This is a genomic window from Candidatus Methanomethylophilaceae archaeon (assembly GCA_017524805.1).
Taxonomy (GTDB): domain Archaea; phylum Thermoplasmatota; class Thermoplasmata; order Methanomassiliicoccales; family Methanomethylophilaceae; genus Methanoprimaticola.
The window spans coordinates 1-57,671 of sequence record JAFXUX010000007.1; the positions used below are offsets into that span (position 1 = coordinate 1).

Sequence of the window (57,671 nt, forward strand, 5' to 3'; positions counted from 1 at the left end):
CTTGGTGGGGATCGTGGTGTTCCTGTCGATCAGCTTGGTGGAGACCCCTCCGAGGGTCTCGATGCCGAGGGACAGAGGGGTGACATCGAGCAGGAGGACGTCCTTGACCTCTCCGGCCAGGACCGCTCCCTGGACGGCCGCTCCCATGGAGACGCACTCCATCGGGTCGATTCCGCGCTGGATCTTGGGCCCGACGATGCTCTCGACGAAGCTCTGGACGATGGGCATCCTGGTGGGTCCGCCGACCATGATGATCTTGTCGATCTTGTCGTTGGAAAGGTGCGCGTCGGAGATCGCCTGGGTGATGGACTGCCTGCACCTGGAGACGATGGGCTCCACGAGCTCCTCGAGCTTGGCGCGGGTGAGGGTCTGGATCAGATGCTTGGGCCCGGACGCGTCGGCGGAGATGTAGGGGAGGTTGATCTCGATCTGCATGGTGTTGGACAGCTCGATCTTGGCCTTCTCGCAGGCCTCCCTGACCCTCCAGAACGCCATGTTGTCCTTGTAGAGGTCGATTCCGGTCTCCTTCTGGAACTCTCCGATGACGTACTTGGTGATGGCCTCGTCCATATCGGATCCTCCCAGCTGTGTGTCTCCGGAGGTGGACAGGACCTCGAACACTCCGTCGCTGAAGTCCATGATGGTGACATCGAGGGTTCCTCCTCCGAGGTCGAACACGAGGATCTTCTGCTCCACGTCGGACTTGTCAAGCCCGTAGGCGAGCGCGGCCGCGGTAGGCTCGTTGATTATACGGACGACGTCCAGGCCTGCGATGGCCCCGGCGTCCTTGGTGGCCTGCCTCTGGTTGTCGTCGAAGTATGCGGGGACGGTGATGACCGCCTTCTCGACGGGCTCGGCAAGGAAGGATTCGGCGTCCTTCTTGATCTTCTGGAGAATGAACGCGGAGATCTGCTGGGGGGTGTACTCCTTCCCGAGGGCGGTGACCTTCTCGCTGGTTCCCATCTTCCTCTTGACGTTCTTGATGGTCCCGTCGGGGTTGCTGACGGCCTGCCTTCTCGCGGGCTCTCCGACCAGAAGCTGCCCGTCTTTAGTGAATGCTACGTATGAGGGGAACGATTTCCCTCCTACGCTGGTTCCTTCGGCGCTGGGGATCATGGTGGGTTTTCCGCCTTCCATGATGGACGCGGCCGAGTTGCTCGTTCCGAGATCGATTCCGATGATTCTTGACATGTTCTCTCACCTCGCGGCATTTAAGATGTTTTCTTTGTGACTACTACTTTGCTGAATCTGATGACCTTTCCGTTCAGGGAGTATCCTTTCTGGAATACCTCCGCGATCTTCCCGTCCTCTTCCCCTTCGATGGCGGCGAGGGCTTCATGGTAGTTCGGATCGAAATCCCCCTCGGCGGGGATCTCCTTCAGGCCGTTTGCCTCCAGGATCTTCATCAGATTCGCTCTGACTCCCCTTATTCCGATGACGAAATCGTTTTCCTCTTTGACGTACGAGAGCGCGCGATCCAGGTCGTCCACGACTGTCAGCATATCCTTGACTATGGAGGAGCATGCGTACTTCTTGAATTCCGCATTGTCGCGCTCGGTTCTCTTGCGGTAATTGTCGAAATCAGCCTGCAACCTTCTGGCCATTCCCAAGTACTGCTCGGCCTTGGCCTCCGCTTCAGCCAGAGGATTCTTGGCCTCCGGCTTCTCTTCGGCGGGATCGCTTTCGGCAGGCTTCTCCTCGGCCTCGATGGGCTCAGAGATCTCTTCGCCTTCCTCGGCCTTCTCCTCGTCCTTGCGTTTAGACTTGACAGTCATGAGTGTCGCCTCTTTTAATAGTCAGATAAGTGGCCGGGACAGACTTCCCCATCCCGGCATAGGTTTCGAGCTTGATCAGTCATCCATGTCGGGGATGTCTTGGGGTCCGGGGCCGGCAGCTCCTCCGCGGGCCGCGATGACGTCGTCGATCCTGAGGATCATGACCGCCGCATCGGTGGCGGAGTTTATGGCCTGCTTTCCGATTCTGTAGGGCTCGATGACGTTGAGAGCCGCCATGTCCTCGACCTTGCCGGTGTAGGGGTTGAATCCCGCGTACTTGTTGCCGGCCTTGTGCTGCTTCCTCATCTCGATGACGGTGTCGATGGGGTCGCGCCCGGCGTTCTCGGCGAGAGTGGAGGGGATGATCTCCATGGCAGAGGCGAAAGCCTCGATGGCGATCTGGGCCCTTCCGCCGACGGAAGCAGCGTAATCGCGGAGCTGCATGGCGATCTCCATGGCGGTGGATCCTCCGCCGGTGACCATCATGCCATCCTCGATGGCGACCTTGACGACGGACCAGGCGTCGACGAGGGATCTCTCGACCTCATCCGCGACGTGGTTGGTTCCTCCCCTGACGAGGATGGAGACGGTCTTGGGGTCTTTGACGCCGGTGATGAAGGTCATGTCCTCGTCCTCGACTTTCTTGAGCTCGACTTTCTCGGCGTATCCGAGGTCTGAGGCGTCCAGCTCCATGATCTTGTTGACGATGCTGGCTCCGGTGGATCTTCCGAGCCTCTCCATGTCGGATTTCTTGACGCGCCTGCAGGCGTAGATGCCGGCTTTGGCGAAGAAGTGCTGGGCGAGATCGTCGATGCCTTTCTGGCAGAAGACGACGTTGGCTCCGGCGGCCTTCACTTTCTCGACCATCTCCCTGAGCATGTTCTCTTCTTCGGCGACGAACGCTGCGATCTGGTTGGGGTCGGTGATCTGGATCTTGGCGTCGATCTCGGTCTTCTTGACCTCGAAGGCGGCGTCTACCAGAGCGATCTTGGCCTTCTCGACGACCTTGGGCATCGACTGCTGGACGGGCTCCTTGTCGATGATGAGACCTTTGACGACGTAGGATTCGTCCATCTTGGCCCCGGCCTTCTTGACGGTCTGGATATTCTTGAGGTCGACGGTGTATTTCCCGTCCGCGCCCTTGTCCGCGACGGTCTTGACGGCATCGACGACCATGTCAGCGAAGTATTTCCTGGATCCGCCGACGGATTTGGAGATCATGGCGGTCTGGGCGATCAGATTGAGCTGCTCCTCGTCGTCGATGGAGACTTTCTTGGAGATGTTCTTCAGAACTTCCTGGGCCTTGTCGTTGGCGAGCCTGTATCCGTTGGCGATGATGGTGGGGTGGACGTTGGCGTCGATCAGGTCGGTGGCCTTCTTGAGAAGCTCCCCTGCGAGGATGACGGAAGAAGTGGTTCCGTCTCCGACCTCCGAGTCCTGGGTCTTTGCGACCTCGACGAGCATCTTGGCTGCGGGGTGCTGGACGTCCATCTCTTTGAGTATGGTCACTCCGTCGTTGGTGATGACCACATCTCCCATGGAATCGACGAGCATCTTGTCCATTCCCCTGGGCCCAAGGCTGCTCCTGACAGCGTCGGCGATAGCCTTGGCCGCGGTGATGTTGTTGAACTGGGCGTCTTTGCCCCTCTCTCTTCTCGTTCCTTCCTTGAGGATGATGACGGGTGTATTTCCCATTCCCATATTGACTGCCTCCAAATATTCCATACTTGGAATTCTGAACGGTTAAAGTTTGTTCTTCTATATAAATATAGTTGATTGTAGCAGTCGCTAGGAAAGGGAGGGGATGCCCCGGCTGACATCGCTGGAAACGCTTGAAATCGTACCTTCCATCCTTAATCCTGGCCAGCACCTCGGACGCGATCCCTTCCAACTCTTCGGCCGGAAACACGCCCGATGTCACGGAAGAGACGCCCGCGGTGGACAGCATTCCGATCCTGCACCTCGCCGCGCCGGCCCTCCTCTGTATGGGAGTAGACATGACGTCCGCGAACTGGATCTTGTCCATGAGGATGTAATTCACGGTGCGGTCGTAGGCGCCGGTGACCATCATGACTATGTTCCCGTCGCTTGCGAACCTGCGGGTTCTGTAGGCCATGACGGCCCAGAAGGCGCATAATGCGATCGCCACCGCCAGCGCGATCCAAACCGCAGAACGGTATTCCGCCGGGATCCCCTTGGAAATTCCGTATGCCGCGAGGCAGGACGCCGAGATGGCGATGGCGGACCAGAAGCACAGACCGACGGCGGAGACCCTCTCCTGCCCTATCCTCTCCCCGGCGCACTCGAACTCCGGGAGAAGGCTGTGGAGCAGATCCATAGCTACCTTCTTAGGCTTCAGCGGGCAGAGGATTGGGATGCCTTTGCTGTTGGCGGTCCCGACGACCTCCACCTCGAGTATGACCCTGCCCATGAGGCGGCATAGCAGAGGCTCGCGCACCTTGACATAGTTGACTTTGGACAGCATGAACGCGTCCTCTCTGGTGCTGAAGAATCCGGAGGACACCGATACCGCGTCCCCGGAGCGGGTGATGCGATATCTGTAGAGCCTGAAGAAGCTGGTGACTGCCGGAAGAAGGAAATCCAATATGAACAGGATGGTCGTGAAGAACGTTATGGATCCGCCGTAAACGAATGAGCCCACGGAATAGGCCAGCATGAACATGCCGAGGCCGAACTGCCCGCTGGACATCCCGAAAACTGAATGCAGGAGTATATCCCACACGCTCACGTGCACCAAGGATTCCGGTTCCGCCTCTTCGATGGGTTCCTCGCTGACGGGCACGGCTCTGCCGAATATGCGCGCGTCCATGTCCCTGCGGAGTTTCTCGGCCTCATCCTTCCTCAGGACTATGAAAGCCTCCGCCGAGGATGCGTTCACGCTGGAATTGAGGTTGAAGGAGAGTTTGGTCGCGCCCAGGATGCGGCATACCGCGTCCCTCTCCACGTTCACCGAGGCCAGCCTGTCATACTGTATGCGCGTCTCGGAGCGGATTATCGTGGAACGCTTCACGACCAGCTCGTCATCCAGGAAATAATATTTCGTCCTCTTCCAGACGATGATGTTCACGGCCAGCAATAATCCCACCATCAATGCGACCATGAGCAGATAGAGATCGAAATGGAACTCGTTCCCCATCCCGAGCGTGATCAGCAATACGATCGCGATGGCCACCAAAGACTTCACGGTGTTCGAGGCGACCATCGACCAATGGTTCCGGAGGAATGGGGGCTCGGTCATGACCTGGCCCTCAGCATCGCGACGATCCTCTCGTTCAGATTGGACGCTATGCGCTCGGCGACTTCCTCCTCCAGATAATCTATGGACACTACGCCTCCGGCTGTGGTGACAGTGACCCCGGCGAGGCCGTATCTCCTGAGGATCGGCCCTCTGCGGACGTCGACCTGATGGATCCTCTCCACCGGCACCAGGATATGGGAATGGATGATGACCCCCTTGCGGATCTCGATGCAGTCCTCGTCCATGCGGTACCGATAATGGCGGTAGAAGATCGGCGGGCTGAGGAGAAGGTACGCCGACAAAGCTATGACGATCGCAAGCGAGATCGCCAAAGCGTATGGGAACCATTGTGTGCCCCTCAGGAAAAAAGTCGGGGCCCCGACGATAGCGACGCACGCGAGCAGCGTTATGCAGTTGCCCAGATACATCGCATTCTTCGATACGGGGTTCAGCATCCTGAACTCCGCCAAGCTCTCGCCATCCATGGGGCTCACTGTCGGCAGTCGATGATAACCCTTTGCTTATGTTTCCATAAAGGGACGGATCGCCCGCGCCACATGGATCACAGACTCTCGATGACGTCTGACCAAGACTTCAGCTCTTTGAAAGTAGGGAAATCCTGCCTGTCGGTGGCCATGAAAACGCTGTCGCAGTAGTTGGATATCATGATCAGCCGCTCGCCTTTGCCGGCATCGATCAGCCCCTTTTCCACGCCCTTCCTGATGAGCGGGTCAAGCGGGCCCACGACCTTCTCCTCGCCCAGGATCGCCTTGAGCTTGCGTTCCATCCTATTCCTGTACTGGAAGGCCGACAGATAGGCCTTAGACGTATTGAAATAGACCTCATCCATGGATTATGCATCCAATGCGGTTTACTTTAAGCTACCGCCATTTGGATGGATAAGAATCGCCCCCGATTCTGAGGGCGGGATAGTGCTCAGCGGATGAACAGAAGCTCCCTGTACTTCGGCAGGGGCCACATCTGATCGTCGACTATCATCTCGAGGGCATCCACGTGCTCCCTGACCATGTCCAGATAGGGCACGATCCTGTCCTGGAATGCTATCGCCTTGGCGCGCTCCTCCTCGATGGCGGCGATATCGTCGACATATGCCTCCATCTCTTCCGCGAGGCTTCTGGCTTTGCTTATATGGCATGCGATGTCCTTGATTATCTTGATCTCCCCGGAGGCGACCTCGCCGAATTCCTTCCCCTCGAAGATGTCCTTCATCTTGGAGACGTTGTCGAGGAGCACCGACTGGTATCTGGTGGCCACCGGCAGTATGTGGTTGGCCGTCAGATCGGCGAGGACCCTGGCTTCGATCTCGATCTTTTTGCTGTATATCTCCCAGCTGATCTCGCTCCTGGCGTTGAGTTCGGACTCGGTCATCACGCCGGTGTCGCGGTAAATCTCCACCGTACGGGGATCGTTCAGGATATCGTAGGACAGCGGCACGCTGGTTCCGCAGTCCAGACCGCGCCTGGCGGCTTCGGCCTTCCATTCCTCGGAATATCCGTTGCCTTCGAAGCATATCTTCTGGGATGCCCGGTACGTCTCCCTGGTCTCATCCAGAAGAGCTTTCATCATCGGGGTGCCGGAAGCGACCCTCCTGTCGACGCCCTCTTTGTACCTCTTGAGCTGATAGGCTACGATGGTGTTCAGCACAGAGACGGAGCTGGAGCAGTTGGCGGACGACCCCACAGCCCTGAGCTCGAACCTGTTCCCGGTGAAGGCGAAGGGCGACGTCCTGTTCCTGTCGGTGTTGTCCATGAACAGGTCGGGGATCTGCGGGATGCCCAGGCTGTAGCCTTCCCTCCCTTTGAGCTTGACCATGTCCCTGGAGCTGAGGAGCTCGTTGAAGGCCTCGGTAACCTGCTCACCCAAAAACGACGATATGATCGCCGGAGGAGCCTCGTTGGCGCCCAGCCTGTATGCGTTGGAAGCGGTGAGCACGCTCGATTTCAGAAGGGCGTTGTTGTCGTAAACCGCCTTCAGCACGTTGGCCATGAACGTGAGGAACCTGAGGTTCTCCAGATCGGTCTTGCCAGGGGAGAGCAGCCCTATCCCGGATTCTGTTCCGAGGGACCAGTTGCAGTGCTTCCCGCTGCCGTTGACCCCGGCGAAAGGCTTCTCGTGGAGGAGAACCTTGAACCCATGCCTGTCCGCCACCGACCTCATCAGAGACATCAGAAGCAGGTTGTGGTCTATGGCGATGTTCGCCTGCTCATACACGGGAGCCATCTCGAACTGGTTCGGAGCCACCTCGTTGTGCCTGGTCTTTATCGGTATGCCGAGCTTGTAGCATTCGAACTCCAGATCCTTCATGAACTCCAGGACCCTGGCGGGGATCGACCCGAAGTAGTGGTCCTCGAGCTGCTGGTTCCTCGCCGAAGCATGCCCGATGAGAGTCCTCTCGGCCATTATCAGGTCGGGACGCTCGGCGTAAAGGGAAGCGTCCACCAGAAAATACTCCTGCTCCCATCCCAGATAAGAGAACACGCGGTCGTTCTCTATGCCGAAATATTTCAGCAGATCCGAGGCGGCGGAAGCCACGGCGACCTCCGACTTGAGCAGGGGAGTCTTGTAATCGAGGGCTTCTTTGGTGTAAGATATGAAAACCGTGGGAATGCAGAGGCGGTCCCCCATCACGAAAGCCGGGGACGAGGGGTCCCACGCAGTATATCCCCTGGCCTCGAATGTGTTCCTGAGGCCTCCGTTGGGGAAGGAGGAAGCGTCGGATTCCTGCTGGCACAGCACTTTCCCGGTGAAGATCTCTATGGATTCCCCCTTTCCGTATGGCTCGGCGAAGGAATCGTGCTTCTCAGCGGTCCCGCCGGTGAGAGGCTGGAACCAATGGGTGTAATGGGTGGCGCCTTTGTCCTGGGCCCAGCGCTTCATGCCGGCCGCGACCTGCTCGGCGACTTCCCTGTCGAGGGTAACGCCCTGCTCTATGGATTCGTAAACTCTCTGCCTGATGTCGGAGGACAGATACTTCCTCATGTTCCTCCTGTCGAAGACGTTGCATCCATAGTAGTCTGAGGTGACCGGCGCCGGGGGCTCCGCGCATACCGCTTCTTTGGCGAATGCCTCACCGACCGCTCTGAACCTGCTGTTTGCCATGCTTCCCCCGTTGACTTGCTCAATAATAAATGTTTCGAGAGAAAAAAGATAAAACAATAATTATAAGTTTTCATATTAGATAAATATCTAATAATATTAGAATTTTTAGACAAACATCTAATTGTTGACAATTATTTGGAACTTATTGGAATTGTGCCGGAACACCGGCCGTACCGACGTTCGCAGCATCGGCCCGGCGGAGGATCTGGTTCCGCGCCTATCTGAAACCTTATAAAGGTCTGGATGCGACCTGCCGATCCGCGCCCCTTTCAGAAGCCCGTCCGCAGCCCTTGAGACGATGATATCGGGCGCGAATTCGATTGGAAGCCGGCAAAAAGACCTTCCCATTAACTTTCTTTGGACTTTGTTTTTAGTATGACAATGCTATACACCCCCCAGTGATAAGATGGCATTCAAACTGTTCAAAGACGGAAATGACCGTTACGAGGAAGGAAACGAATACATCAAGCGCGGAGATTTCAGCAAAGCCCGCAGCAGCCTCCAGAAATCGCTCGAAAAAGAGGGCGGAGCGGACGACGTCGCAGCGGTTCAGATCGCTCTCATCGACATGATGGGAAACCTCGACAACCCCAACGTGTACGCGAACCTCCTCAAGAACCTCAAATCCCTGAAATCCAGCGAATTCGATTTCGGACTCACCCACGTCTACCGCGACCCGCTCATAACGGAGACCGAGCTCACCTATAGGAAGATCGGGCTCATGAACCAGAGGGCCCAGAAGAAAGATCTGGAAGCGGTCTCCGCCAACCTCCAGACTCTTGCCCAAGAGTTCCAGGGACAGATCGGTGACCAGCACCTGATCATCCAGGAGATCTTCAACAACGACACCACCGTCACCGGGACCTCCGAATTCTTCAACCTCATGGCTGTCTCCTACGAGGCTCTGTCCGATTCGGTCGTATGGGCGAACCCTTCCCAAGCGGCTGAGTACGAGCAGATCGCCATGGGGTACCGCCAGCAGAACGGCCAGAGCGGGAGCGCCAACGACGCCAGGGTGAGAGCATACAGCAACACCTGCAGATGCTGGGTCTGCGGAAGGAGCGCATCGGGAGAGGGAATACACTTCTACTCCGCCCCGGCCGACATATCCCCCGCGCTCGCCAACGAAAGCAGCGCCGAGGGAACCAACAAAAACAGGGCGGAAGACAACAAGCACATCTACATATGCCGCGCTTGCTACTCATCGATATCCAACCGCGCCGACGAAATCGCGTACGGATACCACCAGAAATCCATGGCTGAGATGCGCGCGATGGAAGCGAGGATCCAGGCCCAGATCGCGGCGCTCGAAAGAGAGATCTCAACCGTAAGGATGATGTCTAGGAGCTGATTCGGGCATAGGAGCGAAATACGGACGAACAGAGTGGAGGTCGAAAAGAATGGATGAATTGGTCGAGCTGAGATGCAAATACTGCGGGGCGCCGCTGGACGAGAAGGACCTCAAATCCGATTCCCCTTACGTGAAATGCCAGTGCTGCGGAACAAGCCAGCAGCGCGTGGACGCCAAAGCGTACATGGATCAGATGATGGGGGAGATCAAATCCTGGATAAGCAAAGCGGTCCCCGGCGGGTTCTCCCTTACGCAGACGGAGAACGTGGACCCGATAGCCAGGTACAACATCTACATCAACAACGTCAAGCCCATGGTGGAGCCGGAGATCAGAGAATTCCGCTTGGACATGAATTCCCTCATAAGCTCCCCGCTGATCGTCCTCCCGTTCACCAAAGGGGAGGCCGCGAAGCCCAAGCACAGCTCCAACCACGCTTTCGAATTCCAGGCCAAGCTCAAGAGCATCGAGCCCCTGGCCATAGACAACGACAACAAAGGGAAGATCGTCGAGGCAGAGAACATCGCTGCGACCTACGCCCTTCTGGTCAACAATTCCAAGCTGGTGACAGACACCACCCCGGGAAGGTTCGTGCTGATGGCGAACAACTTCAAGCAGGCCGCCGATATGATGTCCAAATGCAAAGGCTACGAGCCTTTCGTGGACAGGCTCAACGCTTTGGAGCAGATAGCCATAGCATCCGACTACGTGCTGAACGGCAACGCCCTGGATTGCACAGTCAAAGCCGAGAAGGGAATAAAATCCCTCGAGCAGGCCAAACAGAACATCTTCAAGAGCCCGACTATGGCGGTCATGATCCGCGCCGTGGACGTGGAGATAGCCCAGTCCAAGACCCTTCTCCACATCACGGAAATGGCGAACGGGACCTCCGCCGACCCCTTGGAGCTGCTCAACCTTCTGAACCGCATAAGCAGCCTGCAATACCCCAACAACCCGGAGTGGAACTACCTCCTGGACAAGAAAGAGAGGGACGCCGAGATGTTCGCCCAGGTCGAGAGCATAATGGCAGCCAGGAATTCCGGTTCCATGCTCATATGCGCCGGAGGAGGGGATCTGCTCTATCCGTTCTGGGATGTCGACCTCAAATACAGCTTCACAACCGGCGCGCTCTTCTCCAAGAAAAGCGTCGAAGTCACCGAAGACCTGCTGGTGCCCGCGACCTTCACCGTATCCTCGACAGCGCTGACGAACCCGCGCAGCGGACTCACGGACATCTTCGCGGCGGCCCCCGAAGCCTCCATACTGACGAAGATAAAAGGCCAAGAGAACAGCATCAGCGGCGGCGCCGGCATAGGCGTGCTCGCCAATTCCGCCGCCAACAACTCCCCCGGGTCGAGAAAGATAGTCGTCCCGCTCAGCACCAAGACCGAGGCCACAAAGCTCGTTGAGGAGTATCTCAAACAATGCTCCGGAACCCATTCCAAACTGAAGCTCAGCAAACCGATCGTCAAGAGGCTGATATACATCCCATGCAGCGCGGAAGGGAAGAACGTGAAGCTCCCCAGCGCGTTCGGAGGGCTGGAGCCGAAAGTAGTCGGCAGCCTCGGAACAGGAAACATAGTCATAATCTGAAGTGGTTAAAATGGCCATGAACAACAGAACATGGGCGGCGATGTCCGCTGCGGCACTCCTGCTTTCGATAGTGACAGGGATAGTGCTGTACGTATTCACAGGGGATGCGTTCAACGTCCTTTGGGCGGTGCTCATCATCTTCGGGCTGTACCTTGGCATCACTTCCCTGTTCAGAAACGGGGAGGGCGAGGGCTTCGGGCCTTCGTCCGGAGATGTGACCCTTGTCGGAGGAATAATACTGGCCGGCATCGGGGCATGCGGCATCATCCAAAGCTGCATCCATAACGTACTCATAACCGTAGCCGCATTCATTGCGATAGTAGCTATCACAGGAATCGCAATGGCATTGAAGAACAGGAACAAGTGATAATATGGCAGAACTTAACACGACAGTAACAGACAAAATGAAAGGGGATCAGAGCCTCTTCGAGAAGATCAAGCTCTATATTCCCGGATACAAAGGATACAAAGAGAAGAACCTCCGCAGGGACGCCGACAGGGCTGTCAGGCAGGAGCTTTCCCGCGCCATCCACGGGACCAAGGCGGACCTCGCCGAGATCCAGAAAGGCGTCACCAACGACTTCGACATGCTGATGGATGTCGAGAGGATCAGAACGAAGGTCGACAAATACGACATCGACATCAAGAAAGCGGTCAACGGATACTCCGCTTGGCACGACTCCGTCAAAATCCTCGAGGCAGACCTCGACAGGGTCATGGAATGGGACGCCAAGATCCTGGAGGACATCCAGGCCATGAGGGAAGCCACCGAGAGGCTTCTCGAGATGGTGGACGACGGCAGCATCACCAAGAGAGACCTCCGCAAATACGAGAGGTGCATAGACGACATGCTCGAGGATTACAACCAGAGGGAAGCCGTGATGAAAGGCTTCGAAGCCGACGACGGAGGCAGCATCTGATGGCCACCAACACAAACGTAGTCACCTGGCAGAACCAGGGGCCTGACGACATCATATACACCTGCGAGCACGACGACCTGAGGACCCTGACGTCCGTGACCGTCCCCGAGCACGCCGTCGCCCTGTTCATCAGAGACGGGCAGCTCCTCGGCGTTCTGGACCCCGGAAGGCATGTGCTCTCCACGACCAACATCCCCTGGCTCACCAAGCTGTACAACGTCCTGCTTGGTTACAAGGAGACCCCGTTCAAAGCCCAGATCATCTTCATCTCGCTGAAGATGTTCAACGGAAGATGGGGAATCCGCGGGATGATCAAAGCCGCTCAGGACTATGAGGTCCCCATCACCCTGATGGCGAACGGAGACTTCCAGTTCCGCATATCCGATGTGGCCGTGTTCTTCACGCAGGTCATCGGAGGGCAGCACACGTACACCACCGGCGACGTCAACGCCTTCATGAAGAGCTTCATCAACGAGCAGATAACCCAGCAGCTCACGTCCCAGTTCTACATGGACGTCTATGGGAACCTCGAGAAGGCCTCCACGACCACCAAGGTCAAGATCGAGCAGTACTTCACCCAGAGGGGTATCGAGCTCCTCTCCCTGAAGATCGCCGAGCTCAGGACCACCGAAGAGGATCAGGAGAAGATCTTCCAGTACCTCCAGTTCAGCAGCAAGAACGGAGAACAGTTCAAGAAATACGAGGTGATGGACAGAATGGCCGACGCCATCGGGAACTCCGAAGGAGGAGCCGCGATCGGAACCGGTATGCTCCTCTTCCCGCAGATGTACCAGCAGATGATGGGGCCGAACCAGCAACAGCAGCAGCCCCAGCAGCCTCAGGTCCAGCAGATGCTGTGCCCCTTCTGCGGAACCCCCAACAACTACCCGTACAGGTACTGCAGCCACTGCGGCCAGCCCGCGCCCGGGATGCAGCCCATGGGAGGATATCCCCCGCAGGGCGGCCCGATGCCCGGCTACGGAATGCCTGGATACGGCCAGATGCCGCCGCAGGGCCAGCCGGGAATGCCCCCGCAAGGCGCTCCTCAGGGAGCCCCGCAGGGAGCGCCCCAGCAGGGCGGAGCGGCCCAGAACGCCGGCGCCGCACCCAAATACAACAGCTGCCCTTACTGCGGAAAGGACATCTCCGGGCTTCCCAAGACGCCCAAGTTCTGCCCGTACTGCAGCGAACAGCTCTATTGAAACCTCAAAACTGGCCTGGCTGCGGCCGGGCCTCCCTACTTTTTCTTCCGATGGATTCCTCATGGGATCCCGATATTTTGCGCCGAGAAAAATGCGGAAAACGAATTTCTACCGTTCCCGCCGATAGGACGCATTTGCTTGCGAGAATAAATAGATAACCATATTCTTTTACGAATATCGTAATATTACTACTAATACTTGCATGATTGATCATTTTAACTTCGAAATACGTCAACAAATCATTATAAATAGTAGAAACACGTACTTACACTCAAGGAGGCAAGAACCGATCGGCAAAAGACAAGTGGCTTGGATCTGCGGCGAGAACGGACCGCAAGGAAACGGGAAGCACGGCAAAAGATTGCCGAGTGGCGTTTGTCCCCCAGACGTTTCCGCATGATCCGTTCGCAAGACTCGACGGATGACCGCGACAAACGTATTACCCTGAAAGGGGCGGGAAAGTTGGACCGGCTTTTTTCCGACAGCCGGCCCTTGATGGCTGTTGAATCTGACAACAGTTTAATCGTCCCATGCGGATACATATCCCATGGAACTGAAAGATTACGTGACCACGATCCCCGATTTCCCCAGACCAGGGATAATGTTCAGGGACATCACCACCATCGTCAGCAGCCCGGACGGGCTCAAGCTGGCGATCGACCAGATGATCGACTCCCTGAAAGGCCTGGACTTCGACCTCATCGCAGGCTCGGAATCCCGCGGATTCGTTTTCGGAACCCCTGTGGCCTATGCTTTGGGCAAAGGGTTCATTCTCGTCCGCAAGAAAGGGAAGCTCCCCAGAGAGACCATATCTGAAGAATACGACCTTGAATACGGCACTGCGACCCTGGAGATGCACAAGGACGCCGTGAAGCCCGGCCAGAAAGTCGTCATAATCGACGATCTGATCGCCACCGGAGGCACCACGGAGGCCATGATCAAGATGATCGAGCGCCTGGGCGGAGAGGTCGTGAAAATCTGCTTCGTCATGGAATTGGCCGGATTGGGCGGAAGGAAGAAGCTCAGCGGATACGACGTCGTATCGCTGATATCATACGAGGGGAACTGAAATGAAAGTAACAAGCGAAGGCATAGACGAGAACGGATTCTTCCTCGACAAATACGGGTCCAAAGGCTCTGATTTCATAAAGAAGATGCCGTCCCTGTCGTTCCCATTCAAAATCGAGGACGCCCCCGAAGGGACGGCCAGCTTCGCGTTCGTGTTCGACGACTACGACGCGGTTGAGGTCTCCGGATTCGACTGGATCCATTGGATAGGGGTCGGCCTGAAGAAATGCGAAGTGGAAGAGGGCGCATCCCGCAGCGACAACGATTTCATCGAAGGGCGCAACAGCTGGTGCGGAGCGTTTAACAAGTTCCCGATCGAAAAGGCCACTGGATACGGCGGAATGGCCCCTCCGAACAAGACCCACAGATATACCCTCAAAGTCTTCGCCTTGGACTGCGACCTCAAACTTGAGAAAGGATTCCCTATCGGAGACCTGGTCTTCGGGATTATGGGGCATATCCTGGACTATGCCGTTCTCGTGGGGAAATACTCCCCGAAAAAGCGAAGCAAACGAATTCCTCAGCGGCCCTGCCGGGATTTGAACCCGAGTTGTTGGTTCCGAAGTCCAACAGGATATCCATGCTACCCCACAGGGCCCAACCCCTTTAAAGTATGCCCGATATAAAATTGTGGCATCAAGATGATAGCAATTCCTTTATCGGGATTGCTTGATTACGACGGCATGTCGAAAGTGATCATGAACCACGGCGCCGGCGGGGAACTTATGCAGGAGTTCCTGGCTAAGCACATAACCAACCATTTCCCCAAGATGGATGCCGAAGTCCCCCTGGACTCCATGGACGATTCAGCCGTCATAGGCGACGTGGTGTTCACTATCGACGGGCACACCGTGAAGCCCCTTTTCTTCCCCGGAGGAGACATCGGAAAGATCTCGGTCGCCGGGACTGTCAACGACATATCCGTCATGGGCGCCGCGCCGCTGGCTCTGGGATGCTCCGCCATAATAGAGGAAGGCCTGGAAATCGACGTCGTAGACAGGGTCATGGACAGCATGGGAAAGACCGCCGCCGGATGCGGGGTTCCCATCGCGACCGGAGACACCAAAGTCGTCGAATCCGGGGCGGTGGACCAGATGGTCCTGTCGACTTCCGCCGTCGGGAAGAGATCCGCATATCTCGACTCCAACCTGGCCAAAGCGGCCGAATACAGGGAAGTGAAGAACAGATGGTGCACCGACTCGTCTGTTAGGCCCGGGGACGCCATAATCGTGTCCGGATATGTGGGAGACCACGGCGTAGCGCTGCTTTCATTCCGCGAAGGATACGGGTTCGAAAGCGAGGTTGAGAGCGATGTGGCACCTCTGAACGGCATGATCGCCGAGGGCCTGAAAGCCGGAGGCATCGTCGCCATGAAAGACCCGACCCGCGGAGGCCTGGCCAACACGCTCAACGAATGGTGCTCCAAATCCCACATAGGCATGGAGATCGATTATGCCGACATCCCCCTGAGGGAGGGCGTCGTCAGCGCCTGCGACCTGCTGGGCATAGACCCGCTCAGCATAGGGAACGAAGGGAAGGCCGTCATCGCCGTCGTCCCTGAGATGGCCGACGAAGTCCTCAGAGCCATCAGAAAGACTCCTGAAGGCAGGAACGCATCCATAATAGGGAAGGCAGTCGACGGAGTGGAAAGAGTGGTCATGAGGACCGAGATCGGCGGGAGAAGGATACTCGAAGCCCCCGCCGGAGACCCCGTCCCCAGGATCTGCTGATCAATACCCCGGGAAACCGGGGCCTATTTTCTTTTCGATCCAGGCGCGCACATAAAATAACCGCATGGCTTTCACGCCCGCATGGCAGAATTCAGGCCTTTCCCAGGGCTCAGACCGAAAAACCCAGAAGATAAAGACAGTCTAGCCCAAGACGGCGATTCCTTCTATCTGCTCCGGCAGGAGACTGCCCACGGCATCCGCACGGCGATAATAGGGGCGCTGAAAGCCGAGAAATATTCCGCCGGAAACGCGATCCAGATGGACGGCGCCTCCCTGAAAGAGAGGAATGCCGCTTCCAAAGCCATCAGAGATGCGGGATTCCAAAGCGAGCCGGTGGTTTGCATATCCGAGCCTCTGGGCGAGTTTCTGGCCGACCTGGAGGGGGAAGAGATGGAGGGGACCTGCCTGCGGAGAATGTCCGATCCCGACCAAACCAAAAGGGTTGCTGAGATTCTGGGGAGCAAGAGATTCATTGTGGCCTCTGGCGCTGCAAACTACGAATCTGCCATGGAAGCCAGATCCTTCGTTCTGGCCGCATTGATACCTTCCGACGACCCTGGCCTGAACATCCGCGCAGCCCACAGATTCTTGGATACAGGCAGCATCTCCGAGAAAAACGCCATAAAAGGCATCTCGAAATCCATGGCCCTGACGGAAACCTCGGTCAATGAGATGGAAAAAGGCCTCCCCGACCATATGATGGGTCTGATCTTCAAATCAGGGGCGTGCTATTTCGCCGATCTGCAAACGGAATCGGCCGCGTTTATGCTGGGCTCTTATGCGGCTCAAGAGAAGATTTTCAAAGCCGTGTACAAATCGGACGAAGGGAAGGGGATAATCTCCTATGCGGACTGTATGGAGCAGGCCATCCAAGCGATGGCAGAAAAAAAGCATGACTTAGCTGTTCTCCTGAACGCGCCCAAGCCCGAAGACCTCTGGGAAGCGGCATCGTCTGGCAGACGCATACCCGTGAGAACGGCGGAATTCCCTCCTGCAATCCCATCCGATCTGATTCGCCTCAAAATATGAGTGAGCAAAAGCAGCGCTCATGAGAAAGAACAGAAGAAGAGTGGAGCCGCTGATGGGAATTGGACCCACGACCTACGCCTTACCAAGGCGTCGCTATACCCCTTAGCCACAGCGGCATTTGTAAGCAGGGCTATAATCAACTGATTTATAAATTTATCTGCAAAAACGCATTTAGCCACATTGTCCAGAATCCTGAGATGCGGCCCGATTGTCTGGGACGAAATACATCGGCAGGCCAAATAAAATCAATCGGAAATTATGGTCGACTTACCGATATTTCCGAAAGTTATCTCATGAAGTTCCTATGCGACTGCAACAGCTTGATTTCTGAGCGGAAGGCGCGTCCCGACGCTTCTGCGAGAGCTCGGCCGAAGGCATGGCCAATCGCGAAAACTCTTATCACATCCTGCGCGATAAGGTCGGGCATGAAGAAAGAGATGAGTTCCTTTGACGTCCGCTCCATCGTCACGGAAATCTCCGGGATCGAGGGGGCGCATATGGACAAGATATTCCACTGGGGCGCCAAGAACGTCCTTTTCCGCCTTAACGTCCAGGGCGAGGGAAAGAGGGAGCTCTTCTTCAAAGATGGGAAATGGCTCTACAGCCCGTCAGTGAAGCCGGAGACGCCCACGATGCCCACTTCGTTCGCGTCTTTTCTGAGGAAATACATCGACAACGCCCGCGTCGGGAAAGTCAGGCAGATAGGCTTCGACAGGGCCATAGAATTGGAGCTGGCCAAATCCGACGGGGACTACAAACTGGTATTCGAGATGTTCGGCGGAGGCAACGTGCTCCTCATCAAAGACGGGGTCATCCTCAACTGCCTTATCCAGAAGACCTGGAAAGACCGCTCTGTGCGCCCGGGATCGGAATATGTGGTGCCGAAATCCAGGTTCGACCCTACCGGATCGTCGGAGGAGGAATTCGTTGCAGCCTTCCGCTCCTCGGATTCGGATGCCGTCAGGACGCTGGCCACTTCCGCGAACCTCGGAGGGCAATACGCAGAGGAAGTCTGCAAGCGCATCGGAATCGACAAATCCACTCCCGCAAAAGACGTGGAAGATGGGCAGATTTCGAAGATGTATGAGGCCATGAAAGGCATCATGGGGTACGCCATGGAATCCCCGGAGCCCACTGCCTATCTCAAAGACGGGAAGATAGAGGATTTCGCCCCGATGAAGCTGGAGTCCCGCTCGGATCTCGAGAGCAGAAGCTATCCGACCATGTCCGCGATGATCCACGATTTCATGCTCCAGATAGCGGACGAAGAGGAGGAAGCCTACGTCGACCCCGAGATTGAGAAGCTCAGAAGAAGGATCGCCAAGCAGGAGGAGACCATCGCGGAATACACCGAAGCTGAGAGCGAGCTACGCAGGAAGGCGGAATCCATCTACACGGATTACCAGAAGACCAGCGAGCTGCTGGCGGTGCTCAGCGAGCAATCCAAGAAGCTGCCTTGGGACAAGCTCGAAGCCGGAGCCATGAGGATCCCGTTCGTGGAATCCATTGATCCCTCCAAGAACAGAGTGGTCGCGAAACTCGGCGATGAATCCGTGGAATTGGACTACACCAAAGGGATAGACGCCAACGCATCGGACCTCTACCAAAAGGCGAAAGACATCAGCGACAAGGCCGGCGGAGCCAAAGAAGCGCTGGAAGAGAGCAAGACCATATTGGCCAGGGCTCAGAAGCACATCGACAAGGCCAAAGCGGCGGCCGCAGGCAAAGCCGAGCCCACCAAACAATTCTGGTTCGAGAGGTACAAGTGGCTCATCACCCCCGGAGGGAAGCTGGTCATCGCCGGAAGGGACACCCACACCAACGACGCCATCGTCAAGAAGCATCTCAAAGAGAACGACGTCTATGCCCACGCCGACGTGCATGGGGCGCCGTCCGTAATCCTGAAAGATGGGGCATCCGCTTCGGAGGAGGACCTGAGATGCACCTGCCATTTCGCCATAGCACAGTCCAAAGCCTGGGTGGCCGCTGTTGCGGAGGGAAGCGCTTTCTGGGTGTATCCCGACCAGGTGAGCAAGACGCCCAACCCAGGAGAATTCGTGCCGAGAGGGGCGTTCATCATCCGCGGGAAGAGGAACTACGAGTACCATCTCCCGATGACGCTGACCATCGGCGAGGTTTACTATCAGGGAGCCAGAAAGGTCATGTGCGGCCCTTCGGAATGCTTCGCTGGATGCGGGAAATACGTGGAGATCGTCCCTGGGAGAGGGAAAACCGGGCGCAGATCCAACGAAATAGCGAAGATGTTCGATGTCCCGGAGGAAGAGGTATCAAGAATCCTGCCGCCGGGGGACGTGGAAATCTCCAAAGAGGTATTCCCCAAAGACGCTCCGGAAGAGGAATGAAAAACATGCCGGGGAATTCTCTCCGGCTTCTTATGATAACCTGGAATATGGTGCCCGCGCCGGGATTCGAACCCGGGTCAGGAGATCCGCAATCTCACAGGATATCCAAGCTACCCCACGCGGGCGAAGTGCGGAAACCACAAGGGTTTAAGGCGTTTGGCTCATGCCTCAGGGCGAGACAGGTAGCGGGAGATGTATCCTGCGATCCTGTTCCTCATAGTCACCGATGAGACATCAGTGAGAGCGCTGACCATTTCTTTGTTGCCCTCAAAATCCTTGCTGAAAGCCTGAGGATACTTGTTGACAAGCTCAATGGCGACTCTCTTGATGTAGGTGGGTCTTATTCTTCCCATATCTTTCACCGAGTAATCCAGCGTATGAGCGTGCCATATTTAAAACTAGTTGTCTCTGAATTCAGGAATTTTTCTGCTGGGATAAGCGCTTCGGAAAGCTCGATCTCAGCTGCGCCTGGGCTTCCCGCAGGACAGCTTACCCTCTGGGCACGGCCCCCTCATGCACGGCGGACCTGCATCGCTGAATATCGCGGGAGAGACTTCCACGCAAAGCGCAAGCATTTTCTCGGCCATCTCGCGGATCTCCCATTGGGCACGCCCGCAGCACCTCAGCGAGAAGAAATGGAGCAGCTCGCGCGCGTTCATGGTGACGACGATGTTGGTGGTGCACCCGTTAGGCAGCAAGTATCTAGCATCCTCCGCTGGCACACCCATCTCCTCCAATGCGCGATAGGCTTCCCATATCCTGTCCATGGTTTCGTCGAAGATCTTCGAGGCATCCGGATTGTTTTCGACCGTATGGGGCCTCACATAGGACGGATCCTTCAGAGAAACGTACCTCTGGCTCTGCTGCGAGAACGACGCTATCCTATGCCTGACCAGCTGATGCGTCAGAGCGCGGGAGACGCCTTCCACCGAGAACGTGAACGTGGCGTGCTCCACCACCGAATGGTGCCCCATGCCGACGACTTTGGACAGTATCCTCTCCGAATCGATGCCTCCCATTATCTCCGAGGCGGGCTTGGAGGAATAGCATGAATTCCCGGCGGCGGCGCATATGGCGTCCGCATTGGGCGTATAAGCTAGCAGTTCGACTTTCATCTCTCCGTGTCTCCGTTGTAAACCATTTTGCGCACTTCATTCAGACGGTCGTGATCCATCAGATCTTCCAGACGGATCTTCCTGACCATCGGATCCTTCAGCATGGAGCAGATGCCCTCGACATGCCCGTCGCCGACCACCACGACCATGTTGGAATACTTCTCTGAGGCTTTGTTTATCTGATCGGCCATGTGGACGTTCCTCTCGTCTATGAGCTTCCTGACCAATGTGGGATATCTGCGGCGCATAGACTCCATGTATGCGTCCTCGTCCGCGGCGAACCTCTTCTGAGCGGTCTCGGCGCTGCGGCTGCCGATCAGGCTGTCGCGTATTCCGGAGAGTCTGTAGCGGGCCTTCTCGGATACGGACATCTCCTCCCATATCTGCTTCAGCGTCTCTTCGGCTTCCGTATCGATGGGTATGATATCTGCGCCTTCCAATTTTCCCATCTGGATTGCCGCGAGGAATTCGCCGCCGACCTTGTTCCCGTACTGTTTCGATACTTTCTGCTGGTACTTCGAATTCTGGCGGTAAATCGGCGAAGCTTTTCCGTCTTTGGGGAATTCCTCGCCGCTTTGGACGCGCATCAGATAATTGTAGCGCTTCACGTCCAGCTCTATAAGAACAGCATCAGGCCATGTGTGATGCACGATGAAGGCCACAGGCTCGGCCAGATTGAAGACGTGCCCAGTACCGATAATCGTGATCATGGTCGAGGGGGTAATGAGCATCCCAATTAATAATAGCGCCAGAGCCGCGGCCGGGGATGCGGGCCTCGATTATGCTTGAAGCCGCAGGAGCCGAATGATCGCGTCCATTGTCGGTTCCGCCGGATTGCAACCCAACTATTCCGGTCTTCCGCGCCATTGTTTCAGCATCGGCGCATCCGCGGACCGTGCCATAAGGACGGAACAAGGGACGGATGGCAGTCTCGGGCGGCATCGGACCAATATGCTAGAATGAATGCTCCGATGTTTTCCTTTGGGTTAGATTCGTTAGGATTCTGTTCTTTTTGAGCCGTCATAGTTATCTGCGCACTGCACAATGACATTCGGGGAGCCGTTATGGGCGTAAGAATGGGTATAGAGAACATTTCCGCTGTGATCGATACGGGTTCGCCCATCGACCTCGACCGCGTTCATTCCTGCTTCGGCAACGCCAAGATGCACGCACAAAAAGCCAAAATGATCTCATACCGCATCAGAAAGCCCAAAGCGTTCGTAGAGATTTTCGCATCCGGAAAGATAACCATGTCCGGCCTCGTCACCATGGATGAGGTTAAATCAGCCGGGGCCGCAGTCCTGAGGGATCTTGAGCCGGCAGGCGTCATTCCGCCTGAAGATCCGGAACCCAGAATATACAACATGGTCGCCTCCGGGGATGCGGGAGCCTCTCTGGATCTTCCGGATCTGCTTCTGAATCTGGGGACTGACAGAGCGGAATACGAACCGGAGCAGTTCCCCGGGCTCATTTATAGGATGGACGACCCGCAGGTAACCGTGCTGCTGTTCAGCTCCGGCCGGATGGTCTGCACCGGGAGCCCGGACCCTGCTGAAATATCCCGGGCGGCCGACATCATCTTCGGTAAGCTGCAGGAAATCCTCCGGACGAAGACGGCCTGACCCTCGCACACGGCGCATCAGGAAGCTGCCGACATCTGGAACATCCATTCCCAAGCCGCGGAACACGCGTTCTTGATCCGGGCTGAGATTGGTTATCGTGAACTTCCCGTCGATCCAGCAGCCTTTGATCGATGAGACGATGGAGATCGCATCCAGATAGTTGACTTCGTCCGCCAGTTCCGAATCGGACAGTCTGCGTATCAGAGACAGCTTCATGATGTGCGAAAAAAAATCTCCCATCAGAGAGGCTATGGCGGCTTCGTTGGAGGGGAAAAGCGTCGCCCCTCCCTGGAGATCCGTGCGGAAAATGGAAAGATCCTGATCGTACCTGTGGGCATACAGGGACATCTCTATTATTTCTTTCAGACTATAGTCCGTGTTGGTTATTATGAGTTCCCGGCCCAGCATCTGGTCGTGCAGCAGTATCTCGTCGCGTCTGCGCTCGGTTCTCACATAACCGTCATCCCCCTCGGTCAGATCCAGCAGATCCAATAGCGGAGAATCCCCGAACATCAGGCGCAGACGGTCATCCAAATCGTCGTTCCAGCGCATGCGGGACACCGCTTCCTCGACATCGCTCAGCGACTTGTAAAAGGACAGCACCTGATCCTCGTGGGCTTTGGAATCCTGCACTATATACACCGTGCACCGGCTGACCAGGAACATGCGCTCCGTCCTGAAGAAACGGTACAGGGAACCGTTGATGAACTCCGTTTCGTAATCGGCCAGATGCATGTGCCCGGAGATTTCGTCTCTTCCCAGCGGAGAATCGGCCCCTACATGCAGGATCGTCCCGAACCCGGAGCTGATATACGAAGGGACCTCGGATTCTGTGCATCCGGAGATGCGGAGATTGAACACCGTGCGGGTTATTCCCATAGATCTCAGATCCTCGAACATGCTGTCCAGGCTGCTTCTGTCCACGCCCTCGTAATTGGCCAGCTTGAAAAAGAACGGCAGACCGCTGCCGGAATCCACGGCTGTGAACTCAGTCTTATGAGGGAAGTCGTTGAAACTGAACCGGCTCCTGGTCCCATATAATCTGTAGAAATGTATGGGCTCCCGCAGAATCTCGGAGTTGAACACCATGGCTTCGTCCCCTCTGCGGAGAGCCCTGAACAGTTCGTCCCTCCTGCCATACACCGTCTTCAGGAGATTCAGATAGCCGTCCAGAGTCAGCAGGCGGGAATCGAGAGGGATGCCGAAGTAATCCGGCACGACGGAGTTTTTGACCGCGAAAGACGACTGGGTGGGAGGGCAGCTTCTGGTGCAGCGGACCGCAGAGTAAGGAAACAGAATCTTGGCCGCATCCGACCCGTATACGTCGCATAGCGCTTTCCAAAGCCCGCAATCGCAGGCTATGCGGTACAGAAGATAATACTCGCCGAGATCCTTCGATACTATCGACTTCGTCCCGTCGGCCAGCAGATTCCCGTCCGCGTCGCATTTTCCTATGTATTTTCTCTTCTGGCGGGATTTCTTCGTCTCGGGATCCCATTCTGACTCGGCCTCGTACAGATAATAGTTATTGCGAATCTTCTGTACAACGTTATAAGACATGTAATAACATTATAATCAAAACAGTATAAATAATGTCTCTGATTAAATATTATTTATATAATAAATAGTTATTAAATTAATAACCTCCGTGTTTTGATGCATCGGTTTAGCCGTTTGAGGGACATGTCATATCAGAGGCTTTGAAATGGTTGCCACAGATGCGATAGGAAACATAGCGGTCAACAGCACCCCTGACATCGAGGAAATAATCTCCGATGTGAAGGACTGCATACTGAAATACAAGATCAACAACATGGCACCCTGCCTGAACAGGGCCATAGAAGCGGGGATCGCCCCCGAAATCCTCCTCAACAAGGGGATGATAGCCGCGATGGACGAGATCGGAGAGGGCTTCAAACAGAACATGGTTTTCATGCCCCAGATGCTCATAGCGGCGAAGACCATGCAGATCGGACTCAAGATTCTCGAGCCCTTCCTGAAATCCTCTGACAGCTGCTCCCCCAGAGGAAAGGCGATCGTCGGGTCCGTCATGGGAGACGTCCACGACATAGGGAAGAACCTCGTCACTGTCATGCTCCAGGGCGCTGGATTCTCCGTCAAGGATCTGGGCGCCGACGTCCCGCCCGAGAAATTCATCGAGGAAATGGACAGGGACCCGGCCGTCAGCGTTGTTGCCTGCTCCTCATCCATGACCCCTACCCGCGAATCCCTGAAAGAGACCGTCGACCTCCTTAACGCCAGGCCGGACAGAGCAAACTTCGGGATCTTTGTCGGAGGCGCCACTATGGACCAGTCCTTCTGCGACAAAATCGGCGCAGACGTATACACCGAGGACGCCGCTTCCGCCGCCAAGAGGGCATCGGAATACGCATCCGGGCTGTCCATCAAGACCGTCGGAGAGAAAGCCAGAGAAGAGGCCCTCAGAAAGGTTGCCAAAGCCCAGGAGACCAGAGCCCAGGAATCCGCCGAACCCGCCAGCCGCCGCCACCTTGAGCCCCCGATGATCCTAAAACTCAAAGCGGAAGGCAGATACGACAGAGAGAAGCTCAGCATCTGGGACAATCTCCAGGAGTGGCTCAAGCACGACGAGGGCTGCCCCGACGCATTCCTCAACCAGTACTTCTTCGATGTGCTGTTCGACCCCGTCATGATGAACTCCAGGAACCTCGTCGACGAGTTCGTCGACCCCAAGCCCGTCTACATGGACGGGTGGGGAGTCACCCATTCCATCCCCAAGGGATCCGCCGGTTCCCACCCTGAAGAGGGCGAAGACGTCCTCGTCATCAAGGACATAACCAAGTGGAAAGAGCAGGTCAAAGGACAGCCCATGACTTCTGGATTCCCCGAGGAAGCTTGGGATCTCGCCAAACAGCAGATGAAAGCCGCAGAGGATGCCGGACGCCCCTATGCCATCCCCATGTTCCCCGGGCTCTTCGAAAGGACCCACTTCCTCATGGGGATGAAGCAGGCCCTGACCGCATTCTACGAGCATCCTGAAGAGATGCACGAGCTCATCGACTGGGTCGTCGACTGGGAATGCAGATCGCTGGACGAGGTCATGGCCCACACCCACGCGCCCATCCTCTTCCACCACGACGACTGGGGAACCGCCATCAACTCCTTCCTGGACCCCGCTACCCACAGGGAGTTCTTCCTCGAGCCCTACAAGAAAATCTACCAGCACTTCAGAGACCTGGGCGGAAAGGTCGTCATCCACCATTCCGACTCCTACGCGGCCAATCTGGTCGAGATCGACATCGAAGCCGGCGTGGACATCTGGCAGGGGCCCGTCAGCTCCAACAACATCGACGAGCTCATCGACAAATACGGGGACAGGTTCCTCTTCATGGGCGGCATCGACAACGCAGAGATCGACCTCCCCGACTGGACCGAGGAAGGCGTCGAGGAATTCGTCAGGCAAAGGATCGAGAGGAACGGATGCAGGAGCTACATCCCCTGCCTGACCCGCGGCCTCGGATTCTCCATCGTGCCCGGCGTTTACGACGCTGTGACCAGAGCCATAGACAAAATCTCCAAGGAGAAATTCTGAAACTTCAAAGCCTCCGGGCCCTCGATTCCATGCGGATCGGGGGCCTTCAAACGCTTCACGGATTCTCCGGAGTCCGCTTATTCTATGATTCTGCGGTGGGGATATGGATCTGGAAAAATTTGAATCTCTGCGCAGCCCGCGCATAACTTTCGTGAGCGAATTCAGCCTGGCCGATGCCGGGATCAGAGTCGACGAAAGCATAAGGTCTTACTGCGAGCAGAACCTGTGCGGAATGTGCGGAAAGAACTGGGCGTGCCCGCCGTACGTACCATCGGTCGAGATCTGCAGAAACATCGTCGCATCATACGGCGGCATGATTCTGATAAGAACCACATTTCCGAGAACGAGCCTGTTCGATCTGGAAGAGATGGATGCGGCCTCCGAAGAACACCACTCCGTCGTCAAAGCGATAAGGAAAGAATTCAGAGAGAAATGCGAGGGCAAGACGATGATTCTGTCGGCAGGCGGATGCAGGAACTGCCGGGAATGCAGCTGCCCGAAAGAGCCGTGCAGAGACCCGAAAAACAAGATGAACTCTATAGAGTCGTATGCCATCGATCTGGATTCTTTCCTCATCAAAAACAGGATTCCGCGCCGGGGAGGCAGCGATGAGCAGTCGTTCTTCGCCATGGTGCTTTTCCGACTTTCGAAAAGAGGGAGATGGTCCGAACCGGAATCATCTGGAATGAAACGCAAAAATAGATGGGCTAAGGTGCCGGCGAAAATAGGCCGGCGTTTATGGCATCACTGCTGGATCGCAGACGAGGGGCACTCGTCGACGCAGGTCCCGCAGTCGACGCATTTGGACTGATCGACAACGGCAACTTCGTCAATGGTTATGGCGCTGGCAGGACAAATGTCCGCGCATGCTCCGCAGCCTACGCACTCAGACTCATTGATGGTGACCATATTATACCTCAAAAACGCGCTAATATAGGCCCTATATTTAAGCGTGGTGAAGAAACAAAGAAAAAGTAATGGGGGCCGGAAACCGGCCTGAGTTTCACTGGGTGATAGCGGACGAGGGGCACTCGTCGACGCAAGCTCCGCAGTCAACGCATTTTCCAGCGTCGATGATTGCGATGTCGTCGACAGTGATCGCTTCGTTGGGGCAGACGTCCGCGCATGCTCCGCAGCCGACGCACTCAGATTCGTTTACTGTAACCATTTCAATTACCTCAAGGAGACTATTGACGGCACCCTATTTAAGATTTATGATAAATATGTTTAGGGAAAACTAAAAAGTTTCTTTTATCAATATAGTATCGATATTTATAGTATAAATTATATTGATTTTCTAATCAATAATTACCTCACAAAGCAAATAGTCGCACACAGCTACTTTAAGAGCGAAGAAAAAGGCCAGACATGAAAAGCTGAGCTGTAAGAAAACCGGCTGATTGTAAGACAAAAATAAAAAATATAGGCATAATATATGTTAATTAAACTTAAAAATATTCAATTTTATATTATAAATAACTTTATTTTCAATATATTATCTTCTATTCTTGTATGACAGGCGAGATTTGTCTTACAAAAGCAGAATCCCATATACTACCGAAAAATATACCTCCCGCATGAGAAAATACGACCTCGTCTGCTTCGATATGGACGGCGTCCTGACAAAAGTGCGCAGCTCATGGGCTTGGGTGCACGAATGCTTCGGAGTCGACAGCGAACCCAATTACAGAGCGTTCTGCAACGGCGAGATCGATGAGAAAGAGTTCATGAGACGCGACATCGCCCTTTGGAAAGGAGTCAACCCTGACGTCAGCATAAGGGACATAGCCGTCCTGTTCCGCGACATGCCCCTGATCGGCGGAATCCAGGAGACCATAGCCTGCCTGAACGAGTGCAGGATCAAGAGCTACATAGTCAGCGGCGGGATCGATCTGGCCGCAGAGATGCTGACCAAAGAATACGGATTCGATGGTTACGTGGCGGACCACATATGCACGGATCCCTCGGGGAAGCTCACCGGAGAGGGCATAGTTGTCGTGGACTTGTCGGACAAAGGACTCAGCGTAAGACCTCTGATAGAGAAGTTCGGCACGGCAAAAGAAAGGACCGCATCGATCGGGAACTCGTTCACAGACATCAGAATGTTCGAATCCACCGGGATGTCGATAGCCTTCAACCCCACCGATCCGTACACGGAAGAGGCCGCCACTTACACAGTGAAATCTGACAACCTGTCAGACGTCCTCGACTACATCCTCGAAGACGATTCGCCTGCATAAGAAGGACGGGGAAACCCCGCCCAAAGTTTCATTCGTCGTCATCGTCGAGGATGTAATCGTTCTCGTCGAACTCCTCGTCGTCATCGCTCTGGATAATGTCGTAGCGTTTGGACCTGATTTTGCCGTAGATCCTGGTTATGTCCCTGGCCTCGGCGGAGCCTCTCTTGACCAGGCTGTTCTTCGTCTTTATCGCGTGGATAAGGCAGTTGAAATCGTCGAACTCGAGCTGGGTACCCACGATAAATTCGTCATCGGGCTCGGCTTCGACCCTCAGGGAATACGTCTTCCTGTTGTCGTTGACCGAAACTTTGATGCTGAGGACATCGAACTGCTTCACCCACAGCTTCTTGACATCCGTGGCGAGAGCTTTTTTCTTGGTGGATCCGTTTGCGACATCGATGTGGGTGACGCAGACCCTCCTCCCGTCGTCCATGAAGAACTCGTCGTCCACGGCTATTATCTCGTTGCTTTCGATGGTCGTCTTGGCTGACGTCGATACGTCGCCGTCGCTGAATACCACCGGGACTTCGATCAGCTCGGGTATCTTGACAGTCTCCGAAGTGACTCTTCCGCATTCGTTGCATCTGAAAGTGCCTTCGATGGAGGCCTTCCCCATTTTGCCTTTGAGTATCTGATGCTCGGTGTAGTCGTCGCAGACCGGGCATTCGTAGTACAACGTATCAGGCATTGGTCTCTGTATCATATTGATCACCTGTCCGTCATGAACGGGAACCCATGCCCCGGGATGACTACGTCGGCGTAATCCCTGATGTTCTTAATACTTTGCAAAGCTAGGTCGGGATCGGTGTTGAGTCTGGGTGGAATCATCTTCCTGAAATTGTCCTCCAGTGGGACCGCATCCCCGGCGATGACGTAATGCCTGTCCGAATCCACGAACACGGAGCAGTGCTCCGGACAATGCCCGGGAGTGTGGACCATCCTGACGCCCTGGCATATCCTTATCTCCTCGCCGTTAACGACTTTGGCGCCGGGTATTTCAGCATCGGATCCGGAATGGATGATGACCTCCGCGTTGCGGTAGAGATCCAGATTCTCCGTGTGGTCGCTGTGGGCGTGGGTGAGGATCACTGTGTCAACGTCCTTCGGGAAAACGCCGATCTGCTTGAACGAGGTCCTCACCGCCGGCCTCAGATACTCCGTGCTTGGGTCGACGACTATGATCCTGTCCCCGGACCGGACAAGGACCGACGTGGAATCCGCTTTCAGGATGCTTCCGTCTTCGTTGCGGATAAGATTCCCCACGGCTAGGATGTCCAACTGAATCATATTTGAAGCCACGCGGGACGGATATTTCATCTGTTCGCCCGCGGCAGAGCCCGAACCATCATGGATACGGTTATAACCGCTTCTGACGTCGTCATAGCATGAGATACAGGCCGGAATTCCGCGTCGCCGAAGATCCCGATGTATATCCGCCGTCCGAGGACAGCATCCTGCTGATAGAATCGTTGGAGGTGCATCCAGGCGAAAGGGTGCTGGAGATTGGCTGCGGCTCCGGGATCGTCTCGATGCATTGCGCCGCGGAAGGCTGCGAAGTTGTCGCCGGGGACATCAACCCGAAGGCCGTGGATCTTGCTCGCAGGAACCTCGCCGACAACAATCTTCCCGCGGATGTTAAGGAAACCGACGTGTACAGCGCCATAGAAGGGCGTTTCGACACTATAGTTTTCAATCTCCCCTATCTCCCGGTGGACGAGGAAGGCTTGCTGGCAAAGGCATGGTCCGGAGGCCCCGACGGTTTGGGACCTCTGCCTGAGCTTCTTAGGGGGGCCCCCGAGCACCTCAATGAAGGCGGAAGAGTCGTCATAGTCGTGTCTTCATTGATGGACCAATCCTCTCTCGGAGACGTTTTGGAAGGGCATGACATAAGAATCCTCGGGAAGACCAAGCTGTTCTTCGAGGAGCTTTCCGTGGTTGAGATTCGTAATCTCCGAAAGGGCAAACATCAGAACGAAATAGTCGCACGCGAATAATGGAAAGCAGCGGGATGCCCGCCTGAAACTCCGGAGGATAACGATGTTCGACCTAGGAAAAGCGATAATGGATGCCGTCGGCATGGTCATGGAAAATATGAATCAGGCCAACCAGAAGAAGGAGACGCAAACGAAGCCCGCCCCCAAAGTGGAAGAAAAGACCTCGAACTTCAACACCAAGGCCAACTTCACCCCGGAACTTAACTTCGGAAGGGTCTGGCGCCTCAATCGCTCGCTTCTCTCGCCCCAGGATCAGAGCCTCTACGATGCCATCAACGAAGCAACATCGAGATGCATCCCCTCCGTCAGGATCCAATGCGAAGGCACCCCGGACGTCAAACATCTCATGAACGTGACCCTCGCCCTGATAGAGGACGACCCCTCCCTTTTCTACGTCGATTCGGGCATCACCGTGAAGTCCAACGGACGCGTGGCGGATATCGAGTTCAAGTACAACCGCTTCATGAATAACAAAGATGGGTACTTGGAGAGGATGAAGGACGTCACCGCCCAGATCTACGAGAAAATAGTGAAGAACTGCCCCGACGCATACAGCGCCGAATTAGCGATCCACGACTATTTCACGAAAAGCATGGTCTATGACGGCTCCGACGACGTCGCCTCCCACAGCATGGCCGGGCCTCTCCTCACCGGTAAGGGAGTGTGCGAGGGGATATCCGAGGCGTACTGCTTCGTGGCCAACGCCTGCGGGCTCAAAACGTCCATGATGTCCGGGGAGCTTGAGGGCGTGGGCCACCGCTGGAACATAATCGAGATCGCCGGGAAGAGATACCATCTGGACGTCACCTCGGATCTCGGCGGCCTGCACGCGTTCTTCAACTGCAACGACGCCAGGATGCGCCAGACCCACGAGTTCGACAAGAAATGCGACTGCCTCTCCATGGAGTACAATTATTACAGCGTCGCCAGGACCAGATTCGACGACATGAACGAGGCCGAGACATTCATCCGCCAGAGCGCGGCCAGCGTGCCTTCGTCCTTCGAGTTCATGGTCGAGAGCAACCCGGACCCCCAGTCCATAGGGAAAGCGGTCCAGGGCGGCCTCAGAAAATCCGCCAGAATCAGCATCACCAGCAAAAACGGATGCTACAAAGTGGACCTTAAATGACGGGTATCCCCGGACCGGCCGGGGACCCCGTTTTCATGCCGCCGTTTCGGAAGAGTTCCCGGCGGCCTGCGGAACAGGAGGCCTGCTCTTCTTCTCGCCGGGATATTTCCTGTCGTACAGCAGCGCCGCCAGCGCGACCACGAAGCATGATCCCGCGTTGTGGACCAGAGCGCCGGTAGTGGGGTTAAGGATCCCGGTCACGGACGCTATGATCGCGACGAAATTGATGCACATCGATATCGTGATGGCCGTCTTTATCGTGCTGACGGCGGAGTTCGAGAGCCACTTGAGATAGGGAATCTTCGATATGTCGTCCGTCATCAGGGCGATGTCCGCGGCTTCCACGGCTATGTCGCTTCCCATGGCGCCCATGGCGACGCCCACATCCGCGGATTTCAAAGCTGGGGCGTCATTCACTCCGTCCCCGATCATGCATACCTTTGACTTTTCTTTCATCTCGGCTATGCATGACAGCTTGTCCTCGGGAAGGAGCTCCGATTTCACCTCGGAAACACCTGCTTTGGAAGCGAAATAATCCGCAGCCGCGGCGCTGTCGCCGGTGAGGAGCACGGTCCTGACGCCCATCGAGTTCAGCTCCGATATCACGCGGGCAGTTTCGGGGCGGATGGAATCCGAAAGCCCGATCACGCCCAGCGGCCTGCCGCCGGACACGACCGCGACGGACGCTTTCCCTTCGGATCTGAGCCTGTCCAGTGCGCTCTGGATATCGCCCGGGACAGCGGAATCCCCGAATGCGAACGCCTGGCTCCCTACGCGGAGAACGTTACCGCCGACGTCCGCCTGGACCCCTTTCCCGGCCTGCATCCTGAAACCGGAGCATTCCGGGACGTCCATGCCGCGGCTTTCCGCTTCGGCGGCTATGGCTCTCCCGATCGGGTGCTCGCTCCTACGCTCGGCTGAGGCCGCCGCGGCCAGAAGCTCGGACTCGGATACCCCCGGGACGGCGATGATATCGCTGACTTTCAGCCTCCCTTCCGTGAGCGTGCCGGTCTTGTCGAACGCTATGGTGTCAACGGCGCCCATGTTCTCGAGGGCCACTCCCGACTTCACTATGACGCCGTGCTTCGTGGCCTGGCCTATGGCGGCCATTATTGCGGTCGGTGTGGCCAGAACGAGGGCGCACGGGCAGAATACGACCAGAACGGTGACTGCGCGGACGATCTCCCCCGTGACGAAATACGCGGCGACCGCTATCAGAGCGGCGATCGGCACGAGCCAGCTCGCCCATTTGTCCGCTATGCGCTGGGTTTTGGCCTGATTGTTCTCGGCATCCTCGACCATGCGTATGAGCCTCTGTAGGGAGCTGTCCTCCCCGTCTTTCGTCACTTCGATGTCGATGGATCCGAACCTGTTGACGGTGCCGCTGTAAACGGTGTCTCCGGGAGATTTGTCCACAGGAAGGCTCTCGCCGGTCATCACGGACTGGTCCATGGTGGTCTCCCCCGACAGAACCTTACCGTCGACGGGGACCGTCTCCCCCGGGATCACGCGTATGATGTCTCCGACGCGGATGTCCTCCACCGGCACGGAAATCTCTTTCCCGTCCACGATCTTCCTTCCGGTCTCGGGAACGAGCGCCATGAGGTTCCTTAGGCCTTTCTTCGCCCTCTCCGTGGTCATGTCCTCGAGGATAGCCCCGATCTCCATGATGAACGCGACCTCTCCCGCCGCGAACAGATCGCCTATGAATATGGCGGCGAACATGGCGATGGTTATCAGAAGAGCCGAAGAGATCTTGCTGATCCCTTTGTTGTAGATTATGCGCCATACCGAGAGGTACAGAAGCGGGATCCCGCATATGAAAACGCAGACCCACGCGAGATTCTCTCCCTCCGGGTATCCTATGCGCGGAAGTATGAATGATGCCGCGAGGAACAGCCCGCCGACTATCGTCATCGGGAGGCCCGCGAGCAGATCGTTGAAACGTTTCAGCGCAGAGACTTCAGCCATAATCCTACCATATCGTACGCTATATAAATAACTGAACATATTGTTCAATATCTTATTATCGATACAGAAATGATAATATCGGATGCATCACGGAACCTATCGGATGGCTCGGTGCGTATGCTATAATTTAGAAATCATAATAACGGACCTGCGGATACGGAACCCGATGGATCGCCGCCAATCCAAAACCAGAAAAGCCGTCTTCAACGCTTTCGTTGAGCTCCTGAGCGAGAAAGGGTATTCGAACATAACCATACAGGACATAATCACTCGCGCCGACATCGGAAGGAGCACGTTCTACTCCCATTTCCAGACCAAGGATGACCTCTTGAATGCCCTTTGCGAAAGCATATTCGACCATGCGTTCTCGGAGAGCGCCACCAAGGAAGAAACCCATGATTTCTCCGGCCGCAAAGACCTCAAGGACGAGCTTACCCACATCCTGTATCATCTGGACGAAAGCAGAGGGTACGTGGAAGGCATCCTGGCCAGCGAAAGCGGGGATGTCTTCATGCGCTGTTTCAGAGACCATCTCAGAGAAGTGTTCGAAAAAGAGATTAAAAAGGCGCCCGACGGCATACCCATCGAATACGCCATAGAAAGATGCGCATGGGACTTCTCGGAAACCGTGCGCTGGTGGATGTCCCACGGCGACTATTCGCCCGAAGAGGTCGTCGGTTTCTTCTGGCACTATATAGGATGAGAAAGATGGCGGCGGGGGTCTCCCCCCACCCGGTCATCCCAAAAGTTTCTGTATTGCCTCGGTCAGCAGCTTGTTGACCTGCTTTCCGTCCAGCCTGCCTTTGAGAGCTCCCATGACGGGGCCCATAAGCGGGCCGACGGCGGCCATGCCCTTGGAGCGGACGAAATCCGCCCTCTCATTGACGATGCCTTCGATTATAGCCGCGGCTTCGCCCTCGTCTACGGCCTCCAGACCGAGCTTTCCTATCGAATCCTCGGCTGAAGTTCCCTTGGCCATCTCGCCCAATAACGCCGGAAGAGCTTCCTTGGCGAACTTGCCCTCCTTCAGAAGATCGAAGGCGTGGGCGAGAGAGTCGTCGGAGATCGCGGATACGTCGGCCCCGCCGCGCTCCATCTCGCTGAACGTGTTGAGCAAAGTCGTGGCGGCCACGGATGCCATCCCCTTGTCCGCGGCTATCCTCTCGAAGACCTCGTCCTGGCTCTGCCTGACTATCTGCCTGGCTTGCTGGACATTTATGCCGTAATCGCGCACCAGACGGGCCTCGATCTGCTCCGGGAACTCGGGCATGCTGTCCCTGATGTCCTTCATCATAACATCGGTTATGAGCGTGGGAGGAACATCGGTCTCAGGATACATCCTGGCCGCCCCCGGGAGCGGCCTGGAATACTTTGTGGTCCCGTCCGGAAGCGGGTCCCTTGTCTCTTCAGGCACGCCTTCCAAAGCTTCGTTGGCCCTGCTGACGGCCATCTCCAGCGCGTCTCTGGCCTTCTTCTCTTTGGCTGCGCAGATTACGAACGCGTCGTTCTCCCCGCTGACGCCGAGGAACTCCCTCAGCTTGCCGACATAGACCTGCTCAATGCCGTAGTTGGGAAGCTCATCGGAATGGAAGATTCCTTTGACGCCTTTGGTGCGGGCGCGCTGGGCCATCTCGGCCCCGAGCCTGAGGGTCCCTCCGTCGCCGTTCATGACGCCGGCGAATCCCGGCAGGCGCACGGCGAGGACTTTGCCCTTGTCCGAAAGGGCGCCTTTGATCACCTTGGATTCGCACCCGTCGAACACAGACGTGGCATCCACAATCTCGAAATCCGCAGGCTTCGTCCCTCTTTTGCTCAGAATATCTTTGACCCTGAGGAGCATCTTCTGCCTGCTGACCTCGTTCCTGACGTAATCCGGGATGAGCTTGAGATCCCCGACCCCTTTGAGCTCGATGCGGGCCCCTCCGGGGATGGAGATGTTAAGGTCCTGCCTGATGGTTCCCAGACCTCTCTTGACCCTCTTGGTGGCCCTCAGAAGCGTCCCGAGCCTGTATGCGACTTCCATGACTTCCTCGGGAGTCCTCATGTCGGGGCCGGTGGCCACTTCGATGAGAGGAATTCCCAGACGGTCGGTCCTCCAGACGACCTCGTCCGATTTCGTCTCTACCCTGCGGCACGCGTCCTCCTCCAGGCACACGGAAAGTATGGAGATTTTCCTGTCGCCTACCGAGACAGAACCGTCGGTGGATATCAGAGCGGTCCTCTGGAAACCGGAGGTGTTGGAACCATCGACGACGATCTTCCTCATGAAGTGAACCTCGTCTATGATGTTGGCACCCAGCATCTCCGAGAAAGTCAGGGCGATAGTCAGAGCGTCGTCGTTGACGTCGTGCGGAGGCTCCTCATCCAGCTCGACCAAACAGCTGGTCCCCTCGCAGCACTGGTATCTGTATCCCATATGCCTCTGGAACTGGGCCAGAGCGGCGCGGTCGATCTCTCCCATCTCCGAGGTAGTCGGCCTTAGCCTTCTGTAAATGTCCCCGAATCCTTCCTCGCAGAGCCTGGAGTCGCAGGAGCAGAACAGCTTCTTGGTGTCCAGCTGCTGGTGGATCTCGATCCCGCACATCATCTCGTACTCTTCGCTCATCTGCGGTCCTCCTGTCTGACATCTCGCCTGCGATGGGCGTCTTCATGAGGATTTTGGCCTCTTCCGGCGAGGAGGTGTTGGCCAGCGCCCACATCAGTTTGACGTAGGCGGTCTCGGGAAGCATGTCCAAGACGGTCACGACTCCCGCGGAAAGCATGTCCCTTCCGGTGTTGTACACGTTGAGGTTGGTCCTCCCGTTCAGGCACTGGGACGTCATCACGACCACCGTGCCCCTCTCGTTGGCCTTCCTGATCAGAGGTATCATGCCTTCGTTTACGTGGCCCAGACCGGAACCGGCGATAACTATCCCCTTGGATCTCATGAATATGTCCTCGAACATGAAAGGCTCCATCCCGGGGAAATACTGGAGCAGAACGCAGGACCTCTCCATCCCGATTATCGCCTTCGCCTGCCCTTTCGACACAGGCTCCCCGCTCCCGCTGAAGACGATCTTGCCGTCTTTGTCTATGTGAGCCACGGGAAGGGCGTTGATGCTTCTGAACGCGTCGCGTCTGGACGTATGCATCTTCCTGACTCTGGTACCGGCGTGCACCGCGAACGAATCGTCGCCCAAAGTGTCGTGCATAACCACGAACACCCCGGCGCGGTTCCCTTGGGTGCAGAACCTCGCGCAGGCGACCAGATTGCTGGATGCGTCCGATGACGGGCGGTCGGAAGACCTCTGCGCCCCCACCAGAACCACGGGCTTCGTTATTCCGCGCAGCATGAAGGAAAGCGCCGCAGCGGTGTATCCCATGGTATCCGTCCCATGGGGGATGATGACCCCGTCGGCCCCGTTGTTTATCTCCTGGGCGACGGCCTCCGCGAGCTCCTGCCAATGCTCCACGCCCATGTTCTCCGAGAATATGGAGAACAGAACCCTCGCGTCGATGTTGGCGATATCCCTGATCTCCGGCACGGCATTGACCATGTCCGAAGTGGAAAGCGCCGGATGGACCGCCCCCGTCCTGTAATCGACATAGGATGCGATGGTCCCGCCGGTCCCTATGAGGACGAGTTTTGGGAGACCTTTCCTGTATTCGACCTCCGCCTCTTTCCTCACCCTCTCTGCCGGCTTCTCCAAAACCTCTATCGAAGTGGAATCCGTTATCCTCACCCCGACGTTGTACCCGCTCTTCATCTTGAGGATGAGGATGTCGGGCGCGCTGAATTCATGGTGAGGCATCAGCGTTCCCACGAACGTCCTTCCGTCCCTGACGACGGACAGTTTAGCGCCTTCGGAAGCCCCTAAAGCTTCCAAGGCCTTTGAAAGTGCGTCTGAGTAGCTCATGCTGTTCGCCCAGACATGAGGGTCGCCGTTTATCACTATTCCTACGGATATCGGGGCGCCACGGCCAATATACATTATTAGGTTGCACGCTCTTCACGGTCTCATGCATATAGTCCAACCGGGGATGGAAATAGACGTCCTCAAGGAGAACAACAAAATCGCCAACGAGAATTGGCGCCTGATGAAGAGCCACGGCGTGAAATCAGTGGATTTCATGGGTTCGATAGGCGCCGGAAAAACCGCTCTGATCATAAAGCTGGCCGAGAAACTCAGGGCGAAAGGGATCCGCGTCTGCGCCATAGCCGGCGACGTCACCGGAAACGACGATTTCTCCAGGTTCGAGAGGTCCGGGATGGAAGCCGTCAACTGCAACACCAGCAAGGAATGCCATCTGGACGCGCGCCTCATCAGGAAATCCCTGGCCGGAATGAATCTCGACGATTTCGACGTAGTCTTCATAGAGAACGTCGGGAATCTGGTGTGCCCCGCGGATTTCCCGTTGGGAACGGATTACAGGGCAGTCGTCGTCTCCACAACCGAGGGCGATGACATGGTGCGCAAGCATCACGACATCTTCCTCCATTCGGACATCGCGATCCTCAACAAGATCGACATCGCATACGCGGTGGACGTGGATCCGGAGACCATCGTCGAAGATTACAACAAACTCACCGGAGGGCTGAAGAAGATGTACAAGTGCAGCGTCAAGAAAGACGAAGGCATCGACGAGATCCTTGCCGCGTTGGGGTTCTGATAGCATGAAATTCCTTACAGTGGGAGGAGGCGGAAGGGAGCACGCAGCGGTGGAAGCCCTTCGCAGATCCGGCGCGGAGATCTATGCGGCTATGAAGAACGCCAACCCCGGCATAATCGCCGCCTCGAAGAAGCACATACTGTGCGATGAAAAGGACTTCGCCAAGATCTGCGCTTTCGCGAAGGAGAACGGAGTCGAATACGCTTTCATCGGCCCGGAAGCCCCGTTGGAAGCGGGAATCGTGGATGCCTTGGAAAAGGAAGGGATAAAATGCGCCGCCCCGACCAAAGCCGCCGCGAGGATCGAGACCTCAAAGACCTTCATGAGGGAGCTCGTCAAGAAATACGGCATCGAGGGGAACCTCGGTTTCGCCCATTTCGATAACGCCGCCGACGCCGAGAAGTATCTGAAGACCATAGACCACGAAATCGTCGTGAAACCGGTGGGTCTCACCGGCGGAAAAGGGGTGAAGGTCCAGGGAGAGCACCTCCACAGCTTCGAGGACACCATGGGCTACATCCGCGAGATATTCGACAACAACATCGGCGGCGCCGGAGTGATCCTGGAGGAGAGGGCGATCGGCGAGGAATTCACCCAGATGGTGTTCGTAGATGGAAAGACTATAGTGCCGCTTCCGCTGGTCCAGGACCACAAAAGAGCGTACGAAGGAGACGTAGGGCCCAACACCGGCGGCATGGGCTCTTACACCGATTCGAACCATCTTCTCCCGTTCATAACCGAATCCGAAAGGCGCGAAGCACTCGCCATCCTGCAGAGCATAGTCGATGCGATGGCAAAAGAGGGATGCCCCTACCGCGGGACCATGTACGGGCAGTTCATGCTGACCGTCAGCGGGCCCAAAATCATCGAGATCAACGCCAGATTCGGGGACCCGGAGGCCATGAACGTACTCCCGATCCTCAAAACCGGGTTCGGGGACATCTGCAGGATGATGGCCACAGGAACCCTGAGCGGAAACGTGGAGTTCGAGAGGAAAGCCACAGTCTGCAAATACGTCGTGCCGAGAGGATATGGCGTGAAATCAGAGTCCGGGCATGAGATTTCCGTTGACGAAGAGGCCATCAGGAGATGCGGCGCCACGGTCTACTATGCCAACGTCGACGTGAAGGATGGAAAGCTGGTTACCGGCACGTCCAGATCCGTGGGCGTCATCGGCATCGCTGACACCCTCGAAGAGGCGGAATCCAACTGCGAAAAGGCTTTGGAATACGTCATATGCGACGCGATAGCGGTCCGCCACGACATCGGCACCCGCGCCCTCATCCAGAAAAGAGTGGACCACATGAAGGCGCTCAGATCCGCATGAAGCGCGTTTTGATGAAGATAGCCTATCTGGGGTCCGGATTCTCCGGGTCCCAGACCCAGCCTGGGAAACGCACGGTGGAATCCCAGGTTCTTTCCGACCTCAGGAAAGTATTGGGAACAGAAGACCCGTGCTTGGAGTTCTCCAGCCGCACCGACCGCGGCGTCAACGCCCTCGGAAATGCGATAGCGTTCGTCTCTCCCATGGACGATCTGAGGATTCTTTCCAAAGCCCTAAATTCGGTCACAGACGGAGTTTTTTACAGGCAATACTGCGGAATCGACGGGGAATTCAACGTCAGGCACGCATCCCGCCGCATATACCGCTACATCTTGGACGCAGATGGCATCGATTTCGATAAAGCAAAGGAATGCTGCGGACTGTTCGAAGGCACCCACGATTTCGTCAGGTTCTGCCGCTACGACGGCAAGCCGACGACTTTGACCATAGATAGACTACAGTGCTATTTGGAAAATAACACTATAGTGCTCCAATTCGAAGCCAGATACTATCTGTGGAACATGATACGCAGGATCGCGTCGGCAGTGGAATCCGTCGGCAGAGGGAAAACTGATGTATCTGAAGTGGAGGCTGCGCTCAACGGGAAGAACGCCACTTTCGGAGTCGGGCGCCCGGAATCGCTGACTCTTATGGATGTGCAGTACGACATGCTGAGCTTCGAAGACTCCGACCCAAGAGGAATCTCCGGAAGGAAAAAAGAAGGGCTGCGGGAAGCCGATCTGCTCAGAAGCTTCTACAGCTCCCTGCGAACCCCATTATACTCGCTTCATCATGACCATCCTATGGACAACCTCGAGCAGACGGCGAACAAGGCCGCGGAAGCCCTCGCAGAGATGGAAAGCTCCAGAGAAGAAGCTATAAGACGTTCCAGATCGGTCATCCGCCTGTCCAAAAATGTTATGCATGCCATCCACACAGGCGCTCAGCCGGACGGATCTCTCGGCGACATGAGAACCGAGATTCAATCGATGCTTGAAATCTGCGAAGACCCGGCGATCCTGATGTCAGGCCCCGTCCAAGATGCCATGGCAGAATTCGCCGAAGCCGAGATCATGCATGCCCTGGCATCCGGTTCTCCGGTGCAGGATTACTCCGGGCTGCACATAACGCCGTCCGCATGGATTCTGGGCCTCTGCGACTGCGAAGGCGAGATGAGACGCATGGTTGTGTCCGAGCTTATGGAAGGACACCTGGACGAAGCCAGAGTCGCATTCGGAAAGATGGAATCCCTGCATGAGATAATCATGGGCTTCGACATATCTGATGGCGTGGCGCAGGTCAGAAGGAAGCAGGACATCGCCAGAGGCGTCATGGACAGGACACGCTCGGACCTGCTCAATGCAACTTTGAAATATGCTCCATAAAGCCATAGTATACTGCTAGCGTTGACTATTAGATAAAAGGTTTAAAGGGGGCGGGATGCCCATAACTGGGAATCCCAAACCCGCATTACATCAAAACAGATGTATTATCCCGAAATAGTTCAATGCGATAGCTACCAAAAGAACAATTCCAACAATAGTTCCATAGGGAGGGAATATACACAACAGTATTCCAACTATAATTCCTGCTATCATAATGACCCAGTACCATATGTCTTTAGAGTCATCATCGGATTTCGAATCTTCCTCACTTTCAGGAAAATCTACATTGACATTACATATTGCAATCTTTCCATCCTGAGTATACGCAGACACTGTTGTGCTTCCACCACTTTTAGCAGTAATTTCACCGTCAGATACCGTTACAATTTTCGGATTCGAACTATTCCAGATTATTTTGCCTTTGTATTCTTCCGAAGAACCATTAAGAACAGTCAACGAAATAGATTCACTCTTTTGTAAAACAACATCACCCTTATTCAGTTTGATTCCACTGTTTGCGATGAGATTCGGACAACTGCTAAATGCTCCATCATCTATGGACTCAATAACAGGCATCGTAACCGATTTAAGTGAGCCGCATTCTGAAAAAGCGTATCCACTTATATGTTTAACAGAGGGCATCACGATTGAAACGAGCGATGCGCAATTCTTGAACTCACCAGTTTCTATTGATTCGATAGATGGATCCATAACTGCATTAACAGCTATTTTCTGCGACAACCCATTGAAATCCCTCAAAAGAGCATCATCGACGACAATAATACTGTCTCTTCCGTCCATGAATTTTTTGAGATCTTTCTCCATCTTTTCCTTAGAGATGTCAAACGTTTTGATAACATCTACCCTGAATTCATTTGCACCGGTATCTGGAGAGTTCGGGCAGTAAGCCGAATAATATGCGTCATGAGCATCGAAAGTGGTATACGTAATACTTGTACCGAGATAGTCCCCATTAGGGCTATACTTCTCCATCTGATAATAATCGACTCCCCCGAATACCCCGTACACAAGATAGCTTCCAACAGGTGCATACTTAAACTCCTGAGTCTTGACGATGCTAGTCCTTTTTTCGTGACTCTCAAATTTATCAACATCGGTTGAGTCAATTATACGCTCCCATCTCTCTTTGACACCTGTGTCCATAGTATTTTTGACATAATTTGCTAGTTCTATTATGCCGCCGACGCCTGAAATTGCCATTCCAGCAACCTGTGTACCTGGAATACAAGATACAATGGCTCCAATAGAAGATAATCCTGAAGATATTTCAGAGATGTCAATTCCTCCAGTATCAGCAATACGATTGGCTCCTGAAGAGACAGGTTCGTCCACATTGCCACTAATTAGAGCGCGTTCATATTCAGTGATCTCGTGTGTATTGGATATCTTAAAACGATCAGATGTCTCGATACTATGAGTCACGTATGTTGAAACTGAACGAATCTCTGTCTCACTCTCAGATTCTGAACGAGAGAAACCGCCAGAATTGTAAGCTTCCCAATACGTTCCCAAAAGAACATCGGTTGCTGTTCCAATGTAATACACACAGACTAGATTTCCATCGTCATCAGTTGTTGCATTGAAAAATATTGGATCTTTCACAGAATCTTTAGTTATCAGAACGGGACTGTATGATGGGAACAAATCGGAGTCATAATCGGCGTTTAAAGTCATGTTGCCGGTAGCTTTCCAATCCCAAGGATTGCCGTCTTTGTCAAACCATCCTTTAAAAGTATAATTATAACCGATACTCGGATTAAACCACCTTGCTTGTTCATCATTTGTCAGTACATGGGCATAACAATCCTCCCCCAAGTATGCATAATAAGTATGACTGCTCGAATAGCTCCCATAATTGACAGCTGAAAGATCCGTCTTTCCCGACACATAATTAAGAGTTATAACGCAAGCTACATCATAACACGCTTCAACTTGAATTGTAGTGCCTGCTTTCGGAACATATCCGACGAAATTGAATTCTTTTTCATTCAGCTTAAAACCTTTAAGAACATATTTGATACCACCACGATCTATCTCCCGATCAATATTGGGCTCGATAGTTATCGGTTTTCCAGCGGTATATGTGAATGCTTTGATCTCGCCGCTTATAGTTACTTCAATAATAGCGTACGTATCATCCGAATTAGATGCTAAAGATGAGACTCTCAAACTCTCACTGCTGTCATTATCAGCAAAAACTTGTTCAGAAGCAAGCAATACACACCCAATAATTGCAAATAATGCCATAACAGACACTATTGCAACCATCTGAGTGCAATCGGCCATAGAAATTCTATGCATTTCATCTTTCATATGTACCAATCTCATCCAACAGTTAGTCTTAATTTGCATAATGCCATTTATTTTTATCCGAATGTCGCACAGCATCTATTGAGCGTTCGTTTGCCTATCTACCATAGAATAGGCAAAAGTCACTGTGAATGCAAAAAAACAAGCAAAGCAGTTTATAAGAGGGGCCGAAACCCCTCCTAAAGGCATCAGCGCCTGGATTTGGGCTTTCCGAAGTTCTTTACGGGCTTCCTGTAGACCCAGACCAGCACGATGATCATTATTATGACAAAGAGCACGGCGAGCACGATGTACCAGGTGTAGTCGTTGTCCCCGACGTAGAAGTCATGCTTCTTGTCGAGCCCGTCGACGTTCACCACGCCGCCGTTGGCAGACTCCACCCAGAAGGTGTGCTTGCCCTTGGCGGCATCAGCGATCCAATCGTAGGAGACCGATCCGGTTCCCTTGTTGCTGACACTGAATGTAGTGTAGCTGTCGTCCATCTTCTGGCCGTCTACCCAGAAGTAGACGCCGTATCCCGAGAGATCCACGTTGGGGTCCTTGAGGGAAACCTGGGTGGTGAGGGTTATGGGCTTGACCGCTTTAATGACGAGAGTGTCGGTGACAGGATCGATATCCTTCTCTTCCTCGCCCTCGGTGACGGTTCCGGTATAGGTGACCTCAAGGGTGTAGGTTCCCGCATCCTGAGGCGCAGTGACGGTCAGAATCGTGGGGACTCCGCTGTCCACGTCGCCTACGGAAGGGGAGACCGCACCGGTGACGGTGTTGCCTTTGGAATCCACGAGCTTAGCGGAGAACATGATGTCCATCGTGGTGTGGTCGGAATCGGTGTAGATTATGGTGAAATCTGCGTCCTCATCGACCGCGATGACGGTCTTCTCTCCCTCTATGCTGTGGTATGCCCCATCGACCCCCGAGACGGGGATCAGGGCAAGGAGGGCCGCCGCCATGAAGGCAGCGACGATTGCGATTGTCTTATTCATCTGCGTGAGAACACCCCCCTCTTGCTTCCGAGCCAGAATACAGCTATGAGCATGAGTATTCCGACCGCGAGCAGGAACCAGATTCCTATTGGGACGCCGGATCTGCTGTTGAAGATGTTGTCTCCGCTGGCCTCCATGGAATCCATGCTGATGCTGATGTCCTCGGGCGACAAGCTGAGCGTGCTCTGCTTAGCGCCATCGACATACACATCTACAGTGCTGGAAGGCACGGTGGACGGAGAACTGCTGCTGGGCATGTTGGGCATGTACTTGACGTAGTAGACAGCGGTCTCGAGACCGTACAGGGTGAAGGTTTCGCCGCTGCTTCTGATGAGGCTCTGATCCTTATCGCATATGACGACGGACCATCCGCTGACTTCAGGGGCGGTAAACGAGACCGTCTTGGCGTAGTTGTCGAGGTTGACGATGGTGATCGCATACATGTACTCGGATGCGGAGACCTTATCGAGGATTCCCTCGTACTCTTCATATCTCTCGCCGGAGGTGAGGATCCTGACGCCCTTGGTTTCTTCGTGAGACGCGCTGTTCTCGGTGATCTTGAGGGTCTTGCTCTCGGATCCCGAAATGTTGGAGACGATGACGGTCATGCCGTCGGATCCCACTGCGACCAGCTCGTCATCGTAGACTCCGTTCACCGTGACGGAAGACGTGCTTCCTGCGGGTACGGTAACGCTGACGACCTTGGACAGGGACCAAGCGCTTCCGGGAGTGATGACATAGGTCATGGTCTTGGAGGAGCTGTTGGTGATGGAGACGGTGACGGTTCCATTTCCGTCCTTGAAGTCCGCGGATACGATGGATGCGCTGAAGGTCGCGTCCTCATCGACGACTTCCGATCCCTCTCCGGTCACGGCAACATTGACGACGGAACCGTTGGAGATTCCGGTGACATACTTGCTGGCGGAGTAGCTGTACTTCGTGTCGCTCACGGTCTTGGACGCATCGACGTCGAATATCGCGCTGGTCATGGTCGAAGGCATCTTGACCGTGAACTGTCCGTTCTCGATGGGGGAACGGATGCTGACGGTCTTGTTGTAATCGCTCACGAGAAGGGTACCGTCCGCGACGGCGCCGATGTAACCGGTGACGGTCATGGGCGCGATGTCTGCGGTCATGTCGATGGAGACAGGCGCGGTGCCTTCCGCAAGATCGATGGTCGCGTATTTGACGTTCGCATCGGATGCGGCGGACGCAGCTGAAGACAGATAGTAGATGAATCCGTCCTTGAAGTAGTAGTTGCTTCCGTCCTGGTAGTATTCGCCTTCATCTTCGTTGCAGTCGATCGTGAGGATGTCCGAATCGGCCTTGGTGATGGCGACCGAATGGGCATCGACGACTTCGAGCCCGGTGAATTCGGACTCTCCGGGGTAGACGTAAACGGTTCCGTTGAAGTATTTGCCCGCGGTGAGGACCTTAGCGGTGTACTGGCCGGGAGAGATCTGCTTGGTCTCGCCGGCGGCGAACGTGATGTCATCGCCGGTGCTGTAGGGCTCCAAGGTCATGTCGTAGCTGGAAGTTACTGACACAGGCTTGACGTAGTTGACAGGAGTGGAAGACTCGCTGTACTTGGAGATCGTGACATAACACGAAGTGTTGCTCTCCCCTGCGGCCACCGAGGTTGTCGCGGAAGGCCCGTGGAAGTATTCGTTCTCGATGGCGCCATCGTTGAAGGCCACTTTGCACTCCACGTTGTCGGGCACATAGAAGTTGGAGACACCAGAGGAGTTGGTCATTCCGTAGATCACGTAGTCGCTGTCCTTATAGGTGAAGGATATCGACGAGGTGACGTAGGCGAGTCCGACGTTTCCGGAGCTGGTTCCGCTGGCGTACCTGAGGTAGGCGCTGATCCTCCTTCCGTTGTCCAGAGTGACATCGCCCATGTCGTTGTCGGCGCTGACTGTAAGGGTCATAGCCGTAACCATGTCGGAACCGTTGTTGGCGTAGACCGTGTAGGTTCCCGCGGGGATGTATATGGTGAACTTTCCGTCCTCTCCGGCGGTGGCCGAGATGGACTGCTTCGCAGAGTTCTGGAAGATGATGGTCCCAGAGGTCACGCCGTCCCCGTCCTTGAGCACTCCGGTGACTTTGACGGAGTCGTACTCGGATACGGAGAGGGTGCCGTCGTAGGTTCCGAGCAGGATCTTGGATCCGCTCATTCCGTAGACGGTGTACTGCAGCTTGTCGGTGGCGAGGCTCTTGGGGATGCTGACCTTAGATCCGCCGTCATAGGTGACGGTGCTGAATTCTCCGGCGGAGAATGTAAGCGTGTTGGAGTTGGCCAGGGCGGTCTCGTCCGCCTGATAAGCGGTGATAGTCGCGGTCCTGTTGCCGCTGCTGATGTTGTACGTGGTCGACAAGGTGGTGATGTAGCCGTCCGCAAGCTGGAGCGAATACGTTCCGGGGAGGGCGGTGACGACTGCGGTACCATCCTCGATGGGAGCGGAATACTGGGCTCCGGTATTGACGTTCGTAGCGATCACGGTTCCGCCGTCGATCAGAGCGCCTTTGGCATCCTTGACGGTGGCGGTGATCGTCCTGGTGGTGGGCGAAATCACGAGTCCGGATACGCTCTTGCTGTCGTCGGAAGCCACGGTGAACTTAGAAGTCGCCAGTTTGGAAGCGGCTTTATCGTAGATCGTGACATCATACTGGCCTTCGAGCATGTTGTCGACGGAGAAAGTTCCGTCATCGGAATCGACAATGTATGTGGCGGCAGGCACAGAGCCGTTCTGGAACTCGAGCTTCATGGGGATTCCGGCGATGGCGCTGTCACCGGCATCGACCTGACCGGAAACGGTCACGGTGGGGATGGTGTAGGTTGCGGGAACCGTATCCCTGAAGGATGCTATCTCGACATTGCCAGACTTCAGAACCACTTTGTAGCTGTTGTCAGCGGGAACCACAAGGGAATACTTCCCATTCCTGACGGTGTCGACAGAGGTGAGAATATCCTTTCCGGCGGTGGAGTTGTGCACGTACAGCTCGGCGCGGATTCCATCGGCGCTAGTTCCGTTGTCGGTGATGACGCTTCCGCTTGCGATGTATGTGCCGGATCCGTCTCCGACATACTTGTAAAGCATGTAGGATCCGAGGTAGTTGATGGTCCCTCCTTCGGACTTCTGCTTGGATATAGCCTCGTCATAATCGATGTATTTCCAGTCGCTGTCGTCATCGGGGTTCTTGTCGGAAGTGTACCTGACAATCCACTTCTCAAGGCTGAAACCGGCCATCTCGACGGGGTTCGCCGCGATGGTTCCGTTGCTCATGGACAGGTCGTACAGATATCCGTAGGAGCTGGTTTCGCCGGCGTCTGAAGCCGATGGGCCGATGTATGCCTTCCAGAAGAAGGTGTCGTACATCTCATCGGTGTACATGGCGTATCCGTAGTACGCGTTGTAGCTGAAGAACTGGGAAGGAGCGCCGTATCCGTCCAGAGCATAATCGGCGAAGTATGCCAGACCAGAGAACTGATCGTTGCCGCCGTACTGCACGGGGACGAGCGTGGGATCGAGCAGGACATACGAGATCTTGTTGCCGGATCTGTCGCAGACCTTGTTGTAGGTATCGCAGATCTCCGTGAAACTCATGTTCTCGACCATCTCCTTCACGGACGCGAAGTAGAGGGCGTTCTCGTAGGAAACGTCGGATTTCAGCTTTCCGTAGTAGGAAGCGTTTTCCTCAAGCTCCTTGTAAAGGGCGCCCTTGTCGTTGCAATAAGTCTTGATGGTGTTGTACACGTTCTGATTGGAGAAATCCGAAGCGTAATTGTCGATGTTGCTGGAGGTGATGATGCGCATCATCATGGATGCGACCGCTCCGGACGAACCGTCCGAAAGCAGGACATGGGATATCGCCGAAGCGCCGTCTCCTGTGACATCGCCTACCGTCTTGAAATCGCCGGATGCTATCGCGTCATAAGTGTAATCGACGCGGCTCACAAGCGCCCCGGATTTGGCGTCGGCAGATTGGGAATCCCAAATCTGGCCCAGAGGGTAGCTTTCGCCTTCTTTGATCGTGAACTGGGTGTTGCCGTTGTAGAGAACGTTGTCGGAATCGTTGGTGGGAACCCCTGCGTCAAGCCCGTAGACGAGGTTGGGCACGAATACGAGCAGAGCGACGATGAGGATGGCCGCGAAGGGCAAAGACAGGAACTTCTTGGCGCTCTTGGTGATGCCGGCAGTCCTGACATCCTTGATCCAGCCCCTGACATCCGCGTATTTGACGAACTTGTAGAGGGCAGCTCCGGACGCGACGCCGAAGACGGATCCGATTGCCGCGGCGGTCCCGTAGGAATCCCAGACGGCAAAGAACAGGACGTACAGCCAGACGGTGATGAAGAGCCTGGCGGAAGAGCGGTCCTTTCTGATGAACACATATGTCTCGTAGACAGCGAGGCAGAAGGGAAGCCACATGGTGAGCCACCCGTAATAGGACGCCACATTGGACATGGACACGCGGGTGACGACGGCTTTGTCCATCAGGGCGGTATAGATGCTGTTCTTGCCTACGAAATCGCTGAACAGATCGGGGGCGCCGAAATACATCGCAACAAGAGCGATCAGGAATACGACGATAAGCGCGGGTATGCTGACCACCCAAGAGACATTCTTGAGGGCAAGGAAAGCCGCGCCGAAAGCCAGAGCGAAAATCGCGAGGATGCAGGGTCCGGAGAATGCCGCATCCCAAAGTCCGGCGGGTATGTAATAGACCGCGGACATCGCCAATCCGATGACCATCATCAGGGCGTAGGCCAGATAAGCTTCGACCATGGATTTGTTCTGGACGCGATAAACGACCATCTGAAGGAGCATAGCTCCTGCGACCACGGCGAACAGGACTCCGAAGCCGTTCCAAGTGAGAGCTGAGAGGCCCAGGAATATTCCGGCGATCACAGCGTTCAGCAGAACGGTCTTGCGCCCTTCGGAATCGATGGCTTTGGCGACCCTGAACATGAACAAGGACATGAAAGCCACGAGGAATGCCGCAAGAGCGAACTCGGTCCCGTTTGAGAACGCGGACGAAGCTATGGGGAGGGGAAGGAACGCGAAGATCAGAGCAGAGATGACTCCGATGAGCTTGTTGCCGAACATCTCCTTGGCGACAAGATACACAGGAATGCATGTCAGAGCGCCGATCACGGGGTTGAGTCCGCCCATAGCTGCTGATGCGGAAGTGAAGGATGCAATTCCCGCCGCGATGAAATCGTACAGAGGCGGGTATACATTGAGACCACCGAGAGGGTAGTTGACGGCGGCATCTGCTCCGATGGCATAAGTGCCGTTCAATATGCTTTCAACCACATGCAGATGATATTGAGCGCCCGAACCTCCAGACAACGCGAAATCGTTGTTCGCAGAGATGCCGTATGCGAACACCGTCCTGAGCAGCAAAGCTATTATGACGATGACGCAGAGGGAAAGGACGCCCCAGTGGGTTTTTAACCATCCATCGCCGCCGCTATTGCGGCTTACCTCCTTTTCAGAGGCGGATGGCGACTCATTTCCAATTTTGGGCATTCTTAAGTCTCCGTCTTTAGAACAGCGGTTCATTGAGCGACCTGTATAAATAAGTTTTAGCATGAAATATTATATAATAAGAGAAGGGGGAGGGAAATCGTTTGCAGCGGGTCGGTCTGGGCGATCGCAATCCGAGCATGTCGTCGGCGTAAAGCTTCGCCGCTTCGCGGGGGTCATCAGCCCCATATATCGCCCTGCCGACTATGGCATAATCCGCGCCTGCGCGTATCGCATCGGAAGCTTTGCCTCCCTGGGCGCCGACGCCCGGGGACAGAATCTTCCTGTCCGGACCTATTACCGCACGGATGGCAGCAATCCTGTCCGGGCGCGTTGCGGGCGCGATGAATCCTTTTGCCCCGCATTCGGCCCCGAGCCTCGCCATCTCTTCCGCATGGAGAGCGGTGAACATTTTGGCCCCTGGATGGCTCATCTCGGTGACGGCATAGATTTCCGCCCCTCCGGCCGCCTCGACCGCCGCCCTCAAAGAATCGTCTCCGGTGAACGCGTGCACTATCACGGCGGACGCGCCCCTGGAAACGGCGTTCTCGACGATCAGCCTGACAGTGTTGGGTATGTCGGCCACCTTGAAATCGCATATGACTTCGGACAGTTCGGAAAGGCGGTTGATCATCTGCGGGCCTTCGGAAAGGACCAGAGGCCAATTGATCTTTATCGCGTCGACGATATCGGCCACCTTCCCGGCGACTGCCAAAGCTTTCTCCCCGTCCGTCTCGTCCAAGGCGAGGACCAGCCTGCTCTCTTTCTTCATGGTTGCATGACCTTCCCGACACTTATTAAACCATCGCGTCCGATGGGCGGAACATGATCGAGGAGATGGAATGCGGATCGGCCTGCTCAGGAAAACTTGCCGAAGGCTGCGAGCACTGCATAAACGGCTCCAAAATGGTCCTTCTGGTCACTGGGAAGTGCCCATGGGGATGCGAATACTGCCCGGTATCCCTGGAGAAGAAGGGGAAAGACGTCATCTACGCCAACGAAGCGAGAGTGTACTCAGACTCCGAGATAATCGCCGAGGCGGAGGCCATGGACGCCACAGGAACCGGGATCACCGGCGGAGACCCGCTGTCATGCATGGATCGCACTTTGCATATGATCCGCATGCTTAAGGAGAAGTTCGGGCCGGAGCACCACATCCACCTTTATACCGCGACCATCGACCTGGACAAAGCCAAAAAGCTGGAGGAGGCCGGTTTGGATGAGATCCGCTTCCACCCGCCCAGAAAGATGTGGACGGAAATGGATGGCACCATGCTCGCGGAGATCGCGTCCCAATGCAGGATGGACGTCGGTATCGAGGTCCCGGCGATCCCCGGCGCCGCCGACGAGCTCTGCGCCCTGATGGATTACGCGGAAAAAATAGGGATAAAATTCGCCAACATCAACGAGCTCGAATTCTCGGAGAGCAACTGGGACATGATGGAAGCCAACGGTTACGAGGTCAGGGACGAAATCTCCGCCGCCGTCCTCGGGTCCGAGGAAACCGCCAGGGAAGTCATGGAGAGATGCCCCGGCATGAGCATCCATTTCTGCTCCTCGCCGTTCAAGGACGGAGTCCAGCTCAGGAGGAGGCTCATCCGCCGCGCAGAGCGCATCTGCAAGGACTACCAGGCCATCACAGAGGACGGAACCCTTGTGCGCGGCTTCGTCTACGCCAAAGACCTTGATGCCGCCGCAGAAGCCCTCAGAGCCCTGGGCGTCGAAGACGATATGATGGCCGTTCTGGACGGCAAGATCGAGGTGGCCCCGTGGATACTGGAGGATATCGCCGAGGATCTGAGATTCAAATGCGTGATTTCCGAGCAGTATCCGACCGCGGACGCACTGGAAGTCGAGAGAACCCCGTTGAACTGACCGAAAACAGGAAAAATGGAGGGGAAACCCCTCCAAAATCGTTTTGCGTTTCCCCTGCCGAGCCTGGGAGGCCGAAGGGGGACTCAATCGACGCTGAGGCTCTGGATCTCGTGATGCCTGTTCACGATGTCCCTGGCGATGCGAAGATTCTTCCCGGCCTTCCCAATGGCGCGGCCCTTGAGTTTGGGGTCCACGGTTACGGTGGCGTGAGTGATGTTCCCGCGCTGCTCGATAACGACCTTCTGAGGATTGTAAATGTGGAAGACGTTCATGACGAACTGCTCGGGATCGTCGGAGTATTCGACGACCTGGATGTTCTTTCCGGTCTTTTCCTTGAGTTTTATGACATGCTCGCCTTTCTTTCCGACAGCGATGTTGCCCTGTCCTTTCTCGACCACGAACACCAGTTTGTCTTCGGTGTCCATGCAGTCGATGGCGTTTGCCTTGGTTATCTGCTCGAAGAGCGAGATGTACCTGAGCGTATCCTCGGTAAGTACGATATCTGCGGACATATTCCTCACAGCGTTAAGATGTTGGAGCTGCCTTTGTCGATGATCGCCAGGGCAGACACGGAAAAGGGCTTTCCGCAGAAGGCTCCGAGCTCCATGTTGTTTCCGCTGTATACATGGACCTTGACTCCGATGTCGCCTTTGAGCTCCTCTGAAGGGCAGTTCCTGGCTAGGATGACCATCTGGGCCCTCCCTGCCTTGACGGCTTTCTTGGTCTGCTCGACCCCGAACTCCACCTTTCCGGTTGTGATCGCTGATTTCAATGCTATGCTTATGTCGACGTTCTCGTCTCTCATCTGTGTATCCCCCTTTCTCTTTCGGGTTGTAAGCGGTTTCGAGGCTGCCGGCCTCTGCGGTCTGCCTCGGCGTTCTCGCCGGATCCTCAAGGCGATCCGACTCTCCCACCGTTGCAGCGTGAAGGAGATCATTCCGCCCTCCTTTCGGAAGACGCCCGGTTTTCCGGGATTCCTGCCGGCCGCTCGGGCCGGTGTGTGGGGGCGATGCCCCCGCTGAGCTTCATTCGTCAGATGCGGGCCTTTTCTTGGGCCTGTACTCGAGGTTCACGGCTCCGGTACCCAACGTCACCGGCTGGCCGACGATGATGTTCTCGGTCACACCTTCGAGGCGGTCCACTTCGCCGGCGGTCGCGGCGCTGAGCAGATGCGCGGTGCTGACCTCGAACGCGGCCCTGGACAGGACCGAGGATTTCTTGCCTGAGATACCGTGCCTTCCGATGGACCTCACGGATCCGTCGTTGGTCATGAGATCGGCGACCAGCATGATGTGCCTGGCGTCGACGTTCAGACCCGCTCCGCCCAAGGTGCTCTCGGCCTCGTGGATCAGCGCGTTCCTGGCGGCTTCGATGCCCAGGACGCTGGCCACCTCCAGGATGCTGTTGGTCATGACGTGGTCCGCGTCGACTCCCCTGACCCTCAGTACGTCTTTGAGGTTGCTTCCCTCGGTGATGATCTCGAACGCTCCGTTCTTCTCGGAAAGGACGGCTCTGGTTATGCCGTCGATGCCTTTGATCTTGGCGTCCTTGATCGTGTCGTACATGAGCTGGAGCTTCTTGTAAGAACCCTCGGGGCAGCTGACGATGATGTTGTCCTCGGCGTCGATGGTGACGTTCCCGCGGACGACCTTGATCTTGTTCAGCCTGTCCCTGATGGATTCGACGGTCATCTCCTTGTTGGTGATCTTGCTCATGTTGGGCCTGATCCTCAGCTGGGTGTGGTCGATGTCCGTCTCTATGTCGGCGACGTCCAGGAGAGTGGTGATCTCGATCTCGGAAGCGATGTGCGTAGCTATCCCCTTGTCCATGGGGCCGCCGTCGATCTCCCTGACGAGAGGGATGGTCATCGAAGGCGTGGCCGGGTGGATCCTGGCGTCTACTATCTCGATCAGCCTGGGGAGACCCTGGGTAACGGTGACGCTCGCGACTCCCGCGTAGTGGAAGGTACGCATGTTCATCTGGGTACCGGGCTCTCCGAGGGAATGGGCCGCCATCACCCCGGCGGACTCGTTCTGATCCATCATGTGGGAGATGTACATCTTGTGGGCGGCCTTGATAAGAGCGTCGCCCCTCATGCCGGCGTATTCCTCGCAGTCCTCAGGATAAGCCTTCTTGATGCGGGCCGCTATGTCCATGATTATCTTCACGGGGAGCTCGGGCTCCAGGCCTTTCGCGAACTCCTAGAGCTTCAGTTCGGCCGCGTCGCAGGCGCCGAGCTTGGAGAAGGTCTCGAAGAACTTCGCCGGCTCGGGTTCCGGCGCGGGCGCCCTCTTCGTCTTGGGCGAGGATGACGACGGCTTGTCGCGGATCGCCTTTATGATCGCGGCTGCGCGGTCCTCCGGGATTCCCAGATCCGCGATGGCTTCTGCGGTGGATTCACCGATGGCACCCATGGTGTTGAAGGCCCTTATGAGGGTGTTCGCCTCCTCCAAGGTCACGCCCCTTTTCATGAGCGCGTTAAGCGTGTCTTTCTTTGCCATATCACTCGCCTCCGTCGTCTCCGAAGTCGTCGTCGCCTTCCTCGATGTCCTCTTCGTTCTCATCGTCGGAGAAGTCCATCTCATCCTTCTCGCGGGTGGCGTAATCGTCTCCGCTGTCCTTGATCTCGGGGTGGATGAGCTTCTCGGCCTCGTCCTCGGGGAGGACCTCGTAGAAGAGATCGTCGAGGTCGATCGCCTTTCCGCCGACGGTCCTGGCCGGGTCGACCCCGTCCTCTCCATACTTGAACTGGATGATCGTGCCGGAGGTGTTCCTGACGGTCCCGTCGGACATGAGCTTCAGGTCCTCGAGAGCTGACACCAGCCTCCTCTGCATGTATCCGGATCTGGAAGTCCTGACCGCGGTATCGACCAGTCCTTCCCTCCCTCCCATGGCGTGGAAGAAGAACTCGGTGGGCGACAGGCCGGATTTGTATGAGTTGGCGCAGAACCCTTTGGAGAACGCTCCGAGGTCTCCCTTGTCGAAGTGGGAGAGAGTCCTGCCGTGGTATCCTCTGGACAGCCTCTCACCGCGGACGGACTGCTGGCCGACGCAACCTGCCATCTGGGACAGGTTGAGCATCGAACCGCGGGCCCCGGACTTCGCCATGATGACGGCGGGGTTGTCCATACCGAGGTATTTCTCTGCGGTGGTACCGGCGGAGTCACGGGCGCCGGAGAGAAGCTCCTGGATCTTGACCTCCAAGGTCTCCTTCACCGAGCGGCCGGGGACAGCTTCGAAGGTTCCCTCGTGGAACGACCTGATCGAATCGTTCACCTTGGTGACGGCTTCCTCGATGCTTCCCTCGATCTCCCTGATCGCTTCCGGCGGGATGTCCTCGTCGCTGATTCCGGTGCTGAACCCGTGGTTCATGATCGCGCCCAGAACCAGCCTGGTCACCTGGTTGATGAATTTGGCGGCGCGGGAGGACCCGTAGTCGCGGGCTATGCGGTCGAGGATCTTCCCCTTGCTGTTCCCGATGCCTCTGACGTCGATGGTACCGCACTCGAGGTTGCCGTCGCGGATCTTGACGTAGGCGTCATATTCGCACGCCTCCTTCTTGCACCCGTCGCGGCAGTTGTGGCAGATGTTCGCCTTGAAGGTGGCGTTGAAATCCTCGGGGAGGATGATGGAGAACAGCTGCTTGCCGGTCCAGTAGGGTTCGCCTCTGCCGTCGGTTCCGGCGGGCTCGGGCATGTCGATCGACCAATCCTTGGAGTCGACCAACGCGCTGTGCTCCCTGTCGTCGGGATCCGCGGCTGCCTTCTCGGCGGCGGTCCTGACCGGGAGCTTGAACAGTATGTTGGAAGTCTGGAACCTGTCGAAGTGGGTGTCCCCGTGGGTCAGGTAGTACGCGCCGGTGATGTGGTCGTGGATGGCGCCGATGATCGGGCCTCCGTACCTGGGAGACAGGATGTTCTCCTGGACCTGCATGAGTATGCGGGCTTCCGCGCGTGCCTCATCGGACTGGAGGACGTGGAGGTTCATCTCGTCCCCGTCGAAGTCTGCGTTGTAAGGCGGGCAGTCGCACAGGTTGAACCTGAAGGTCTTTCCCTCCATTATCCTGACGCGGTGAGCCATCATCGACATCCTGTGGAGAGAAGGCTGCCTGTTGAACAGGACTACGTCGCCCTCTATGAGCTGCCTCTCGACGGTGTAATCCACGTCGATGTTCTCGGCGACTTCGGAGGCGTTCCTCTCCGTGATCCTGATCCTCCTTCCGTCGGCGCGGATGACGTAGTTGGCTCCGGGCTGGTACGGGAACGTGAGCTTATCGGACATCGGCCCGCGCCTGATTATGGCCCTGACCTTCTCGATGTTGTTCGCGTTGACGCGCAGGGGGACGGTGAGCTCCCTGGCGGCGAATATCGGCACGCCGACGTCGTTGATGGACAGCAGCGGGTCGGGGGAGATGACGGTACGGGCGGAGAAATTCACGCGCTTACCGGACAGGTTGGATCTGAAGCGGCCTTCCTTCCCTTTCAGCCTCTGGGCCAGGGTTTTGAGCGGGCGGCCGGATCTGTGCCTCGCGGGCGGGATGCCGGAGGTCTGGTTGTCGAAATAGGTGGTGACGTGGTACTGGAGCAGCTCCCACAGGTCCTCGACGATAAGCTGCGGAGCGCCTGCGTCGCGGTTCTCTCCGAGCCTCTGGTTGATCCTGAGAACATCCACGAGCTTGTGGGTGAGATCGTCCTCGGATCTGTCTCCGGAATCCAGGGTGATGGACGGCCTGACTGTCACCGGAGGCACTGCCAAAGCGGTGAGAACCATCCACTCGGGCCTGCAGGTCTCGGGGTTCATTCCCAGCGCTCTGAGGTCGTCGTCGGAGATCTTCTCCAGCCTCTCGCGCACCTCTTTGGGGGTGAGCTTGCTGCTGGCGGAAGTTTTGACAGTTCCAGGTGCAGTCTTCTGCAGGGTCTTGTCGCCGCTGTCCAGCCTGAAAGTGGTGGGCTTGTCCAGCTTGATCTTGACCTGCTTCGTCCTGCAGTAGGGGCACTCCATCCCTTTGGAAGCGCTCTTGGCTGTCTCTTTGGAGAACCCTTTGAGGTCGGCGGTGCCTCCCCCGAGCTCCTCCATCCTTTCCATGCTCTCCTTGCGCTCCTTGACGGTGTCGGGGTCCAGCATGAGCCTCCCGCAGTTGCTGCAGGTGGACTCCAGCATCACCCTGATGTCTTTGATGAATCCGACGTGGAGGACCGGCAGAGCCAGCTCGATGTGGCCGAAGTGTCCGGGACACTCGTCGACCTTGCAGCCGCAGGTCTTGCAGCGGAGCCCTGGTTCGATGACTCCCATGTGCGGGTCCATGAGCCCTCTGGATATGGGATATCCCTCGTCGTCATATGTGTCCGCGGTGATGATCTCGACCTTGGACATCTTCCTGATCTCTTCCGGGGAGATGCAGGAGAATTTGATCGAGCCGATCTTCTTCGTGATCTCATTAGTCATCTCAAATCCTCCAGCTGAAGCCTCATGGCGACACCCATCGACAGGAGCTCGTCCATGAGGAGCTTGAATGCGTACGATGTCTGGACCAGATAGACGTTGGTCTTCTTGCAGACAGGGCAGAACAGCGCCCCGTTCTTGTCCATGATGGCGATATGGCCGCACTTGGGGTTTCCGCATACCCACTGCTTGGTACCGTCGGATTCGTCCAGGAGACGGTCCTTGATGACCATCGCGGCTCCGTGGCCTATGAGACAGTCACGTTCCATCTCACCGAACCTGAGACCTCCCTGCCTGGAACGTCCTTCGGTAGGCTGCCTGGTAAGGATCTGCACAGGCCCTCTGGACCTGACGTGCATCTTCCCGCTGACCATGTGGTGCAGCTTCTCGTAGAAGATGACTCCGGTGTAGACGTCCGCCTCGATCATGCGGCCGGTCCTTCCGTCGTACATGACCTCTTTCCCGGTGTCCCTGAATCCGTTCCTCATGAGCCCGTCGCGGATGGAAGTCTCGGTCTCTCCGGAGAACGCGGTACCGTCGATGATGCGGCCTTCCATGGCTCCCACTTTACCGGCGATCATCTCGAGGACGTGCCCGATGGTCATACGGGAAGGAATACCGTGGGGGTTGACGACGAGATCGGGGGTGATACCGTCGGCGGTGAAGGGCATGTCGCACTGGTCGACGAGCCTTCCGACGACTCCTTTCTGTCCGAACCTGGAGCAGAACTTGTCACCGAGCTCCGGGATCCTCTCGTCCCTGACTTTGACGCGGACGAGCCTGGACCCGTTCTCGGACTCGGTAATCATGACGGAGTCGACGTATCCGGTCTCCCCGGGCCTGACGGTGATGGACGTCTCCCTCCTCTTCTGGGTGGTGAGGGCGTCCCCGTTCTCCTCTAGGAACCTGGGCGGAGAAGTCTTCCCTATGAGGACATCGGATCCGGACACCCTGCTTTCGGGAAGGATCAGACCGTCCTCTCCCAGGGATGCGTAAGCGGAATCCGTGCGCGCGCCCATGATCTCGGCGTCGGGGATTTCGAAGTGGTCCTCCTGTCCGCCGGGGTAGCGGCGCTCCTCGGTGCGGTAGGACCTCAT

At 56.0% G+C, this 57,671-nt stretch carries 45 protein-coding genes, 3 tRNA genes and 2 pseudogenes (1 of these 50 running past the window's edge); 21 read left to right on the top strand and 29 right to left on the bottom strand.

The features are described 5' to 3' along the window. From IKP20_01310 to IKP20_01335, 6 genes are all read right to left on the bottom strand, one after another. Positions 1 to 1,191: Hsp70 family protein (locus IKP20_01310; protein MBR4503610.1), on the bottom strand; the 1,191-nt coding region annotated here is incomplete at its 3' end. Positions 1,192 to 1,211: 20 nt separating this feature from the next. Then, positions 1,212 to 1,775, bottom strand: coding sequence for a nucleotide exchange factor GrpE (locus tag IKP20_01315; GenBank protein MBR4503611.1), 564 nt, complete (start codon positions 1,773 to 1,775; stop codon positions 1,212 to 1,214). A 1,177-nt stretch (positions 1,776 to 2,952) separates the two neighbouring features. Next, positions 2,953 to 5,034 carry a PH domain-containing protein gene (locus IKP20_01320; protein ID MBR4503612.1) on the bottom strand — a complete coding sequence of 694 codons (2,082 nt, stop codon included), beginning with the start codon at positions 5,032 to 5,034 and terminating at the stop codon, positions 2,953 to 2,955. Beyond that, positions 5,031 to 5,519: a PH domain-containing protein gene (locus tag IKP20_01325; GenBank protein MBR4503613.1), complete on the bottom strand. Its 489-nt coding sequence runs from the start codon at positions 5,517 to 5,519 to the stop codon at positions 5,031 to 5,033. The genes IKP20_01320 and IKP20_01325 overlap by 4 nt, the downstream gene beginning before the upstream one ends. 77 nt (positions 5,520 to 5,596) lie before the next feature. Further along, complete coding sequence (locus IKP20_01330; GenBank protein ID MBR4503614.1) at positions 5,597 to 5,884, bottom strand: hypothetical protein; 288 nt, start codon at positions 5,882 to 5,884, stop codon at positions 5,597 to 5,599. A gap of 86 nt (positions 5,885 to 5,970) precedes the next feature. After that, on the bottom strand, positions 5,971 to 8,154 hold the full coding sequence (locus IKP20_01335; protein ID MBR4503615.1) for a glutamine synthetase III: 2,184 nt from the start codon (positions 8,152 to 8,154) through the stop codon (positions 5,971 to 5,973). A 406-nt stretch (positions 8,155 to 8,560) separates the two neighbouring features. On the opposite strand from IKP20_01335, the gene IKP20_01340 reads away from it, so the two are divergent. From IKP20_01340 to IKP20_01370, 7 genes and pseudogenes are all read left to right on the top strand, one after another. After that, entirely contained in the window at positions 8,561 to 9,505 is a 945-nt protein-coding gene (locus IKP20_01340) for a hypothetical protein (protein ID MBR4503616.1), read from the top strand. Between the two features lie 49 nt (positions 9,506 to 9,554). Continuing rightward, complete coding sequence (locus tag IKP20_01345) at positions 9,555 to 11,096, top strand: hypothetical protein (protein ID MBR4503617.1); 1,542 nt, start codon at positions 9,555 to 9,557, stop codon at positions 11,094 to 11,096. A gap of 16 nt (positions 11,097 to 11,112) precedes the next feature. Beyond that, positions 11,113 to 11,463 (top strand): hypothetical protein, encoded by a 351-nt coding sequence (locus tag IKP20_01350; GenBank protein MBR4503618.1) that lies wholly within the window; start codon positions 11,113 to 11,115, stop codon positions 11,461 to 11,463. 4 nt (positions 11,464 to 11,467) lie between these two features. Continuing rightward, positions 11,468 to 12,016, top strand: a complete 549-nt coding sequence (locus IKP20_01355; GenBank protein MBR4503619.1) for a hypothetical protein — start codon at positions 11,468 to 11,470, stop codon at positions 12,014 to 12,016. Beyond that, positions 12,016 to 13,218 (top strand): SPFH domain-containing protein, encoded by a 1,203-nt coding sequence (locus IKP20_01360; protein ID MBR4503620.1) that lies wholly within the window; start codon positions 12,016 to 12,018, stop codon positions 13,216 to 13,218. The genes IKP20_01355 and IKP20_01360 overlap by 1 nt, the downstream gene beginning before the upstream one ends. 547 nt (positions 13,219 to 13,765) lie before the next feature. Next, the gene (locus tag IKP20_01365) at positions 13,766 to 14,287 is read left to right on the top strand and encodes an adenine phosphoribosyltransferase (protein ID MBR4503621.1); all 522 of its coding nucleotides are present in this window, start codon (positions 13,766 to 13,768) and stop codon (positions 14,285 to 14,287) included. Position 14,288: 1 nt separating this feature from the next. Then, positions 14,289 to 14,777 (top strand): annotated as a pseudogene (locus IKP20_01370) (YbhB/YbcL family Raf kinase inhibitor-like protein). Between the two features lie 33 nt (positions 14,778 to 14,810). Here IKP20_01370 and IKP20_01375 read toward each other — a convergent pair. Beyond that, a tRNA-Arg gene (locus IKP20_01375) sits at positions 14,811 to 14,884 on the bottom strand. Between the two features lie 85 nt (positions 14,885 to 14,969). Between IKP20_01375 and hypE the strand changes: the two genes are divergently transcribed. After that, positions 14,970 to 16,016 (top strand): hydrogenase expression/formation protein HypE, encoded by a 1,047-nt coding sequence (gene hypE, locus IKP20_01380; protein ID MBR4503622.1) that lies wholly within the window; start codon positions 14,970 to 14,972, stop codon positions 16,014 to 16,016. An 81-nt stretch (positions 16,017 to 16,097) separates the two neighbouring features. Then, complete coding sequence (locus tag IKP20_01385) at positions 16,098 to 17,045, top strand: DUF1015 family protein (protein MBR4503623.1); 948 nt, start codon at positions 16,098 to 16,100, stop codon at positions 17,043 to 17,045. Between the two features lie 41 nt (positions 17,046 to 17,086). Here the strand turns inward: IKP20_01385 and IKP20_01390 are convergent. Next, positions 17,087 to 17,161 (bottom strand) — tRNA-Thr (locus IKP20_01390). A gap of 309 nt (positions 17,162 to 17,470) precedes the next feature. Between IKP20_01390 and IKP20_01395 the strand changes: the two genes are divergently transcribed. Beyond that, entirely contained in the window at positions 17,471 to 19,408 is a 1,938-nt protein-coding gene (locus IKP20_01395; protein MBR4503624.1) for an NFACT family protein, read from the top strand. Positions 19,409 to 19,456: 48 nt separating this feature from the next. Here the strand turns inward: IKP20_01395 and IKP20_01400 are convergent. The 4 genes from IKP20_01400 to IKP20_01415 all read right to left on the bottom strand — a co-directional run bounded on the left by IKP20_01400 (position 19,457) and on the right by IKP20_01415 (position 21,233). Next, positions 19,457 to 19,533, bottom strand: a tRNA-Arg gene (locus IKP20_01400). A 36-nt stretch (positions 19,534 to 19,569) separates the two neighbouring features. Beyond that, positions 19,570 to 19,770 (bottom strand): 30S ribosomal protein S17e, encoded by a 201-nt coding sequence (locus tag IKP20_01405; GenBank protein ID MBR4503625.1) that lies wholly within the window; start codon positions 19,768 to 19,770, stop codon positions 19,570 to 19,572. A 96-nt stretch (positions 19,771 to 19,866) separates the two neighbouring features. After that, a complete protein-coding gene (locus IKP20_01410; GenBank protein MBR4503626.1) occupies positions 19,867 to 20,523 on the bottom strand; it encodes an FAD-dependent thymidylate synthase in 657 nt (218 codons plus the stop codon). Next, a complete protein-coding gene (locus tag IKP20_01415) occupies positions 20,520 to 21,233 on the bottom strand; it encodes a TraB/GumN family protein (protein MBR4503627.1) in 714 nt (237 codons plus the stop codon). The genes IKP20_01410 and IKP20_01415 overlap by 4 nt, the downstream gene beginning before the upstream one ends. Positions 21,234 to 21,587: 354 nt before the next feature. Between IKP20_01415 and IKP20_01420 the strand changes: the two genes are divergently transcribed. The 3 genes from IKP20_01420 to IKP20_01430 all read left to right on the top strand — a co-directional run bounded on the left by IKP20_01420 (position 21,588) and on the right by IKP20_01430 (position 26,527). Next, complete coding sequence (locus IKP20_01420) at positions 21,588 to 22,145, top strand: TATA-box-binding protein (protein ID MBR4503628.1); 558 nt, start codon at positions 21,588 to 21,590, stop codon at positions 22,143 to 22,145. A 1,705-nt stretch (positions 22,146 to 23,850) separates the two neighbouring features. Next, positions 23,851 to 25,716, top strand: a complete 1,866-nt coding sequence (locus IKP20_01425) for a cobalamin-dependent protein (GenBank protein MBR4503629.1) — start codon at positions 23,851 to 23,853, stop codon at positions 25,714 to 25,716. A 103-nt stretch (positions 25,717 to 25,819) separates the two neighbouring features. Continuing rightward, a complete protein-coding gene (locus tag IKP20_01430) occupies positions 25,820 to 26,527 on the top strand; it encodes a DUF2284 domain-containing protein (GenBank protein ID MBR4503630.1) in 708 nt (235 codons plus the stop codon). Here IKP20_01430 and IKP20_01435 read toward each other — a convergent pair. Further along, the gene (locus IKP20_01435; GenBank protein ID MBR4503631.1) at positions 26,461 to 26,625 is read right to left on the bottom strand and encodes a 4Fe-4S binding protein; all 165 of its coding nucleotides are present in this window, start codon (positions 26,623 to 26,625) and stop codon (positions 26,461 to 26,463) included. The genes IKP20_01430 and IKP20_01435 overlap by 67 nt on opposite strands. Before the next feature lie 94 nt (positions 26,626 to 26,719). Next, positions 26,720 to 26,884: a 4Fe-4S binding protein gene (locus IKP20_01440; GenBank protein ID MBR4503632.1), complete on the bottom strand. Its 165-nt coding sequence runs from the start codon at positions 26,882 to 26,884 to the stop codon at positions 26,720 to 26,722. A 409-nt stretch (positions 26,885 to 27,293) separates the two neighbouring features. Between IKP20_01440 and IKP20_01445 the strand changes: the two genes are divergently transcribed. Continuing rightward, positions 27,294 to 27,956, top strand: coding sequence for an HAD-IB family phosphatase (locus IKP20_01445; GenBank protein MBR4503633.1), 663 nt, complete (start codon positions 27,294 to 27,296; stop codon positions 27,954 to 27,956). 28 nt (positions 27,957 to 27,984) lie between these two features. Here IKP20_01445 and IKP20_01450 read toward each other — a convergent pair whose 3' ends face one another. Together IKP20_01450 and IKP20_01455 are read right to left on the bottom strand one after the other, a co-directional pair. Then, a complete protein-coding gene (locus tag IKP20_01450; GenBank protein ID MBR4503634.1) occupies positions 27,985 to 28,659 on the bottom strand; it encodes a hypothetical protein in 675 nt (224 codons plus the stop codon). 5 nt (positions 28,660 to 28,664) lie between these two features. Then, positions 28,665 to 29,243: an MBL fold metallo-hydrolase gene (locus IKP20_01455; GenBank protein MBR4503635.1), complete on the bottom strand. Its 579-nt coding sequence runs from the start codon at positions 29,241 to 29,243 to the stop codon at positions 28,665 to 28,667. A gap of 98 nt (positions 29,244 to 29,341) precedes the next feature. Here IKP20_01455 and IKP20_01460 point away from each other — a divergent pair, with 98 nt between their 5' ends. Together IKP20_01460 and IKP20_01465 are read left to right on the top strand one after the other, a co-directional pair. Then, positions 29,342 to 29,950 carry a methyltransferase gene (locus IKP20_01460; protein ID MBR4503636.1) on the top strand — a complete coding sequence of 203 codons (609 nt, stop codon included), beginning with the start codon at positions 29,342 to 29,344 and terminating at the stop codon, positions 29,948 to 29,950. 43 nt (positions 29,951 to 29,993) lie between these two features. Then, positions 29,994 to 31,079, top strand: a complete 1,086-nt coding sequence (locus IKP20_01465; GenBank protein MBR4503637.1) for a transglutaminase domain-containing protein — start codon at positions 29,994 to 29,996, stop codon at positions 31,077 to 31,079. A gap of 33 nt (positions 31,080 to 31,112) precedes the next feature. Here IKP20_01465 and cadA read toward each other — a convergent pair whose 3' ends face one another. Next, on the bottom strand, positions 31,113 to 33,050 hold the full coding sequence (gene cadA / locus IKP20_01470; GenBank protein ID MBR4503638.1) for a cadmium-translocating P-type ATPase: 1,938 nt from the start codon (positions 33,048 to 33,050) through the stop codon (positions 31,113 to 31,115). Positions 33,051 to 33,216: 166 nt separating this feature from the next. Here cadA and IKP20_01475 point away from each other — a divergent pair, with 166 nt between their 5' ends. Then, positions 33,217 to 33,753: a TetR/AcrR family transcriptional regulator gene (locus tag IKP20_01475; protein MBR4503639.1), complete on the top strand. Its 537-nt coding sequence runs from the start codon at positions 33,217 to 33,219 to the stop codon at positions 33,751 to 33,753. Between the two features lie 33 nt (positions 33,754 to 33,786). On the opposite strand, the gene gatE is transcribed toward IKP20_01475, so the two are convergent. Next, positions 33,787 to 35,655: a Glu-tRNA(Gln) amidotransferase subunit GatE gene (gene gatE, locus IKP20_01480; protein MBR4503640.1), complete on the bottom strand. Its 1,869-nt coding sequence runs from the start codon at positions 35,653 to 35,655 to the stop codon at positions 33,787 to 33,789. Beyond that, positions 35,651 to 36,946: pseudogene (gatD, locus tag IKP20_01485) on the bottom strand (Glu-tRNA(Gln) amidotransferase subunit GatD). Before gatD ends, gatE begins: the two are co-directional and overlap by 5 nt. A gap of 103 nt (positions 36,947 to 37,049) precedes the next feature. Here gatD and hypB point away from each other — a divergent pair. Genes hypB through IKP20_01500 form a run of 3 tightly spaced genes read left to right on the top strand, consistent with a single transcriptional unit; the run spans position 37,050 to position 40,409 of the window. Then, complete coding sequence (hypB, locus tag IKP20_01490; GenBank protein ID MBR4503641.1) at positions 37,050 to 37,700, top strand: hydrogenase nickel incorporation protein HypB; 651 nt, start codon at positions 37,050 to 37,052, stop codon at positions 37,698 to 37,700. Positions 37,701 to 37,704: 4 nt separating this feature from the next. Continuing rightward, positions 37,705 to 39,027: a phosphoribosylamine--glycine ligase gene (gene purD / locus IKP20_01495; GenBank protein ID MBR4503642.1), complete on the top strand. Its 1,323-nt coding sequence runs from the start codon at positions 37,705 to 37,707 to the stop codon at positions 39,025 to 39,027. A gap of 11 nt (positions 39,028 to 39,038) precedes the next feature. Next, the gene (locus IKP20_01500) at positions 39,039 to 40,409 is read left to right on the top strand and encodes a hypothetical protein (protein MBR4503643.1); all 1,371 of its coding nucleotides are present in this window, start codon (positions 39,039 to 39,041) and stop codon (positions 40,407 to 40,409) included. A gap of 90 nt (positions 40,410 to 40,499) precedes the next feature. Here the strand turns inward: IKP20_01500 and IKP20_01505 are convergent, their stop codons facing one another. The 4 genes from IKP20_01505 to pyrF form a co-directional block, all read right to left on the bottom strand. Further along, on the bottom strand, positions 40,500 to 42,743 hold the full coding sequence (locus IKP20_01505; GenBank protein MBR4503644.1) for a leucine-rich repeat protein: 2,244 nt from the start codon (positions 42,741 to 42,743) through the stop codon (positions 40,500 to 40,502). Between the two features lie 185 nt (positions 42,744 to 42,928). Beyond that, positions 42,929 to 43,723, bottom strand: coding sequence for a hypothetical protein (locus tag IKP20_01510; protein ID MBR4503645.1), 795 nt, complete (start codon positions 43,721 to 43,723; stop codon positions 42,929 to 42,931). Continuing rightward, positions 43,720 to 49,260 carry a hypothetical protein gene (locus IKP20_01515; GenBank protein MBR4503646.1) on the bottom strand — a complete coding sequence of 1,847 codons (5,541 nt, stop codon included), beginning with the start codon at positions 49,258 to 49,260 and terminating at the stop codon, positions 43,720 to 43,722. The genes IKP20_01510 and IKP20_01515 overlap by 4 nt, the downstream gene beginning before the upstream one ends. A 16-nt stretch (positions 49,261 to 49,276) precedes the next feature. Further along, positions 49,277 to 50,029 (bottom strand): orotidine-5'-phosphate decarboxylase, encoded by a 753-nt coding sequence (gene pyrF / locus IKP20_01520; protein MBR4503647.1) that lies wholly within the window; start codon positions 50,027 to 50,029, stop codon positions 49,277 to 49,279. Between the two features lie 53 nt (positions 50,030 to 50,082). Between pyrF and IKP20_01525 the strand changes: the two genes are divergently transcribed. Further along, on the top strand, positions 50,083 to 51,132 hold the full coding sequence (locus tag IKP20_01525) for a radical SAM protein (protein ID MBR4503648.1): 1,050 nt from the start codon (positions 50,083 to 50,085) through the stop codon (positions 51,130 to 51,132). A gap of 83 nt (positions 51,133 to 51,215) precedes the next feature. On the opposite strand, the gene IKP20_01530 is transcribed toward IKP20_01525, so the two are convergent. The 6 genes from IKP20_01530 to IKP20_01555 form a co-directional block, all read right to left on the bottom strand. After that, positions 51,216 to 51,644, bottom strand: coding sequence for a NusA-like transcription termination signal-binding factor (locus IKP20_01530; protein ID MBR4503649.1), 429 nt, complete (start codon positions 51,642 to 51,644; stop codon positions 51,216 to 51,218). Between the two features lie 5 nt (positions 51,645 to 51,649). Then, positions 51,650 to 51,937 carry a 50S ribosomal protein L30e gene (locus tag IKP20_01535; GenBank protein MBR4503650.1) on the bottom strand — a complete coding sequence of 96 codons (288 nt, stop codon included), beginning with the start codon at positions 51,935 to 51,937 and terminating at the stop codon, positions 51,650 to 51,652. Between the two features lie 220 nt (positions 51,938 to 52,157). Beyond that, positions 52,158 to 53,288 (bottom strand): DNA-directed RNA polymerase subunit A'', encoded by a 1,131-nt coding sequence (locus IKP20_01540; GenBank protein ID MBR4503651.1) that lies wholly within the window; start codon positions 53,286 to 53,288, stop codon positions 52,158 to 52,160. Between the two features lie 45 nt (positions 53,289 to 53,333). Beyond that, positions 53,334 to 53,633 (bottom strand): hypothetical protein, encoded by a 300-nt coding sequence (locus IKP20_01545; GenBank protein MBR4503652.1) that lies wholly within the window; start codon positions 53,631 to 53,633, stop codon positions 53,334 to 53,336. Between the two features lies 1 nt (position 53,634). Then, positions 53,635 to 56,577, bottom strand: coding sequence for a DNA-directed RNA polymerase subunit A' (locus tag IKP20_01550; GenBank protein ID MBR4503653.1), 2,943 nt, complete (start codon positions 56,575 to 56,577; stop codon positions 53,635 to 53,637). Beyond that, positions 56,574 to 57,671: the end of a DNA-directed RNA polymerase subunit B gene (locus IKP20_01555; GenBank protein MBR4503654.1), read on the bottom strand. The gene runs 2,541 nt beyond the window's last position; 1,098 of the gene's 3,639 nt are visible here — the last part of the coding sequence; the start codon falls outside the window, past its right edge; it ends in the stop codon at positions 56,574 to 56,576. Before IKP20_01555 ends, IKP20_01550 begins: the two co-directional genes overlap by 4 nt.

Excerpts from the sequence above, each read along its gene's own strand:
- IKP20_01315 (MBR4503611.1), bottom strand. The coding sequence starts at position 1,775 with ATGACTGTCAAGTCTAAACGCAAGGACGAGGAGAAGGCCGAGGAAGGC.
- IKP20_01320 (MBR4503612.1), bottom strand. The coding sequence starts at position 5,034 with ATGACCGAGCCCCCATTCCTCCGGAACCATTGGTCGATGGTCGCCTCG.
- IKP20_01325 (MBR4503613.1), bottom strand. The coding sequence starts at position 5,519 with ATGGATGGCGAGAGCTTGGCGGAGTTCAGGATGCTGAACCCCGTATCG.
- IKP20_01330 (MBR4503614.1), bottom strand. The coding sequence starts at position 5,884 with ATGGATGAGGTCTATTTCAATACGTCTAAGGCCTATCTGTCGGCCTTC.
- IKP20_01335 (MBR4503615.1), bottom strand. The coding sequence starts at position 8,154 with ATGGCAAACAGCAGGTTCAGAGCGGTCGGTGAGGCATTCGCCAAAGAA.
- IKP20_01340 (MBR4503616.1), top strand. The coding sequence starts at position 8,561 with ATGGCATTCAAACTGTTCAAAGACGGAAATGACCGTTACGAGGAAGGA.
- IKP20_01345 (MBR4503617.1), top strand. The coding sequence starts at position 9,555 with ATGGATGAATTGGTCGAGCTGAGATGCAAATACTGCGGGGCGCCGCTG.
- IKP20_01350 (MBR4503618.1), top strand. The coding sequence starts at position 11,113 with ATGAACAACAGAACATGGGCGGCGATGTCCGCTGCGGCACTCCTGCTT.
- IKP20_01355 (MBR4503619.1), top strand. The coding sequence starts at position 11,468 with ATGGCAGAACTTAACACGACAGTAACAGACAAAATGAAAGGGGATCAG.
- IKP20_01360 (MBR4503620.1), top strand. The coding sequence starts at position 12,016 with ATGGCCACCAACACAAACGTAGTCACCTGGCAGAACCAGGGGCCTGAC.
- IKP20_01365 (MBR4503621.1), top strand. The coding sequence starts at position 13,766 with ATGGAACTGAAAGATTACGTGACCACGATCCCCGATTTCCCCAGACCA.
- hypE (MBR4503622.1), top strand. The coding sequence starts at position 14,970 with ATGTCGAAAGTGATCATGAACCACGGCGCCGGCGGGGAACTTATGCAG.
- IKP20_01385 (MBR4503623.1), top strand. The coding sequence starts at position 16,098 with ATGGCAGAATTCAGGCCTTTCCCAGGGCTCAGACCGAAAAACCCAGAA.
- IKP20_01395 (MBR4503624.1), top strand. The coding sequence starts at position 17,471 with ATGAAGAAAGAGATGAGTTCCTTTGACGTCCGCTCCATCGTCACGGAA.
- IKP20_01410 (MBR4503626.1), bottom strand. The coding sequence starts at position 20,523 with ATGAAAGTCGAACTGCTAGCTTATACGCCCAATGCGGACGCCATATGC.
- IKP20_01415 (MBR4503627.1), bottom strand. The coding sequence starts at position 21,233 with ATGATCACGATTATCGGTACTGGGCACGTCTTCAATCTGGCCGAGCCT.
- IKP20_01420 (MBR4503628.1), top strand. The coding sequence starts at position 21,588 with ATGGGCGTAAGAATGGGTATAGAGAACATTTCCGCTGTGATCGATACG.
- IKP20_01425 (MBR4503629.1), top strand. The coding sequence starts at position 23,851 with ATGGTTGCCACAGATGCGATAGGAAACATAGCGGTCAACAGCACCCCT.
- IKP20_01430 (MBR4503630.1), top strand. The coding sequence starts at position 25,820 with ATGGATCTGGAAAAATTTGAATCTCTGCGCAGCCCGCGCATAACTTTC.
- IKP20_01435 (MBR4503631.1), bottom strand. The coding sequence starts at position 26,625 with ATGGTCACCATCAATGAGTCTGAGTGCGTAGGCTGCGGAGCATGCGCG.
- IKP20_01440 (MBR4503632.1), bottom strand. The coding sequence starts at position 26,884 with ATGGTTACAGTAAACGAATCTGAGTGCGTCGGCTGCGGAGCATGCGCG.
- IKP20_01445 (MBR4503633.1), top strand. The coding sequence starts at position 27,294 with ATGAGAAAATACGACCTCGTCTGCTTCGATATGGACGGCGTCCTGACA.
- IKP20_01450 (MBR4503634.1), bottom strand. The coding sequence starts at position 28,659 with ATGATACAGAGACCAATGCCTGATACGTTGTACTACGAATGCCCGGTC.
- IKP20_01455 (MBR4503635.1), bottom strand. The coding sequence starts at position 29,243 with ATGATTCAGTTGGACATCCTAGCCGTGGGGAATCTTATCCGCAACGAA.
- IKP20_01460 (MBR4503636.1), top strand. The coding sequence starts at position 29,342 with ATGAGATACAGGCCGGAATTCCGCGTCGCCGAAGATCCCGATGTATAT.
- IKP20_01465 (MBR4503637.1), top strand. The coding sequence starts at position 29,994 with ATGTTCGACCTAGGAAAAGCGATAATGGATGCCGTCGGCATGGTCATG.
- cadA (MBR4503638.1), bottom strand. The coding sequence starts at position 33,050 with ATGGCTGAAGTCTCTGCGCTGAAACGTTTCAACGATCTGCTCGCGGGC.
- IKP20_01475 (MBR4503639.1), top strand. The coding sequence starts at position 33,217 with ATGGATCGCCGCCAATCCAAAACCAGAAAAGCCGTCTTCAACGCTTTC.
- gatE (MBR4503640.1), bottom strand. The coding sequence starts at position 35,655 with ATGAGCGAAGAGTACGAGATGATGTGCGGGATCGAGATCCACCAGCAG.
- hypB (MBR4503641.1), top strand. The coding sequence starts at position 37,050 with ATGCATATAGTCCAACCGGGGATGGAAATAGACGTCCTCAAGGAGAAC.
- purD (MBR4503642.1), top strand. The coding sequence starts at position 37,705 with ATGAAATTCCTTACAGTGGGAGGAGGCGGAAGGGAGCACGCAGCGGTG.
- IKP20_01500 (MBR4503643.1), top strand. The coding sequence starts at position 39,039 with ATGAAGATAGCCTATCTGGGGTCCGGATTCTCCGGGTCCCAGACCCAG.
- IKP20_01505 (MBR4503644.1), bottom strand. The coding sequence starts at position 42,743 with ATGAAAGATGAAATGCATAGAATTTCTATGGCCGATTGCACTCAGATG.
- IKP20_01510 (MBR4503645.1), bottom strand. The coding sequence starts at position 43,723 with ATGAATAAGACAATCGCAATCGTCGCTGCCTTCATGGCGGCGGCCCTC.
- IKP20_01515 (MBR4503646.1), bottom strand. The coding sequence starts at position 49,260 with ATGCCCAAAATTGGAAATGAGTCGCCATCCGCCTCTGAAAAGGAGGTA.
- pyrF (MBR4503647.1), bottom strand. The coding sequence starts at position 50,029 with ATGAAGAAAGAGAGCAGGCTGGTCCTCGCCTTGGACGAGACGGACGGG.
- IKP20_01525 (MBR4503648.1), top strand. The coding sequence starts at position 50,083 with ATGATCGAGGAGATGGAATGCGGATCGGCCTGCTCAGGAAAACTTGCC.
- IKP20_01530 (MBR4503649.1), bottom strand. The coding sequence starts at position 51,644 with ATGTCCGCAGATATCGTACTTACCGAGGATACGCTCAGGTACATCTCG.
- IKP20_01535 (MBR4503650.1), bottom strand. The coding sequence starts at position 51,937 with ATGAGAGACGAGAACGTCGACATAAGCATAGCATTGAAATCAGCGATC.
- IKP20_01540 (MBR4503651.1), bottom strand. The coding sequence starts at position 53,288 with ATGGACATAGCGGCCCGCATCAAGAAGGCTTATCCTGAGGACTGCGAG.
- IKP20_01545 (MBR4503652.1), bottom strand. The coding sequence starts at position 53,633 with ATGGCAAAGAAAGACACGCTTAACGCGCTCATGAAAAGGGGCGTGACC.
- IKP20_01550 (MBR4503653.1), bottom strand. The coding sequence starts at position 56,577 with ATGACTAATGAGATCACGAAGAAGATCGGCTCGATCAAATTCTCCTGC.